At 49.2% G+C, this 55,878-nt stretch carries 60 protein-coding genes, 1 tRNA gene and 6 pseudogenes (2 of these 67 running past the window's edge); 23 read left to right on the top strand and 44 right to left on the bottom strand.

The window, feature by feature from the left end; all coding sequences use genetic code 11:
• The 3 genes from ecpD to ACJHWK_RS10605 all read left to right on the top strand — a co-directional run.
• Positions 1 to 910, top strand: the 3' portion of a protein-coding gene (ecpD, locus tag ACJHWK_RS10595) for a fimbrial adhesin EcpD (RefSeq protein WP_001521920.1). Its footprint begins 734 nt before the window's first position; only the last 910 of its 1,644 coding nucleotides appear in the window; its start codon lies beyond the left edge, outside the window; the stop codon is at positions 908 to 910.
• Entirely contained in the window at positions 879 to 1,589 is a 711-nt protein-coding gene (gene ecpE / locus ACJHWK_RS10600; protein WP_001521919.1) for a fimbrial chaperone EcpE, read from the top strand. Before ecpD ends, ecpE begins: the two co-directional genes overlap by 32 nt.
• Positions 1,590 to 1,902: 313 nt before the next feature.
• A complete protein-coding gene (locus tag ACJHWK_RS10605) occupies positions 1,903 to 2,232 on the top strand; it encodes a YkgJ family cysteine cluster protein (RefSeq protein ID WP_001303809.1) in 330 nt (109 codons plus the stop codon).
• A gap of 248 nt (positions 2,233 to 2,480) precedes the next feature.
• On the opposite strand, the gene ACJHWK_RS10610 is transcribed toward ACJHWK_RS10605, so the two are convergent.
• The gene (locus ACJHWK_RS10610) at positions 2,481 to 3,095 is read right to left on the bottom strand and encodes a YagU family protein (RefSeq protein WP_001019920.1); all 615 of its coding nucleotides are present in this window, start codon (positions 3,093 to 3,095) and stop codon (positions 2,481 to 2,483) included.
• 406 nt (positions 3,096 to 3,501) lie between these two features.
• Between ACJHWK_RS10610 and paoA the strand changes: the two genes are divergently transcribed.
• The 4 genes from paoA to paoD are packed head-to-tail and all read left to right on the top strand — an operon-like array spanning position 3,502 to position 8,302.
• A complete protein-coding gene (gene paoA / locus ACJHWK_RS10615) occupies positions 3,502 to 4,191 on the top strand; it encodes an aldehyde dehydrogenase iron-sulfur subunit PaoA (RefSeq protein WP_000070677.1) in 690 nt (229 codons plus the stop codon).
• Positions 4,188 to 5,144 (top strand): aldehyde oxidoreductase FAD-binding subunit PaoB, encoded by a 957-nt coding sequence (paoB, locus tag ACJHWK_RS10620; protein WP_410234834.1) that lies wholly within the window; start codon positions 4,188 to 4,190, stop codon positions 5,142 to 5,144. The genes paoA and paoB overlap by 4 nt, the downstream gene beginning before the upstream one ends.
• Positions 5,141 to 7,339: an aldehyde oxidoreductase molybdenum-binding subunit PaoC gene (gene paoC / locus ACJHWK_RS10625; RefSeq protein ID WP_021516944.1), complete on the top strand. Its 2,199-nt coding sequence runs from the start codon at positions 5,141 to 5,143 to the stop codon at positions 7,337 to 7,339. The genes paoB and paoC overlap by 4 nt, the downstream gene beginning before the upstream one ends.
• A 9-nt stretch (positions 7,340 to 7,348) precedes the next feature.
• Positions 7,349 to 8,302 (top strand): molybdenum cofactor insertion chaperone PaoD, encoded by a 954-nt coding sequence (paoD, locus tag ACJHWK_RS10630; RefSeq protein ID WP_001521915.1) that lies wholly within the window; start codon positions 7,349 to 7,351, stop codon positions 8,300 to 8,302.
• 178 nt (positions 8,303 to 8,480) lie between these two features.
• Here the strand turns inward: paoD and ACJHWK_RS10635 are convergent, their stop codons facing one another.
• Both ACJHWK_RS10635 and ACJHWK_RS10640 read right to left on the bottom strand, forming a co-directional pair.
• A complete protein-coding gene (locus tag ACJHWK_RS10635; RefSeq protein ID WP_001521913.1) occupies positions 8,481 to 9,608 on the bottom strand; it encodes an MFS transporter in 1,128 nt (375 codons plus the stop codon).
• Positions 9,609 to 9,749: 141 nt separating this feature from the next.
• Positions 9,750 to 10,808, bottom strand: a complete 1,059-nt coding sequence (locus ACJHWK_RS10640; protein ID WP_170886315.1) for an alpha/beta hydrolase — start codon at positions 10,806 to 10,808, stop codon at positions 9,750 to 9,752.
• Positions 10,809 to 11,072: 264 nt separating this feature from the next.
• On the opposite strand from ACJHWK_RS10640, the gene ACJHWK_RS10645 reads away from it, so the two are divergent.
• Complete coding sequence (locus ACJHWK_RS10645) at positions 11,073 to 11,957, top strand: LysR family transcriptional regulator (protein WP_001119037.1); 885 nt, start codon at positions 11,073 to 11,075, stop codon at positions 11,955 to 11,957.
• 211 nt (positions 11,958 to 12,168) lie between these two features.
• Positions 12,169 to 12,237, top strand: a pseudogene (locus ACJHWK_RS10650) (hypothetical protein); the annotation flags it as partial.
• Positions 12,238 to 12,390: 153 nt separating this feature from the next.
• Here the strand turns inward: ACJHWK_RS10650 and ACJHWK_RS10655 are convergent.
• Complete coding sequence (locus tag ACJHWK_RS10655) at positions 12,391 to 13,311, bottom strand: nucleotidyl transferase AbiEii/AbiGii toxin family protein (RefSeq protein ID WP_001521912.1); 921 nt, start codon at positions 13,309 to 13,311, stop codon at positions 12,391 to 12,393.
• Positions 13,298 to 14,080, bottom strand: a complete 783-nt coding sequence (locus ACJHWK_RS10660; protein WP_001521911.1) for a type IV toxin-antitoxin system AbiEi family antitoxin domain-containing protein — start codon at positions 14,078 to 14,080, stop codon at positions 13,298 to 13,300. Before ACJHWK_RS10660 ends, ACJHWK_RS10655 begins: the two co-directional genes overlap by 14 nt.
• Before the next feature lie 315 nt (positions 14,081 to 14,395).
• Between ACJHWK_RS10660 and ACJHWK_RS10665 the strand changes: the two genes are divergently transcribed.
• From ACJHWK_RS10665 to ACJHWK_RS10685, 5 genes and pseudogenes are all read left to right on the top strand, one after another.
• On the top strand, positions 14,396 to 17,605 hold the full coding sequence (locus tag ACJHWK_RS10665; RefSeq protein WP_001521910.1) for an RNA-directed DNA polymerase: 3,210 nt from the start codon (positions 14,396 to 14,398) through the stop codon (positions 17,603 to 17,605).
• Positions 17,606 to 17,741: 136 nt separating this feature from the next.
• A complete protein-coding gene (locus ACJHWK_RS10670) occupies positions 17,742 to 17,906 on the top strand; it encodes an ash family protein (protein ID WP_215423031.1) in 165 nt (54 codons plus the stop codon).
• 45 nt (positions 17,907 to 17,951) lie between these two features.
• Positions 17,952 to 18,422 carry a hypothetical protein gene (locus tag ACJHWK_RS10675; protein WP_000201185.1) on the top strand — a complete coding sequence of 157 codons (471 nt, stop codon included), beginning with the start codon at positions 17,952 to 17,954 and terminating at the stop codon, positions 18,420 to 18,422.
• A pseudogene (locus ACJHWK_RS10680) lies at positions 18,419 to 18,518 on the top strand (transcriptional regulator); the annotation flags it as partial. The gene ACJHWK_RS10675 and the pseudogene ACJHWK_RS10680, both read left to right, overlap by 4 nt.
• Positions 18,519 to 18,567: 49 nt before the next feature.
• Positions 18,568 to 18,771: pseudogene (locus ACJHWK_RS10685) on the top strand (integrase); the annotation flags it as partial.
• 394 nt (positions 18,772 to 19,165) lie between these two features.
• On the opposite strand, the gene ACJHWK_RS10690 reads toward ACJHWK_RS10685, so the two are convergent.
• The 7 genes from ACJHWK_RS10690 to ACJHWK_RS10720 form a co-directional block, all read right to left on the bottom strand.
• Entirely contained in the window at positions 19,166 to 19,927 is a 762-nt protein-coding gene (locus ACJHWK_RS10690; RefSeq protein WP_021518391.1) for an MAE_28990/MAE_18760 family HEPN-like nuclease, read from the bottom strand.
• 1 nt (position 19,928) lies between these two features.
• Positions 19,929 to 21,041, bottom strand: coding sequence for a DUF262 domain-containing protein (locus ACJHWK_RS10695; RefSeq protein WP_021518390.1), 1,113 nt, complete (start codon positions 21,039 to 21,041; stop codon positions 19,929 to 19,931).
• Positions 21,038 to 22,264 (bottom strand): DNA methyltransferase, encoded by a 1,227-nt coding sequence (locus ACJHWK_RS10700; protein ID WP_410234835.1) that lies wholly within the window; start codon positions 22,262 to 22,264, stop codon positions 21,038 to 21,040. Before ACJHWK_RS10700 ends, ACJHWK_RS10695 begins: the two co-directional genes overlap by 4 nt.
• A gap of 349 nt (positions 22,265 to 22,613) precedes the next feature.
• Complete coding sequence (locus ACJHWK_RS10705) at positions 22,614 to 22,793, bottom strand: hypothetical protein (RefSeq protein WP_021518388.1); 180 nt, start codon at positions 22,791 to 22,793, stop codon at positions 22,614 to 22,616.
• Positions 22,794 to 23,086: 293 nt separating this feature from the next.
• Positions 23,087 to 23,614 (bottom strand): hypothetical protein, encoded by a 528-nt coding sequence (locus tag ACJHWK_RS10710; RefSeq protein WP_021518387.1) that lies wholly within the window; start codon positions 23,612 to 23,614, stop codon positions 23,087 to 23,089.
• 99 nt (positions 23,615 to 23,713) lie between these two features.
• On the bottom strand, positions 23,714 to 23,986 hold the full coding sequence (locus ACJHWK_RS10715; protein WP_001723130.1) for a hypothetical protein: 273 nt from the start codon (positions 23,984 to 23,986) through the stop codon (positions 23,714 to 23,716).
• Complete coding sequence (locus ACJHWK_RS10720) at positions 23,983 to 24,150, bottom strand: hypothetical protein (protein WP_021518386.1); 168 nt, start codon at positions 24,148 to 24,150, stop codon at positions 23,983 to 23,985. Before ACJHWK_RS10720 ends, ACJHWK_RS10715 begins: the two co-directional genes overlap by 4 nt.
• A 15-nt stretch (positions 24,151 to 24,165) precedes the next feature.
• Between ACJHWK_RS10720 and ACJHWK_RS10725 the strand changes: the two genes are divergently transcribed.
• On the top strand, positions 24,166 to 24,366 hold the full coding sequence (locus tag ACJHWK_RS10725) for a hypothetical protein (RefSeq protein WP_024189479.1): 201 nt from the start codon (positions 24,166 to 24,168) through the stop codon (positions 24,364 to 24,366).
• 62 nt (positions 24,367 to 24,428) lie between these two features.
• Here ACJHWK_RS10725 and ACJHWK_RS10730 read toward each other — a convergent pair whose 3' ends face one another.
• From ACJHWK_RS10730 to ACJHWK_RS10780, 11 genes are all read right to left on the bottom strand, one after another.
• Positions 24,429 to 24,752, bottom strand: coding sequence for a hypothetical protein (locus ACJHWK_RS10730; protein ID WP_016262937.1), 324 nt, complete (start codon positions 24,750 to 24,752; stop codon positions 24,429 to 24,431).
• A 63-nt stretch (positions 24,753 to 24,815) separates the two neighbouring features.
• Entirely contained in the window at positions 24,816 to 25,958 is a 1,143-nt protein-coding gene (locus ACJHWK_RS10735) for a hypothetical protein (protein ID WP_021518385.1), read from the bottom strand.
• Between the two features lie 134 nt (positions 25,959 to 26,092).
• On the bottom strand, positions 26,093 to 26,380 hold the full coding sequence (locus ACJHWK_RS10740; RefSeq protein ID WP_021518384.1) for a PerC family transcriptional regulator: 288 nt from the start codon (positions 26,378 to 26,380) through the stop codon (positions 26,093 to 26,095).
• Positions 26,377 to 26,907 carry a ProQ/FINO family protein gene (locus ACJHWK_RS10745; RefSeq protein ID WP_024189478.1) on the bottom strand — a complete coding sequence of 177 codons (531 nt, stop codon included), beginning with the start codon at positions 26,905 to 26,907 and terminating at the stop codon, positions 26,377 to 26,379. The genes ACJHWK_RS10740 and ACJHWK_RS10745 overlap by 4 nt, the downstream gene beginning before the upstream one ends.
• Before the next feature lie 383 nt (positions 26,908 to 27,290).
• A complete protein-coding gene (locus tag ACJHWK_RS10750) occupies positions 27,291 to 29,096 on the bottom strand; it encodes a DUF5906 domain-containing protein (protein ID WP_021518382.1) in 1,806 nt (601 codons plus the stop codon).
• Positions 29,093 to 29,383, bottom strand: a complete 291-nt coding sequence (locus tag ACJHWK_RS10755) for a DUF4222 domain-containing protein (protein ID WP_021518381.1) — start codon at positions 29,381 to 29,383, stop codon at positions 29,093 to 29,095. Before ACJHWK_RS10755 ends, ACJHWK_RS10750 begins: the two co-directional genes overlap by 4 nt.
• Positions 29,384 to 29,387: 4 nt before the next feature.
• On the bottom strand, positions 29,388 to 29,588 hold the full coding sequence (locus ACJHWK_RS10760; RefSeq protein WP_000551487.1) for a hypothetical protein: 201 nt from the start codon (positions 29,586 to 29,588) through the stop codon (positions 29,388 to 29,390).
• Positions 29,581 to 29,814 carry a hypothetical protein gene (locus ACJHWK_RS10765; protein ID WP_016239186.1) on the bottom strand — a complete coding sequence of 78 codons (234 nt, stop codon included), beginning with the start codon at positions 29,812 to 29,814 and terminating at the stop codon, positions 29,581 to 29,583. Before ACJHWK_RS10765 ends, ACJHWK_RS10760 begins: the two co-directional genes overlap by 8 nt.
• Positions 29,807 to 30,172, bottom strand: coding sequence for a hypothetical protein (locus tag ACJHWK_RS10770; protein ID WP_001526651.1), 366 nt, complete (start codon positions 30,170 to 30,172; stop codon positions 29,807 to 29,809). The genes ACJHWK_RS10765 and ACJHWK_RS10770 overlap by 8 nt, the downstream gene beginning before the upstream one ends.
• Positions 30,165 to 30,389, bottom strand: a complete 225-nt coding sequence (locus tag ACJHWK_RS10775) for a hypothetical protein (protein ID WP_000335966.1) — start codon at positions 30,387 to 30,389, stop codon at positions 30,165 to 30,167. The genes ACJHWK_RS10770 and ACJHWK_RS10775 overlap by 8 nt, the downstream gene beginning before the upstream one ends.
• Positions 30,382 to 30,747, bottom strand: a complete 366-nt coding sequence (locus tag ACJHWK_RS10780; protein WP_000929266.1) for a host cell division inhibitor Icd-like protein — start codon at positions 30,745 to 30,747, stop codon at positions 30,382 to 30,384. Before ACJHWK_RS10780 ends, ACJHWK_RS10775 begins: the two co-directional genes overlap by 8 nt.
• A 190-nt stretch (positions 30,748 to 30,937) precedes the next feature.
• Here ACJHWK_RS10780 and ACJHWK_RS10785 point away from each other — a divergent pair, with 190 nt between their 5' ends.
• Together ACJHWK_RS10785 and ACJHWK_RS10790 are read left to right on the top strand one after the other, a co-directional pair.
• Positions 30,938 to 31,243 (top strand): YlcI/YnfO family protein, encoded by a 306-nt coding sequence (locus ACJHWK_RS10785; protein ID WP_001390385.1) that lies wholly within the window; start codon positions 30,938 to 30,940, stop codon positions 31,241 to 31,243.
• 57 nt (positions 31,244 to 31,300) lie between these two features.
• Positions 31,301 to 31,501 (top strand): hypothetical protein, encoded by a 201-nt coding sequence (locus tag ACJHWK_RS10790; protein ID WP_071849567.1) that lies wholly within the window; start codon positions 31,301 to 31,303, stop codon positions 31,499 to 31,501.
• A gap of 459 nt (positions 31,502 to 31,960) precedes the next feature.
• On the opposite strand, the gene ACJHWK_RS10795 is transcribed toward ACJHWK_RS10790, so the two are convergent.
• From ACJHWK_RS10795 to proB, 7 genes are all read right to left on the bottom strand, one after another.
• Entirely contained in the window at positions 31,961 to 32,761 is an 801-nt protein-coding gene (locus tag ACJHWK_RS10795) for an antA/AntB antirepressor family protein (protein WP_001515791.1), read from the bottom strand.
• 77 nt (positions 32,762 to 32,838) lie between these two features.
• The gene (locus tag ACJHWK_RS10800) at positions 32,839 to 33,036 is read right to left on the bottom strand and encodes a helix-turn-helix transcriptional regulator (protein WP_000072422.1); all 198 of its coding nucleotides are present in this window, start codon (positions 33,034 to 33,036) and stop codon (positions 32,839 to 32,841) included.
• 227 nt (positions 33,037 to 33,263) lie between these two features.
• Positions 33,264 to 34,061, bottom strand: a complete 798-nt coding sequence (locus ACJHWK_RS10805) for a hypothetical protein (protein WP_000565285.1) — start codon at positions 34,059 to 34,061, stop codon at positions 33,264 to 33,266.
• Between the two features lie 128 nt (positions 34,062 to 34,189).
• The gene (locus ACJHWK_RS10810; protein WP_000772649.1) at positions 34,190 to 35,404 is read right to left on the bottom strand and encodes a tyrosine-type recombinase/integrase; all 1,215 of its coding nucleotides are present in this window, start codon (positions 35,402 to 35,404) and stop codon (positions 34,190 to 34,192) included.
• Positions 35,405 to 35,570: 166 nt separating this feature from the next.
• Positions 35,571 to 35,646 (bottom strand) — tRNA-Thr (locus ACJHWK_RS10815).
• Positions 35,647 to 35,760: 114 nt separating this feature from the next.
• Positions 35,761 to 37,014: a glutamate-5-semialdehyde dehydrogenase gene (gene proA / locus ACJHWK_RS10820; RefSeq protein WP_001521908.1), complete on the bottom strand. Its 1,254-nt coding sequence runs from the start codon at positions 37,012 to 37,014 to the stop codon at positions 35,761 to 35,763.
• An 11-nt stretch (positions 37,015 to 37,025) separates the two neighbouring features.
• Positions 37,026 to 38,129, bottom strand: a complete 1,104-nt coding sequence (gene proB / locus ACJHWK_RS10825) for a glutamate 5-kinase (protein ID WP_001285288.1) — start codon at positions 38,127 to 38,129, stop codon at positions 37,026 to 37,028.
• A 287-nt stretch (positions 38,130 to 38,416) separates the two neighbouring features.
• Here proB and phoE point away from each other — a divergent pair, with 287 nt between their 5' ends.
• Complete coding sequence (gene phoE / locus ACJHWK_RS10830; protein ID WP_000749881.1) at positions 38,417 to 39,472, top strand: phosphoporin PhoE; 1,056 nt, start codon at positions 38,417 to 38,419, stop codon at positions 39,470 to 39,472.
• A gap of 38 nt (positions 39,473 to 39,510) precedes the next feature.
• On the opposite strand, the gene crl is transcribed toward phoE, so the two are convergent.
• From crl to gpt, 3 genes are all read right to left on the bottom strand, one after another.
• Positions 39,511 to 39,912: a sigma factor-binding protein Crl gene (gene crl, locus ACJHWK_RS10835; RefSeq protein WP_000174684.1), complete on the bottom strand. Its 402-nt coding sequence runs from the start codon at positions 39,910 to 39,912 to the stop codon at positions 39,511 to 39,513.
• Between the two features lie 57 nt (positions 39,913 to 39,969).
• Positions 39,970 to 41,214, bottom strand: a complete 1,245-nt coding sequence (gene frsA / locus ACJHWK_RS10840; protein WP_000189541.1) for an esterase FrsA — start codon at positions 41,212 to 41,214, stop codon at positions 39,970 to 39,972.
• 91 nt (positions 41,215 to 41,305) lie between these two features.
• The gene (gene gpt / locus ACJHWK_RS10845) at positions 41,306 to 41,764 is read right to left on the bottom strand and encodes a xanthine phosphoribosyltransferase (protein WP_001291990.1); all 459 of its coding nucleotides are present in this window, start codon (positions 41,762 to 41,764) and stop codon (positions 41,306 to 41,308) included.
• A gap of 260 nt (positions 41,765 to 42,024) precedes the next feature.
• Between gpt and pepD the strand changes: the two genes are divergently transcribed.
• Positions 42,025 to 43,482 carry a cytosol nonspecific dipeptidase gene (gene pepD, locus ACJHWK_RS10850; protein WP_001293009.1) on the top strand — a complete coding sequence of 486 codons (1,458 nt, stop codon included), beginning with the start codon at positions 42,025 to 42,027 and terminating at the stop codon, positions 43,480 to 43,482.
• Positions 43,483 to 43,538: 56 nt separating this feature from the next.
• Here the strand turns inward: pepD and prfH are convergent.
• The 7 genes and pseudogenes from prfH to lafU form a co-directional block, all read right to left on the bottom strand.
• Positions 43,539 to 43,891, bottom strand: a pseudogene (gene prfH, locus ACJHWK_RS10855) (peptide chain release factor H); the annotation flags it as partial.
• Positions 43,887 to 44,093 (bottom strand): annotated as a pseudogene (locus tag ACJHWK_RS10860) (RNA ligase RtcB family protein); the annotation flags it as partial. The pseudogenes prfH and ACJHWK_RS10860, both read right to left, overlap by 5 nt.
• Positions 44,094 to 44,337: 244 nt before the next feature.
• Positions 44,338 to 44,790, bottom strand: coding sequence for a GNAT family N-acetyltransferase (locus ACJHWK_RS10865; protein WP_023144376.1), 453 nt, complete (start codon positions 44,788 to 44,790; stop codon positions 44,338 to 44,340).
• A 9-nt stretch (positions 44,791 to 44,799) separates the two neighbouring features.
• Entirely contained in the window at positions 44,800 to 45,198 is a 399-nt protein-coding gene (yafO, locus tag ACJHWK_RS10870; protein WP_410234836.1) for a type II toxin-antitoxin system mRNA interferase toxin YafO, read from the bottom strand.
• Between the two features lie 2 nt (positions 45,199 to 45,200).
• Complete coding sequence (gene yafN / locus ACJHWK_RS10875; RefSeq protein WP_000554758.1) at positions 45,201 to 45,494, bottom strand: type I toxin-antitoxin system antitoxin YafN; 294 nt, start codon at positions 45,492 to 45,494, stop codon at positions 45,201 to 45,203.
• A 51-nt stretch (positions 45,495 to 45,545) separates the two neighbouring features.
• A complete protein-coding gene (dinB, locus tag ACJHWK_RS10880; RefSeq protein WP_001226177.1) occupies positions 45,546 to 46,601 on the bottom strand; it encodes a DNA polymerase IV in 1,056 nt (351 codons plus the stop codon).
• A gap of 70 nt (positions 46,602 to 46,671) precedes the next feature.
• Entirely contained in the window at positions 46,672 to 47,457 is a 786-nt protein-coding gene (gene lafU / locus ACJHWK_RS10885; RefSeq protein ID WP_000207556.1) for a putative lateral flagellar export/assembly protein LafU, read from the bottom strand.
• Between lafU and ACJHWK_RS10890 the strand changes: the two are divergent.
• A pseudogene (locus ACJHWK_RS10890) lies at positions 47,423 to 49,141 on the top strand (flagellar biosynthesis protein FlhA); the annotation flags it as partial. The gene lafU and the pseudogene ACJHWK_RS10890 overlap by 35 nt on opposite strands.
• Before the next feature lie 78 nt (positions 49,142 to 49,219).
• Positions 49,220 to 49,573: a type II toxin-antitoxin system HicB family antitoxin gene (locus tag ACJHWK_RS10895; protein WP_024166466.1), complete on the top strand. Its 354-nt coding sequence runs from the start codon at positions 49,220 to 49,222 to the stop codon at positions 49,571 to 49,573.
• Positions 49,574 to 49,629: 56 nt separating this feature from the next.
• On the opposite strand, the gene ACJHWK_RS10900 is transcribed toward ACJHWK_RS10895, so the two are convergent.
• Positions 49,630 to 50,379, bottom strand: a complete 750-nt coding sequence (locus ACJHWK_RS10900) for a C40 family peptidase (RefSeq protein WP_016233951.1) — start codon at positions 50,377 to 50,379, stop codon at positions 49,630 to 49,632.
• Positions 50,380 to 50,679: 300 nt separating this feature from the next.
• Here ACJHWK_RS10900 and dpaA point away from each other — a divergent pair, with 300 nt between their 5' ends.
• A complete protein-coding gene (gene dpaA, locus ACJHWK_RS10905; protein WP_001225679.1) occupies positions 50,680 to 51,420 on the top strand; it encodes a peptidoglycan meso-diaminopimelic acid protein amidase in 741 nt (246 codons plus the stop codon).
• On the opposite strand, the gene ACJHWK_RS10910 is transcribed toward dpaA, so the two are convergent.
• Both ACJHWK_RS10910 and lpcA read right to left on the bottom strand, forming a co-directional pair.
• Entirely contained in the window at positions 51,391 to 52,158 is a 768-nt protein-coding gene (locus ACJHWK_RS10910) for a class II glutamine amidotransferase (RefSeq protein ID WP_000333380.1), read from the bottom strand. The genes dpaA and ACJHWK_RS10910 overlap by 30 nt on opposite strands.
• Positions 52,159 to 52,273: 115 nt before the next feature.
• Positions 52,274 to 52,852, bottom strand: coding sequence for a D-sedoheptulose 7-phosphate isomerase (lpcA, locus tag ACJHWK_RS10915; RefSeq protein WP_000284050.1), 579 nt, complete (start codon positions 52,850 to 52,852; stop codon positions 52,274 to 52,276).
• Positions 52,853 to 53,091: 239 nt separating this feature from the next.
• On the opposite strand from lpcA, the gene fadE reads away from it, so the two are divergent.
• Entirely contained in the window at positions 53,092 to 55,536 is a 2,445-nt protein-coding gene (gene fadE, locus ACJHWK_RS10920) for an acyl-CoA dehydrogenase FadE (RefSeq protein WP_000973081.1), read from the top strand.
• Positions 55,537 to 55,578: 42 nt separating this feature from the next.
• Here the strand turns inward: fadE and ivy are convergent, their stop codons facing one another.
• Positions 55,579 to 55,878: the 3' portion of an Ivy family C-type lysozyme inhibitor gene (gene ivy, locus ACJHWK_RS10925; RefSeq protein WP_001308392.1), read on the bottom strand. It continues 147 nt past the right edge of the window; only the last 300 of its 447 coding nucleotides appear in the window; the start codon falls outside the window, past its right edge; its stop codon occupies positions 55,579 to 55,581.

Below are 55,878 nucleotides of genomic sequence, written 5' to 3' on the forward strand. Positions count from 1 at the left end.
CTGCCGGACGCAAACCATCGGCAGCCGTTCAGGATTAAGTTGTAAGATGGTTAACTATACCCTGCAAACAAACGGACTCAGCAACACCTCAATCCATATATTCCCGGCGATCGCCAACTCGTCGTTAGCCTCGGCCGTCGGGGCGTACGATATGCAGTTCAGTCTGAATGGCAGTTCATGGAAACCGGTGAGCAATACTGCCTATTACTACACCTTCAACGAGATGAAGAGCGCAGACTCGATCTATGTTTTCTTCTCGAGCAACTTCTTTAAGCAGATGGTGAACCTCGGGATCAGCGATATCAACACCAAAGATCTATTCAACTTTCGCTTTCAGAACACCACATCACCGGAGTCTGGCTGGTATGAATTTTCTACCTCCAACACGCTGATTATCAAACCCCGTGATTTCAGCATCAGTATTATCTCCGATGAATATACTCAGACACCGTCGCGGGAGGGATATGTTGGCAGCGGCGAGTCGGCACTCGATTTCGGCTATATCGTAACCACCAGCGGTAAAACAGCTGCCGACGAAGTGCTGATCAAGGTGACCGGACCCGCGCAGGTGATTGGCGGGCGCTCCTATTGTGTCTTCAGCTCCGATGATGGTAAGGCGAAAGTACCGTTCCCGGCGACGCTTTCCTTTATTACCCGCAGCGGAGCTACAAAAACCTACGATGCCGGGTGCGATGATAGCTGGCGGGATATGACCGATGCGCTGTGGCTGACCACACCGTGGACTGATATCTCTGGCGAAGTGGGGCAGATGGATAAGACCACAGTCAAATTTTCGATTCCAATGGATAACGCCATTTCGCTGCGTACGGTAGATGATAACGGCTGGTTTGGCGAAGTCAGCGCTTCAGGAGAGATTCATGTTCAGGCGACGTGGCGTAACATTAACTAAGGCCCTGCTGACAGTGGTCTGTATGCTGGCGGCACCTTTGACACAGGCGATTTCGGTCGGCAATCTGACTTTTTCACTGCCGTCCGAGACTGACTTTGTCAGCAAACGTGTAGTGAATAACAACAAAAGCGCACGGATATACCGTATTGCCATCAGTGCTATTGATAGCCCGGGCAGCAGTGAATTGCGCACCCGACCGGTGGATGGTGAACTGCTTTTCGCCCCCCGCCAGCTGGCGTTGCAGGCTGGTGAGAGCGAGTATTTTAAATTTTACTATCATGGTCCACGGGATAACCGCGAGCGCTACTACCGGGTCTCATTTCGCGAGGTCCCCACTCGTAACCAGACAAGACGTAGCCCAACCGGCGGCGAGGTCAGCACGGAGCCGGTGGTGGTGATAGATACCATTCTGGTAGTACGACCACGTCAGGTTCAGTTTAAATGGTCCTTCGACCAGGTGACAGGAACGGTAAGTAACACTGGCAACACATGGTTTAAGCTACTGATTAAGCCAGGATGTGATTCGACCGAAGAGGAAGGCGATGCCTGGTATCTACGTCCGGGAGACGTGGTTCATCAGCCTGAGTTACGTCAGCCGGGGAATCATTATCTGGTCTATAACGACAAATTCATTAAGATTAGCGATTCCTGTCCTGCTAAGCCCCCTTCGGCGGACTAAGACTTATCCATCGGACGAGGGAAGAATTCCACCTCAGAGACTCAAATAATCGATTAAATGATGTGGAAGCGATCGTCAATGTCACCTGTAACGATGGGCTTTCTCATATGTACACCATAGTGTTCAGGAGACACGGAAAGGTACCAGGCAGCCTGCTAACGAGTGGTTTATTCACGAATTAGTACGTAAAATCGGTAACGGCTGGAAATCATTCAATACTCACACTATCGAAAGTTCCCCAGCCAACCGCGGTACGTTCTTACATACGATGTACCGCTGTTCTCTTTACGATTTATAGCTGTACTGGTGAATTATGAGCAATCTGAATCCATGCATGACGTGTGGTGCCTGTTGTGCATTTTTCCGCGTCTCTTTTTACTGGGCCGAAGCCGACGATGCTGGCGGTACCATTCCCGCCAGGCTCACTGAACAAATATCCCCTTTTCACCGATGCATGAGCGGTACCAATCAGAAAAACCCCCGATGTATTGCCCTTGCAGGAACACCGGGCAAAAATGCCTGCTGCACGATATATAAAAATCGATCGTCCACGTGCAGAGAATTCGCCATGTCTGGTGAGAACGGAGTCGTCAATGAGGCTTGCAATCGTGCAAGAGCTAAATACGGGCTGACACCGTTATAAATATGCAATAATTAATTGCACTGCCCCGCCAGCTATAACCGCGGGGCTTCGTTTTTCAGGGATAACAAAACCCGAAACTTCTTCCATCTGCCAGCAACAATGCATCTTCCTCTATAGTGTTCTCCGGATCTACAGCATCCTGAAGTAGCGCGATGTACTCACTGGCTATCTGCTTCAGAAAGTAAAAAGCAATGTTTTTAACCTATAAAAATGGCGCTGCATTTGCGCCATTTTTATTATTCAATGCATTATCTGTTTGAGCCTAAAGGGATCTCAGGGTCTGGCTCATGAGTAATTCTGTTTCGTAAATCTCTGCGAATAATTTCAATGGACCAGAACCAGACTAAATGTCCAAAAATTTCAGAAACATTCTCATACCACGGGAGATCAAACAGAGGTGGCGTCAGTCCCATGAGAGGGAATGAAATCATATGAACAAAAAGTTGGGCTAAAGCACCTGCCAGTAAGCCCTGCCAGAGTTTAATTTTTGGAAATACTTCAGCGACCACACAGTAACCAACGGCAAACACTATCGAAAAGATAATGTGCGTAACGCCAACCCAGTTAAAGACATGCCCGGCAAAGGTATAAACAGCCGCATTGGGATCTGTCAGCCCTAGCCAGTCTCGAAGAAAAATATACGGAGGATTGAGAAAATTACGGGAGCAATCAATTTGCCCAGCAGCCCTGATTAATGATTCCGGGCCACACGCTGCATTAAACATATCCACCGGGCTACGTGGCGGCAATGGAACTTCAGCCCCCCACTTCACAAATGCGGAAACAACGCCAGCAATCAGCCCAATGAATGCAGCAAGACCATAACGTCTGCGGTTCGGTGGAGTTTGTTCAAATATATTCATATCTACCCTGCTTGTACCATTATGTTATACACCTCTTCAGGAGTATTCATAAAACAAGACAAATGTAAAGAACTGTATTGTTTTGTATAACAAGATAGTTTCCTAATCGCCAATGAATATAAGCACCATCATTTCTCCCTATTTTTATGTTAGAAGTGACAAAGATTTGTAGGGTGATGCAGAGCTGACAATCACAGGTTTCCTTATCGGTTTTTGCATCGTACAACTAAAGCAATAAACGAGCTCCCGTCATCGGCGAATATGAATTAATTAGCCGGGCTCATAGCTGCATTCGCGTTTTAAGAATAATCCTCCTGCTCTCACCGACTATGCTTAACGTTTAAAAAAGCATCAGCACTCTCGCAACGCTCTCTTATTTTCCCCTTTAGAATACCGGAGGCCTGGTATGAGCAACCAAGGCGAATACCCCGAAGATAATCGGGTTGGGAAGCACGAGCCGCACGATTTTAGTTTGACCCGTCGCGATCTGATTAAAGTCAGCGCCGCAACGGCGGCGACCGCCGTGGTTTATCCTCATTCTACGCTTGCAGCAAGCGTTCCGGCAGCTACACCCGCGCCAGAGATAATGCCCCTGACACTTAAGGTGAACGGCAAAACCGAGCAGTTGGACGTTGATACCCGAACCACGCTACTGGACGCTTTGCGTGAAAATCTGCATCTGATCGGTACCAAGAAAGGTTGCGATCACGGGCAGTGCGGAGCCTGTACCGTGCTGGTCAATGGTCGCAGGCTTAATGCCTGCCTGACGCTTGCAGTCATGCATCAGGGGGCCGAGATCACCACCATTGAAGGCCTGGGTTCACCAGAGAATCTTCACCCCATGCAGGCGGCCTTTATCAAGCATGATGGCTTCCAGTGCGGCTACTGCACCTCCGGGCAAATTTGCTCATCAGTAGCGGTGCTAAAAGAGATTCAGGACGGCATTCCCAGTCACGTCACGGTCGATTTGGTTTCCCCTCCAGAAAGAACTGCCGATGAGATCCGTGAACGTATGAGCGGCAACATCTGTCGCTGTGGTGCATACGCTAACATCCTTGCCGCCATTGAAGATGCTGCGGGGGAGATAAAATCATGAAGGCGTTTACCTATGAACGAGTGAACACCCCGGCCGAGGCGGCACTTAGCGCTCAGCGCGTACCCGGCGCAAAATTTATCGCTGACGGGACCAATCTGCTGGACCTGATGAAGCTGGAAATTGAAACGCCAACCCACCTTATCGATGTGAACGGGCTCGGGCTCGATAAGATTGAAGTGACCGACGCGGGTGGGCTGCGCATCGGCGCACTGGTATGGAACACCGACCTGGCAGCTCACGAGCGCGTGCGTCGTGATTACGCGGTACTCTCCCGCGCCCTGCTCGCTGGCGCGTCTGGTCAGTTACGTAATCAGGCAACCACCGCAGGTAATCTGCTCCAGCGCACGCGCTGCCCCTATTTTTACGACACCAATCAGCCCTGCAATAAGCGCCTGCCCGGGAGCGGCTGCGCGGCACTTGAAGGCTTTAGCCGTCAGCACGCGGTGGTAGGCGTAAGCGAAGCCTGCATTGCCACCCATCCGAGCGATATGGCGGTCGCAATGCGGTTGCTGGATGCGGTGGTGGAAACCATCACGCCGGAGGGAAAGACTCGCAGTATCACACTGGCTGATTTTTATCACCCTCCGGGAAAAACGCCGCACATTGAAACCGCCCTGCTTCCCGGTGAGCTTATCGTTGCGGTGACGTTACCTCCGCCGCTCGGCGGAAAACATATTTACCGTAAGGTGCGCGATCGCGCCTCCTACGCCTTTGCCCTGGTATCGGTCGCAGCGATTATTCAGCCTAACGGCAGCGGGCGCGTCGCGCTGGGCGGAGTAGCACATAAGCCCTGGCGCATTGAGGCTGCGGATGCTCAGCTATCCCAGGGGGCGCAGGCCGTGTATGACGCGCTGTTCGCCAGCGCCCATCCCACCACTGAAAACACCTTTAAACTCCTGTTGGCGAAGCGAACGCTTGCCTCCGTACTGGCTGAAGCGAGGGCACAGGCATGAAATTTGATAAACCCGCAGGGGAAAACCCGATTGATCAGCTGAAGGTTGTCGGTCGTCCCCATGACCGCATCGACGGACCGCTGAAAACTACCGGCACGGCACGCTACGCCTACGAATGGCATGAAGAAGCCCCCAACGCCGCCTATGGTTATATCGTCGGTTCCGCCATTGCCAAAGGATGCCTCACCGCCCTCGATACGGACGCCGCGCAAAAAGCGCCGGGCGTACTGGCTGTCATTACCGCCAGTAACGCCGGGGCACTCGGCAAAGGCGACAAAAACACCGCCAGGCTGTTAGGCGGCCCCACTATTGAGCACTATCATCAGGCCATTGCGCTGGTAGTGGCCGAGACCTTCGAACAGGCACGAGCGGCGGCCTCGCTGGTGCAGGCGCACTATCGCCGTAATAAAGGAGCTTACTCCCTGGCGGACGAGAAACAGGCCGTCAGTCAGCCGCCGGAAGACACGCCCGATAAAAATGTTGGTGACTTTGACGGGGCTTTCACCTCCGCTGCGGTGAAGATTGATGCTACCTACACGACCCCGGACCAGAGCCATATGGCGATGGAACCGCATGCCTCGATGGCCGTCTGGGATGGAAATAAGCTTACCCTCTGGACCTCAAATCAGATGATTGACTGGTGCCGCACCGATCTGGCAAAAACGCTGAAAGTGCCCGTGGAGAATGTGCGTATTATCTCCCCGTATATCGGTGGAGGGTTTGGCGGCAAGCTGTTCCTGAGAAGCGATGCGCTGCTGGCGGCCCTCGCCGCCCGTGCGGTGAAACGTCCGGTTAAAGTGATGCTCCCCCGCCCCACTATTCCCAATAACACAACGCACCGCCCCGCCACCCTTCAGCACCTGCGTATCGGTGCCGACCAGAGCGGGAAAATCACTGCTATCTCACATGAAAGCTGGTCCGGAAACCTGCCCGGCGGCACGCCGGAAACGGCGGTACAGCAAAGCGAATTTCTTTACGCAGGGGCGAATCGTCATACAGGCCTGCGGCTCGCCACGCTTGATTTGCCGGAAGGGAACGCCATGCGTGCGCCCGGCGAAGCCCCCGGTCTGATGGCGCTCGAAATCGCGATCGACGAACTGGCGGAAAAAGCGGGCATCGATCCCGTCGAGTTTCGCATCCTGAATGACACTCAGGTTGACCCCGCCGACCCGACGCGCCGCTTCTCTCGCCGTCAGCTTATCGAGTGCTTGCGCACCGGAGCGGATAAATTTGGCTGGAAGCAGCGCAACGCCACACCCGGACAGGTACGCGACGGGGAGTGGCTAGTCGGCCACGGTGTTGCGGCGGGCTTTCGCAATAATCTGCTGGAAAAATCGGGTGCGCGGGTTCACCTGGAGCAAAACGGCACCGTTACCGTGGAAACGGACATGACCGATATTGGCACTGGCAGCTACACCATTCTGGCCCAGACGGCAGCGGAAATGCTTGGCGTACCGCTGGAGCAGGTTGCGGTTCACCTCGGCGATTCCAGTTTCCCGGTTTCTGCGGGTTCTGGTGGACAATGGGGCGCGAATACCTCCACCTCCGGCGTTTACGCCGCCTGTGTGAAGCTTCGCGAAATGATTGCCTCGGCAGTCGGGTTTGATCCTGAGCAGTCGCAGTTTGCCGACGGCAAGATTACCAACGGTACCCGAAGCGCCATGCTACATGAGGCCACCGCAGGCGGCAGACTGACAGCGGAAGAGAGCATTGAATTCGGAACACTGAGCAAGGAGTACCAGCAATCGACCTTTGCCGGGCATTTTGTGGAGGTCGGCGTGCATAGCGCGACGGGAGAAGTTCGGGTCCGGCGTATGCTCGCCGTGTGCGCAGCGGGGCGCATTCTGAATCCGAAAACTGCACGCAGCCAGGTCATTGGCGCGATGACTATGGGCATGGGCGCGGCACTGATGGAGGAGCTGGCGGTAGATGACCGTTTGGGCTACTTCGTTAATCACGATATGGCGGGGTATGAGGTGCCGGTTCATGCGGATATCCCAAAACAGGAGGTGATTTTCCTGGATGATACCGACCCCATCTCCTCCCCGATGAAGGCCAAAGGTGTCGGTGAGCTGGGCCTGTGCGGCGTGAGCGCGGCTATCGCCAACGCGGTGTATAACGCCACCGGTATTCGGGTACGGGATTATCCCATCACTCTGGATAAGCTGCTCGATAAGCTGCCGGATGTGGTTTAAGGAGGAACAATGTCATACTCGCTTTTTGACAAAGACGAGCACTGGCATAAGCCAGAGCAGGCGTTTCTCACCGATGACCACCGGACCATTCTGCGCTTCGCCGTAGAGGCGCTAATGTCCGGTAAAGGAGCGGTGCTGGTGACGCTGGTGGAAATACGCGGCGGCGCAGCGCGCCCGCTCGGGGCTCAGATGGTGGTGCGCGAAGATGGTCGTTATTGCGGTTTTGTCTCTGGCGGCTGCGTGGAGGCCGCAGCCGCTTTTGAAGCGCTGGAGATGATGGGCTCAGGCCGCGATCGCGAAATTCGCTATGGCGAAGGTTCGCCGTGGTTTGACATCGTTCTGCCCTGCGGCGGTGGGATCACGCTGACGCTCCATAAACTACGCTCGGCACAGCCTCTGCTCGCCGTGCTGAACCGCCTGGAACAGAGAAAACCGGCGGGTCTGCGCTACGATCCGCAAGCACAATCGTTGGTGTGCCTGCCCACGCAAACCCGGACGGGCTGGAATCTCAATGGCTTTGAGGTGGGGTTCAGGCCATGCGTCAGGCTGATGATTTACGGACGTTCTCTTGAGGCGCAGGCAACCGCGAGTCTTGCAGCAGCCACAGGCTATGACAGCCATATCTTCGATCTTTTTCCGGCCTCAGCCAGCGCTCAGATCGATACCGATACGGCGGTCATTTTGCTGTGCCATGATCTCAACCGGGAGCTGCCAGTGTTGCAGGCCGCGCGAGAAGCAAAACCCTTTTATCTCGGCGCATTGGGCAGCTATCGAACCCACACTTTACGTCTGCAAAAGCTCCACGAGCTGGGATGGTCCAGGGAGGAGACAGCGCAAATCCGGGCACCCGTCGGGATATTCCCCAAAGCCCGGGATGCGCATACTCTGGCACTCTCCGTGCTGGCAGAAGTCGCCGCTGTACGTCTCCGTCAGGAGGATTCATGCCTGCCTCCATCGTCCTGATCCTCGCGGCGGGGCGTGGGGAGCGCTTCCTCACCTCCGGGGGAAATACCCATAAATTAAGAGAAAAATCTGCAGTAGCCGTTTAAGAAAATCACCTAAATCGTTTAAAAGAGCGCCCAACCCATAGAGGGCGCTTATCGCCTTGTGTAACTTATTCAGCAACGCGCGCCTCGCCGGACTAAAGCGCACCGGCCTTCTGGCGTGCGGTAACAAAGGTCAGTACGCCAGCGCAAAGGAGCAGCACGCTACTCATAGCAAACGTGCTCTGCCAGCCAAGGCGGTCAAACACAATGCCTCCTGCCGTTGATCCAAGGGCGATGGCGAGCTGAATCACCGCGACCATGAGCCCGCCTCCAGCTTCGGCGTTGTCAGGCAACGTACGCGCAATCCATGTCCACCATCCGGTTGGCGCGGCGGTGGCCAGCATGCCCCAGAGTCCTAACAGCAGCGAGACCGTCCAGACGTGATGCCCGGTAAGCATCAGACCGATGGCAATGACGGCCATCAGTCCGGGTATGGCCATCAGCGTGGGGTAGAATTTTCTGTTGAGAAATGCCGAAACAACCAGCGTGCCAATAAAACCGGCCACGCCGATAATCAGCAAAATCGACGACAAGCCTAAGGAATTAACCCGTGTCACCGACTCCAGAAACGGGCGCACATAGGTGAATAGTGCAAACTGCCCCATGAAAAACAGGCCGCAGGCTATCATGCCGACCACAACCATGCGGCGGCTAAATAAGCGGAATACCGCGCCACATGACGTGTGGCTTTTATTCGCATCCATGCTTGGCAGACTAATGCATTGCCAGATAAAGGCGACAACCGCGATAGGCACCAGGCACAAGAAAGCGCCTCGCCATCCGACCGTAGCCCCCAGATAGCTTCCCAGCGGTGCGGCCACGGCCGTCGCCAGCGCATTACCGGCGTTGAAAATCGCCAGCGCACGCGTAACCTGATGCTGCGGTACCAGACGAATAGCCGTTGCCGCTGACATCGACCAGAATCCGCCAATGGCCACACCAATCATCGCACGACCGACCATATACATCAGATAACTGGAAGCCAGCGCAATAATAAGCCCCGATACGGCCATCAGAACCGTCATCCCCAGCAGCAGGAACTTACGATTCATCTTTCCAGCTAGCGTTGAAAGCGTCAGGCTGGTCAGAACCGCCAGCGCGCCGGAGATAGCAATCCCCTGCCCTGCCAGCCCCTCCGTCACGCCTAAATCGCGGGTAATCGGCGTGAGCAGGCTGACGGGCATAAATTCAGAAGCAATCAGCACAAACACGCACAGGGTCATGGCAAAAATACCGCCCCAGTATGCGCGCTGATGATGAGGTGATAGTGTTTGGCTTAGTGTCGACATAGTGAAATTTCACAAAGATCAGGATAAAAGCCACCAGCCTATGGCCGATGGCTTTGCATCAATTCAGGAGAGGTTTTATTTCAGTTTGGTCTGGAAAAATTGTTCGAACTTCGCGAAAGGTATTTTTCCGGCCACGTTATCGTACAGGTCCACGTGATTTGCCCCTGGTACCACCACCAACTCTTTGTCTTTACTGCCAACCGCCTTGTAAGCATCTTCAGCAAAATAGCGTGAATGTGCTTTCTCACCGGTCACAATCAGCGTCGGAATGGTGATTTCACTGGCGTAGCTCAACAGCGGCATATTCATAAATGACAGCGGCATCGTTGCCGTCCACGCCCCGGTAGAGTTAACGGAACGTTCGTGGAAGCCGCGCGGCATGCGATAGTAGTCAAAGAACTCTTTCAGTACCGGATGAGGATTTGCCGGCAGCGTTTCTGGCAGAATGCGCTCGCCCGCACTGACCTTGCCGTTGCTATCGACATTAATATCATGACCACCGTGAGCGAACGTTCCGCTCTGCGCATCCTTCCAGCGCTGTTCATTCAGATATTGCAGAACGGCACGACGGTCGGCGGTAGAATAACGGTCTTTGCCATCCCCCACACCATGACCCATCGCCCGGCTCATGTCATACATCACGCTGGTAGCTACCGCTTTAACGCGGGTATCCATCGCCACGTCGTTCAGCGCCATGCCGCCCCAGCCACAAATACCGAGCAGCCCGATACGGTTGCGATCTACCTCTTTTTGCAGCCCTAAGAAATCCACCGCCGCGCTGAAATCTTCAGTGTTGATATCCGGTGAGGCGACGTTTCGCGGATAGCCGCCGCTTTCCCCGGTGTAAGAAGGATCGAACGCCAGGGTAACAAACCCTCGTTCCGCCAGCGTCTGCGCATACAAGCCGCTGGATTGCTCTTTCACCGCGCCAAATGGCCCACTGACCGCAATCGCCGCCAGCTTGCGATCGCCACGGTCTTTAGGCAGGTAAAGATCGCCCACTAAGGTGATGCCATATCGGTTCGGGAACGAGACTTTACGGTTATCGACTTTCTGGCTCTCGGCGAACGTTTTATCCCATTTATCTGTCATGGACACAGGGGCATTAGGATTGGTTGAATCAGCATAACTCATTGTCGTGACTCCACTTAATGATGCGAAAAGCAGCATGGTCGGCATCGCGGTTTTTAGCGTGCGGGTGAAGGCTTTCATAAAAGTCCCCATAAAAAACAACAGAGAGATACAGGTTTCCGACGGACAACGCTGCGGTGCTTTACTTTGATGGGGTCATTATAGTGAGCAGAATTAGTGCTGATTAGGGGGCGATTAATGCTAAGATTAATACCATATTGTTATAAATTAATGCGGAGATTGCCGGCATGAAGGGGGGATGTTTCAATGGCGAAAAGGGAGAACTACAACGAGCTGTACCTGTTTATGCAGGTGGTGCGGGAAGGCAGCTTTACCGCAGCGGCTCAGCGGCTGGGTCTTGCTCAGTCAGGAGTCAGCCGTTCTGTTCGCGAGCTTGAAGAAAGGCTGGGCGTCCAGCTGCTAGTGCGCACCACGCGTAAACTGTCGCTGACACAAGCAGGCGAGCAGCTCTACCAGAAGACGGCATCTGGATTTGAAATGTTAGATCTTGGGCTTGCCACGCTGGCGCACTATCGAGAGACGCCCTCCGGCACGGTGCGTATCAATGCCAGCCAGCACGCGATTGATAAATGCCTGCTGCCAAAGCTGGCGGTATTTAAACAGAGATATCCTGATATCCGGCTTGAACTGATAAATGAGAGCCGGTTCGTCGATATCATCGAGGAAAGATTCGATGCAGGTGTCCGCCTGGGGCCTGAAGTCGGCCAGGGTATGGTCGCGGTACGCATCACGCCCGATATGGAGATGGCAATTGTGGGGACTCCGGAACATTTTCGTCGCTATGGTTTTCCGCAAACCCCGGCGGATTTAAAGGCGCATCCCTGTATCGCCTATCAGTTTGCCGACGGCAGCGTATACCAGTGGGAACTCAATCAGGATGATAAAAAAATCACTCATCGCCCTGAAGGGCAATGGGCCTTATCCGACAGCTATATGGAAGCAGAAGCAGCCCGGCTGGGCCTCGGATTGGCCTATGTTCCTGTTGAACTGGTCGCGGATGATTTAGAACACGGTAAGCTTATCAGGGTGTTGCAGCGTTACAGCCTGCGAATGGAGGGATTGTTTCTCTATTACCCTCATCGCAACGTCTCCCCCGCCCTGCGGATGGTCATTGATACATTGAAAATCTGAACGTTAATAACGACCGACTCTTCACTGTGCAAAATTGTGTCAGGTAGTCCCTCTGCGTTCAATTCCAGGGTCTGCTTTGAGCGAGAAAGAGGGGACTATCCAGCAATGGAGATCACCCAAAAGAAAAAACCACCTGGCTCCCTCGACAACCTTCATCCGGGCATTTAGCCTCAATCAACATTTTTATATCTATCAGGTTACTTCATTATGAAAACTGATCATTATCGTTGTTTTTGTTGCAATAGTAGAATACGCGTATTTATTCCTCCATCTCTATTAATAACGGCAATAAACTGTTCACTTCACTGCTATTTAAAATATACATCCTTTTCAAGCTGTTCAGCGGCGTAAGAAAAAGTATTAATTATGAATTCGACGATTTAACCATTTCTGGCTGATTGGTAATCATCTGTGATTAATGCTGGTCTATTGATTACGCCAGCACCCTCTCTAGCTTATTCACCGCCGCCACATACTTCGCCGGATTTTTATCTTTCAGCACCGCCAGATTACGTTGCTTCCAGCGAATAGCCGGAAGATGCTGAATTTCAGGATAGCGATACCGCGACCAGTCAGGGCTGTTTTGCTTAAAACTGAGCAAGAACTCGCGATCCAGATCCGTAAGATGTGACTTCAACGCCTGCGGCAGCAAAGTCGTTACTGACAGCAGCGATTCCAGCGACGTTTCCTGCTGAGTCATCCCCGAAAATTCCTGAGCATACAGCGTCGTGATCCGCTCTGTATCCCAGTTTGGGGCCAGCAACTCGGCAATGGGGCGGGGATGGCCTGCCAGATAACAAAGAAAACCGTCAAAGATCTCCCGCATCAGTCCCGGTTTCTCCAGCATATTCAGCACATCAAACAGATCGCGCGGGTGCTGACGATCAAGCGCTGCGCAGATTTTACCGCCATAAAGATCCGCCAGCGAGACGACACTCATGGTGGTGAAGCCATACTCCATTTCCACACGTTCGCACACAGGCATTTCTGCCGGAGGCAACAACAGCCCGCGCCAGACCGGGCTAACCTCGATCTTAATCTTTGCATCAGCGGTATTCACAATGATGCGCTTTTCATCCGCTTTATTTTCCTGCCGAATCGCGGTGATCCCCGGTCTGCCGTTCAGCGATGCAGTAATCCTCTTCAAAGCGTCGTTGATAGCCGCCAGATCAGTATCGCGATCCGCAAAGCTCTTATACGCCAGATCAATATCCACCGACAGACGGGGAAAATCCTGCACAAACAAATTGATTGCGGTGCCGCCTTTCAACGCGAAACAGGACTCCTTCGCCACATACGGCAGAGCGGCCATCAACAGTTTGACCTGCCGGGCATAGCTATCACGCAGATCCATCTTCGACTCCTTCCGGTTTAAATGCGCGTGGAACAGTAATTTGATAATCCGGCTCCAGCCAGCCGCCGGGTATGATTTGCCGCTTTCCCGTACCTGTTTCTATACCGCTTTGATCAATAAACTGAAAATAAGGGTGTCCATTACGCCGGGCAAGGTAAAGCATCACCCGGTTGGTTTTAACCGAATGACTGGCGCAGAGTAACGCCTGCAATTTACGCGGGCTGAGAAGATTCATCCCCTGAAACAGAGCATCGGCATGTTCGAACGAGATCAACGAAGGAACGCCACAAGCGATCTCATACGCGACCAGTTCCGGGACACTGCCCGCTAACTGCCGGTCACCAATTTTCAGTTCCGTAGTAAATGGCGTTACATCAGCGGTAAGGCCTGACGTATACAGCGTGACAAATGTTGCGGATTGTTCAAAGGCAGAAAACCATCCCGGCAGTTTGACGTAAGCCGGAAGCGCGAGCCAGACCTGCGGCTTACCCTGTTCGGTATAGTGCGCATGACCCTGAAGCGCAAGGCTGGTTAGCCCCGCCACCCGAACAGGCTTTTCCCACTGCGATTGCAGGCAGTAAACCGCATCCACCCAATCCGGTTCACGACCCGTCCGGCAGTATACGCCGTGAGCGATCCGCCTGAGCCAGCCATTCTTCACATAGAGATAAGAGAGCTTACGATCTATGCCGTTGCGGGTAAGCCATGACTGGAGCAGCACCTGGCCGGGTAGCGTGTGCTGCATCAGCCAGTTTAGATAGTTTGGCAACTGTCGCCTCTGAATAGACATTAGTACAAATATTTAAACCAGTGTAGATTCAGGGATACGCCACAGCAAGAAATAGTTTACTTATTCCTCATTTTGTCGACTAAAAATCGACATTAAACAAAAAATTCAAACTTAATCACTTTCGGGAAAAATGTGACAAATATATGCTCGGACTGGTTGCGGGGAGCGTGTAACATGGATACAAATCAAAATTATTGCCAGCCTCACTGATGGATTACTGGTGTCAAGAGCCCCCCTTCGGGCATGAAACGGCTGGCTAATTCTGTACAGACTGTAATCTAAGGACGATAACGCATGACATATCAGGCAATTTTCACTGGCTGGGATGATCTGACGATTGAAGACCTTCTGGTCGCTTACCGGAAAGCAAAAGCCGATAGCTTCTTTGAGAATACATTTCCTGTTGCTATCAAATTTGCCGAGTATGAGCAGGAATTACTTGAAAACCTGCAAAAACTCTTAGATCTTTTGCAGAGCGAAGATGGATTCAGTAGCAATAAGAAGTTGATTGGCAAATTTCGTTTGTTACCGAAAAAATTAACCACAAAGAAAAAACATGAATCCCAAAATGGACACGTCCACTTTTCTAATCCTAAACGAGCAGCCGACCATTTATTTAATAATTTTGATCTGATACCAGAGTTTCGTATTATTGGTGACTTCCCGGTTGATAGTCACATTATCTCTGCACTATGGATTAACATGGTCGGGCATAAATTTGATGCCAGCTTAGATAACTGTTGCTATGGCGCGCGGCTAAAGCGTATTCGTAATGATGAATTATTTAGCAATGAGCAGGATAATCCATTCCATATCAGTGCCGTGGGTTCTTTTAGCCCCTACTTCCAGCCCTACCAAAAATGGCGTGGTGATGGCTTAAAAGCTATACGTGACGAGTTGGAAAAAGATCGTGACATTATCGCCGCCTCACTGGATTTAAAAAGTTACTATCATTTTATTGATCCACTGGCTATAACCTCTGATGATCTCTATAACACACTAAACATAAAACTGACTGAGGATGAAAAAGCGTTTACTGCACAGTTAGCAGTATTCTTAAAGCACTGGTCTGACGGCGCAGCGGCATTTGGAAAGAAAATAGCGTACAAAACACCTGTTATTAATGGTGGTCTGGTCATTGGATTAACAGCCAGTCGGATCATTTCAAATATATTGCTACACCATTGGGATAAATTAGTCATTGAAAAACTATCACCAATTCACTACGGTCGTTATGTCGATGATATGTTCCTTGTAATACGCGATACAGGGACAATTACTAATAATCACGAATTTATGTTATTGCTGCAAGATAGGCTTGGCAATGATTGCGTTTATTTGAAAAACGAGCAAAAACAAATATGGCAAATACAGCAGGGCGAGCATTTCCAGGGTAAGACCACCATCCAGTTACAATCCGATAAGCAAAAACTTTTCGTGCTTCAAGGGAGGGCTGGAATAGACCTGCTCGACAGTATCGAAAAGGAGATCTACGAGCTTTCTAGTGAACACCGCTTGATGCCTTCACCGGATCAACTGGAACACTCCACCGCAGCTAAAGTCCTTTCCGCTGCCGGTAGTGTAGGTGAAAATGCCGATACTCTGCGCCGTGCGGATGGATTAACCATTCGTCGTTTGGGCTGGTCACTGCAATTACGCTACGTTGAAACACTGGCACGAGATCTGCCTCCAAGTGAATGGAAAGAACAGCGGGAAGAGTTTTATCAGTTTGCCTACAACCATATTCTTAGGGCTGATAATCTATTTGCACATTTTAGTTATCTGCCAAGGCTGCTTGGCTTTGCTATCAGTATGAATGAATGGCAGCACGCGGAAAAAATTGTACTTAAAGCTTACGAATCCATCAACCTGTTGGCATCGGTGATTACTTCAGGTAAGGAAGTGAATATAAATGGTTGCAAAACTCGAGCAGTAAATGATCTTTGGCGCTGTATAAAAGGCACATTAAGCTGGCTATTTGTTGATGCAGCGACACGATATTACAGTCCTGACAGATTATTTCTTGATAAACGTTCAAAGAAAGAAGAGTGCCTTGCGGATACATTTTTTAATCATATTTCACAAAGTCTGACGAATCTAAAGGATTTACTGGATCTTCGCTTTGATTCAGCAGATTTTTATTTAAAAGCGCCATTGGTAGCTCGAGCTGATTTAGCAAAGGAACCTTATAAACAGATCGTAAAGAGTCAGTCGGCAGAAAAACTTGTTAATCAGCGTGATAGTAAAAAAGAAGTTAAAATACTGAAATTAATGAGCGACTCATCGCTTATTGATATTGACGTTATTAAGCTATTTTTGAAATCAACCAAGAATACCCGACTGGAAAAAGTGGCTAAAGGAAATCGTAAGAACGAAAGTTACCTACCTTACATTTTCCCTACACGTCCTTTAACACCCGCTGAAATATCAGAACTGGCCCCCGAATGTGTTGGATTACCCTCCACATCCGACAAAAAACCAGATGAGAGACCGTCCACCATTTGGGCAAAATATACTCAAGCATTACGCGGAGTATGGATCAAACCGACGTTGCTAGCATCGGAGCAGGACTCAGATGAAGCGACAAAAAAAGCTCGGCCTAAGAAATTCATTCATATTGGCACAGACAGGAAACATAAAGTTGTCGTTGCGCTAACCAGCATTAAAACAGAGGAGGACGACTGGGCTAAAATGGCCTGCAATAAATCTAACTTGTCCCGTTCAAGGTACCAGCGGATTTCTGAACTGGTTAATGCAACATTGAAACTATCTCCTAAACCTGATTATGTTTTATTCCCTGAGCTTTCAATCCCGTTACGCTGGGTTAACAGTATTGCTGATCGTTTGAGTTCGGCGGGTATCAGTCTAATTGCGGGAACAGAATACCGCCACTTAGACGATAATCAACTGAAGAGTGAGGCCGTACTTGTCCTTTCAGATAACAGACTCGGCTATCCAGCGAGTGTCAAAATATGGCAACCCAAGCTGGAACCCGCCGTAGGTGAAGATGAGGCATTATTTTCAATTTATGGTAAGTCTTGGGATTCGACACTTAATGTTAAACAACGTAAGCCGGTATATATTCATCACGGCGTCAATTTTGGCGTTATGATTTGCTCTGAACTCCAGAATAGTAAAGCGAGGATCCGTTTTCAGGGCGCACTCGATGCATTAATGGTATTGAGCTGGAATAAAGATCTAGATACGTTTGCATCGTTGATTGAATCAGCAGCGCTGGATATTCATGCCTATACTATTTTAGTGAATAACCGAAAATACGGCGATAGTCGCGTACGTTCCCCGGCAAAAGAACCCTTTATGCGTGATATTGCTCGTGTGAAGGGCGGTGATAATGACTTTGTGGTCGCTGCAACGCTGGATATCGACTCGTTAAGGGCATTTCAGAGCAGGGCAAAACGCTGGCCTAAAGGCGGCGATAAATTCAAACCGTTACCTGAAGGATTCCAGTTGGCAAAGAACCGCAAAAAGCTACCGCCAAAATAAGAAACTGATTTTCGCTATTAATAATCAGGGTATTTTTGCGTGAGATGTTGGTAAACATGATGTAGCCCTTGCCACTCATGACCAATCGCAGTATCTTTCTCCCGCGCCTGCAAAATCAGGCGTCGGGATTAGCCTCCTGAAGAAATCTTATCGGCGACACATGACGCGCCAGCGTCTTTTTTTGTGTTGTTCGCACGGTTACATCTCAATGGTGGGCCGGGCGGGGGCGTCGCAAGACGCGCCAGTGTCCGATAAGGCTGGTAAGGCTAACCCTGCCCGGTTCCACCACCCGCGAGATTAGCCTCTCCGGTGGTGGCTTGAACACCCACTTATCGGAGGTTGCCCTATGGCTACAATCCTCACCACTGACAGCGATTTACTCGATCTATTGACCGTCCCCTTCAATGCCACCACGGATTTCACTGTCCTTGCTGACTACTGCGCCCGCTTTGCCGAAACCCTGATTGAAACCGACGATCCAGCGCTACGACTGGCGCTCTGCGGGCGGCTTCACGCGGCTCTTGCGCTACTGCAACCCACACTACACGACCCCATCCCACCGCATCTTACCGAAAGCCTGACCGTGGATACCCTTCCCGCCACACCAGAGCACTTTATTTCCGAACCTGATTCCTTGTGCGAATACTGCCTCGCACTACTCCAGCTTCTGCTGGAACGTCCGGCGGAACCAAAAATGGAGCAAACCCTGACCGGGCTGCTGTGTGAGCTGGTCTGGTATTTCACGGAAGGACTCAAAGCCCCACGCTGGCTGCGTACCGCCGACGGCGTAAAATTTATCAGCGAGGTGGCCGCATGATGCAACAGGACTGGCATTCCGCCGACATTATTGCGGTGCTGAAAAAGCGGGGAACGCCTCTGGCGGCACAGAGAAAAACTCATTGCGGAAGCGCTGTAAATATCGCCAGAAATCATCTGGCCTTCAAGGTACTTTGATAGCAAAGGCAAGCAGGCTGGTTCAGTCCAGTGTTTCTCTTCTTGCATTTTCAGAAATGGGAGGCTGGGAGTCTATCGAAATGGTTCGTCGATATGCTCACCTCGCGCCTAATCACCTTACCGAACACGCACGGCAAATAGACTCAGTCCTGAACCCATCGGTCCCAAATTTGTCCCAGTCAAAAAATAAGGAAGGTACTAATGATGTGTAACTTATTGATTTTAATGGTGCGATAATAGGAGAAAAACACACATCATAAATGCATGATATTTAACCGAATTTACCTATTCCATTTTTACAGATACCCCCAAAAGTACCCCCAACAAATTTTCTATACCATGATTTGTGCAAAAAATTGACTCTCCTGTACTCCCCTATTTTGTGCCCTATTGCCGATGCTACAACTAATGATATAAGTTATTGAAGCAACCTGAGTCCATTACGATAAAAATGATATAAGAAAAGAGTATAATAGTTCAACGTATTTACTATGATAAATGAAGTCGATGTGGCAGTGAAGCTCTGGAATATATTAATAATTTTAAGGGTTGTCATTAGATAACCCCAATTAAAATTGCTTACAACTGGAGTTATCTAACTTTCACTCACTGAATAGTCTCATTATCTTCAGGCTTAGTTATTTCATCTTCTAATTTATCCAACCACGTTATAGCACATTGATTCAAATCGATGATCAGATTTTCCACATACACAATTATTGAATTAAATTTCCTAGGGTTAACACTACTTTTAAACTCCCCATGTCCCAAAGAATTTCTAAGGCCAACAACCTCACCTAGTTGCGATAAATCAAGTAATGAATAATCCAAACCTATAGCATCGAAATTCACCTTGACAACCATTTCATTCACATTGGAAAATGTCATAACTAATTCAGAAACATCGCAATCTGATAATGTGGATTTATTAAACCTGTCAATGTGTTGAATTACCTCACTTGTTAGTTTAAACGCCCCCTTCGTAACTTTCTTTTTTATTTGGGCGCCATTATGGACAATGCTTCGGTGTGAGTCAGCATCATAAATATTTTTTATCATATCTACATACTTGCTATAAAATGGTTCTCGTTGCAACCAAAGTGCTCGAATTTCTGCAGAGTATCTAAATGCCTCTCTATCTGAGAGTTTCAATGTATTTAAGCAAACTGACATTGTTTCAGTAAAAAAACCCTCCCAAGAAGAATAAATCATTGGGACCGATATTATTCTAAACATATCCTCCTTGTCTTTATCACCTGATCTCGACATAAACTCATTAATAGACTTTATGCTCTCAAGGAATCCAAGACTTTCATTTTTCGTCTTTTCCAACATCACCTTGAAATCATCGAAATCTGATATTCTCATTTTATCCAAACACCTTCTTCCCAAGAGCGATTCTTTTCTCTAATTTGGCTTTAGTATTAGATCCAGAACCAGTACAAGCTCTTAATTCTTTGATCTCACCATCCATTAAATAATCAAATCTTTTCGCCACCTCAGCAGGTGTTAAATTATCTACATTACTAAAAATACCAACAGCAACAACATCTAATAAATTAGTACTAAACGGGCCACTTGGAGCACCATCCTTTCTAAATTTAAATGCTTTACCAGATAAACCAGCAATATTTATCAAATCAAAAGTTCTTTTTATTTTTAATTCAAAATTAATATCAATAACATTATGTTCTGCCGCGTAGAACATAAATTCATCCAAAAAGTCAGTTACACTATGGCTAAATTTATCCGCATAAGTCAAAGATGCCATAACTCGTAGCAAAGCTTCCTCAACACCTTGAGATTTTTGGCCATCTTCATTTATTCCAAGAGCTTGAACAATACCATCAATTTCGGCCATCTTACGTAAGCGATCTGCAAATTCATTCCCTGCTAATCTAGCCATGCAATTACGTATTTCCTGGTCACTCAAACGAACACCAGACCTATTCAGTCGTTTAAAAACATTATATTTAGTTTCAGGTTTTGTTTCTTGCTCCAAAATAACAACATTTACTCGCGCATTTTTTATAGTTCGGCTAACTTTGTCCGGCAATCCTTTTGCAGTCCATCCATTTAATTCTGTAATTATAGGCACATCATCAAGAACAGTTGGATTACGGACATCATTTACAGAGTTTTGTTTCTTTGCATTATCTATTTCTTCCTTATTAAAAATATCCTCTGAAAAAAATCTAATTATAGTACTTACACGTTGCAATCCATCGATAACCTCCTGCTTACCATTATTATCAATGTAGAAAAAAAGTGTTGGCGTAGGTATATTTAAAAGTAATGACTCGATAAATTGGCTTTGTCTTGCGTTATCCCAACGAAAAAGCCTTTGGTAGTCTGGAGAAATGGTTATCTCATTTTCTTTATATAGATTAATTACTTCACGCCATGATATGGTATAAGAATCAGTTACTACCTCATCTCTTTTTTCATCTATCTGAGATAGCAATTTAGTTACGTCATTCATTTTGTTATCCTTATGATTTTTTCAAAATAAACTTTATCTTTAATATAATTTTTTGACTTGGTATTTATTTGTCCAAATATTGCTTTAACTTGATCTTCTCTCACACATTTCGCTTCTGAAAACCCAATAGAAAGCGCCATTTCACAATAAATATCATAAAGCGGAATCTCTATTTCCTTATAATATGAATTTTGTATTACAAAATAACCAGAGCAACCTACCTTTAAAACTCTAAAGATTTCCATTAATGACTCATACGCATCAGAAAAATATCTAATTTTATTTTTAAGGTAATAACTTCCAGATGCTCTTGATGTATGCGATGTTACCGATGACAAAACATCCATACACAATGGCCCCCATTTTTTATTAATTTCATCCGCAACTTTAGGCACAGTCGTCGTGCCCATCATTTCCTTTCTAAGAGACTTATATCCCTCACTCCCTAAAATTATTTCCAACTCAAGACGAGTAGAAACGGCATAGTCTATTCGTGTTAAATACGGTGGCGATGTAATAACAAGATCAATTGTGTTAGTTTTAATATTTAATTTTTTACTATCCACGTTTAAAATCGAGTAACATGCCCCCCCATTAGCGCTGCCATAATATTCACTTAACTGCTCACGCATAATTTTAAAATTTTTATTATATTCAAAACAAATATCAAATTTATTATTAAAGTCTACTTTTTTAGAAATCCATGTAGGATTTGAAGTTGACCTAACATCAAGGACATTGCGAACAGTATAAAATAAAACACTGCAATAAAATGCTTTTAAAGGATTTACGATATCATTTTGTCCTTTATCCATAAACTGATCACAGATACATTTATAAAACTTTTGTAACTGTTCAATAAGTGGATAGCCCTTCGATGACTCAGTTATATCTTTTGTTTTTTTTCTAAAGCAAAGCAGTATCCTTTCCAGGAGTTGCTCTCCGGTATAATCCAGCGCTGAAATATTATCCCTACTTTTGGCTGCAGCAAAATAGCTCATTACAGGATTAATATCTGCTCCAATACACTTTATGGTTTGCTTTTGACAAACTATACCAGTGGTACCGCTTCCCATCCAAGGATCAAGAACGGTAGCGGACGACTTAACTCCTTCAGCCTGCAAAACAGAAGCCACAAATGACTCTGAATAGCCCGCATAGTATGGATGCCAAGAGTGAAGCCCCTTGCGTTCGTTTCTCCCTCTTTTCGCGCCTGCAATCATCTTTAAATCACTTACCCAAAATTTTCAATTGAGGCTCATAATACGGGGATCCGTATAAGCTCAAAATTTGCTCCTGAAGTTAACTGATTAGGATACTTGAAACACAGAGTCTTTCAATAATGATTAAGCAATCCTGCGTAAGTGCTCTCCTCAACATGCCTGCCTGCTTCACATGGTCAATTCTCCTGCATACGTATGGCAAAAAGCCTATCAGAATCGGTAGTTTTCAACATAAACTCCCACCAGCCACAGAACACAATATTACGACATAAAAAATATCAACCAATTAACGCATCGATAAGCTAGACGGCTAGCGAACTCAATTTTGAACTACCTTTTAAACAACCCTTTATCGCCGCAGCCTGTCCGGTTTCTTCCACTGATACGGCCTCACATCATCATGCTGGTGGCGTTCCTGTTGCAGCACAACGGAAACAGGCGCTGAACACCTGTTAATTTTGCTTGCTGGTTGTTTGATTTCGGCAATGCTGCGGAGCATCTCCAGCATATCGGCTTCGGTGATGGTCATGATTTACACCTTAGGAAATCTTAGGGGCTGGTTGACACTTTCCGGCTTAAGACCTTAATAAATCTTAATACCGCAGGTTGACACACTTGACACTTTTTCGCGAAAAACCTTATCAAACCTTAGCATTTCTAAGCATGGCAACTTGACACTTTTCGCTATTTTTTCGGTTTTTTGACGTGGTGAATATGGTACAAGGCCAGTAATGGCGAGGCATCCAGCGAGGTTGACACTTTTTCGCGTTCAGAGTGTAAAGTGTCAACCTGGCAAACTGCTCAACTTGACACTTTTTGAGGTCATTGATGGCCTGATTTTTCCCATTCAGCCAAGGCGTTTAGTCCTGCCTCACTCCATGTGTCCTGTTCATCGGGACAATCGCTGGCAACATAGCAGAGTTCGCAACGCAGCATACGAATTGCCAGCCTGGCATTACCTCGCAAATTGTATTTTTCAAAGTAATGCTGCCCTTCATCATCCTCAAGACAGATAGCACCATCATCAAGAAAGTGCACTTCCCAGCCTAATTCCCCGGCTGCATACAGCACATGCTGCTGTATGCCCTCGTCCGTTACTGGCGCAGGAATTTTACCGTCTCTGGCCTTAACTGCTTTCCAGAACTCGCCCCATGTCATTTCCAGCGTTCTTTCTGGCCACATTTCAGAAATGGTGTCTTTCCCCTGTGCTGGTGGGCTGTTCCGCTGCTCTGTCGCTTCCACATCAATTTTTTTACCGGACATGACCACTTCGCCTTTCTCGAGCCAGTCGTAAACTGTCTGGCGGCTTACGCCTTTGTATTTGGCGTATTCGGCTTTACTCATCAACATGTAGCTCACCTCATGCATATACGATAAAAAATAATTTCATGCGGAAAGGGAATGCGTTGTGGGTATGGAGGAAAGGGGCAATAACCGCCCCTTACTGATTCAGTTGCGCCAGGATGGCTGGCTAAGCGTGGTTTTCATTACATCATTGACGACCTGTTTTACGATTTCTGTGTTGGCAGTCGTGCTTTCAACATCAACAAAGCCATAATCGCCAATTTCCACTGTCAGGGATTCCAGTTTCTTCCCCAGTGCATCTGGCAACTCTCCACTGAACCGGTGCCGAAGATTTTCCACCAGCAAAGCCCTGAATGCCTCGCTGTTCTCTTTTTTCTGCCATAGCTGGCGTTTATCCACTCTGATATTTAATTTCACAGCCTCACCTCTTTAAGTGCCTTATCCATCAGTTGCCGGGCAGTAACATGAATCGACGGTGCCACACCAAGCACAGATTTCTGACGCTCTTCGTCCTGGATGCGTTGCAGGGCTTCGATCTGCCTCCGGGAAAGTAAAACTGGCTTTACTCCGTGATTTTTCATGATGATCCCTTCTGAATGACAATAATTGCAATTATTGCACAAATTGAAATGATACCAGAGACAATTGCAATAAATGAAACGAAAAGCATCAATAAACCAACCTTCGGCACTGAATGCTCTGATTTTTCTGCAAAGGTATGGCAGATGTTGGTGCATGCAAACATAAAGGCAATAGCAGAAGAAACAGCGGGGAGTGAAAAGGGGAAGTTTTTATAAATACACGATTGTCGCCTCACTGCAGGTTAACAGCCGCAAACCCCATGATAATAACTTGTTAATTATTTCATCAGATTTTTCATTATTTGCGCGATTGAGTACACAAGCAAAAACTCGGCAGCCGCAAGAGTATAAAAAACATAAATTCGCTTAGCCCACCGACGATGAAAGAACTCCTCAGCATGGCCGAATGTTCGAGATACAAGCCATGCACCTACTGCACACAGAGCAGGTGCAATGAGCACAGTTATAAACCAGATTGTGATGCCCATCCCATGCCTACTGATAATAGCCATTGGTATTGCAAAAATGAATGTTAGAGCAGCATTAGCTAATAGAATATCTTTTAAAGTATTTTCAATTAGTTTTTCTAGATTATCTTTCATCTAATCCCCCCGTTGGACATTAATATATAAAAGCCCCTTACTAAGGGGCTTTGCACGGATTGTTTAAAGGGAACTTTTTTTCGCCCCTTCAATTTCTGCCTGACAAATTTCGTCATTTGTAAATGAGTACTGCAGATAGACATATCCCTGAGTGGAATTGTTCGCTCTGGCCTCAATAGAGATAGTATCAATATTGTTTTTTAATGGTATTTCTTTTGTTCCCTTCCATGTGGCAGATAAGAAGCGTTCTTTTTTGTTTAGCCCCCTCATCCAGTCCTGAGGATCTTTCCAAATTGAACCAGCCAGCAAAAAGTCTGTAGTATCAGCCTTTCCATACAGAGAACTTAAAGAATTACTCAATTCTTCAAACTTGGATTTAAGAGCCAATCCATAGCTATCAGTATCAATATTTTTTCCTAAAGCCCGTATTTGACATAAACCAGCTTTCGGGGAGATCAACAAACCATACATTTCAAAATCTGCGTTTTGCTTCGGTAATTTATCAGAAGTATACAGATTCACACTGTCTGGTAGTGGCTTGAGCTTAGCACCGATCATATCTTCGATGTTTTTCTGTGTAAGACCGGCTTCTAAGCCAAACGGACCATCCGCTGGCGGGAGTAAAGGAAGTTGATCTTGGGAATTTTTGGCTGTTACTTCCGTTTCAGTACTGTTTTTTGCGTCATTATCTTGTACTGATGCCAGCTTAACTTCAGCGAGGCCATACTTGGCTGTGAGGTACTTTTGCTGCAACATTGCCATAGTCTGCTCTTCAGTGGCAACAGTAGATAATTTTAGTACCTTTATCAGACCACCACTATACTGACGAGCATCAGCTTTGGCTTCGTTGATTTTTGCATCTAAGCTGTCAATTTCAGTTTTAATTGAAGCAGCAAGCTCAGGATCAGGTTTTACTCCAGATACAACAACATCAATTTTGGCGCCTGATTCAATAGCATTAATACGCTGTTCCAAAAGCGCTTTATTAGTTCCTAATATTTCCAGTCTTGCTGTTGTCAGATTTTTTATCAACCCACCAGAAAACTGCTGGTCAACTTCCTTAGCTGCTGATATTTCACCTTCCGTTTGCGACAGTTCAGCTTTAAGAGCCGCTACTTCCTGTTTCTGTTCTGGAGTTAACTCTTCTGGCCCACATCCGGTTAACATTACTATACCGACTAATGTTGCAATTAAAGTTTTATTCATATCCCTATTCCAAATGAAAATATTCAGATTAATCTTATCAGGAACCCAGATGCAATTGAATATTCATCTGCTCAGCAACGTAGTAGATTTCCTCAGAAAGCATCAACAAAAAACCAAGAGAATCCCATCCTCTGTTACTGACTACAATTGTTCTTTTTTTGGTATTTCCTGAATGCCTCACCATTGGGCTGATGTAATCCCATCCCGGCATGTGCCCGGCTGATGGTTTTGCGCATCTCCCCGAAATTATCCTGCCTTGCTGGTGGGCGTGCTGCCTTGTGGATACATTCCGCGCGACGTTTTGCCGCCTGCTCCCGTGCCTTGTCATCATTCGCCAGCATGATGACCTCAGCCCACCGCGCCGCCGCTCTCCGGTACAGACCACGCGCTTCCAGAGCTTCCGCTTTGCTGTCGTGAATCATGCGCCTGTTTTCTCCTTTGCTGCCCGACGCTGACGTTTGCGTTTCTCATTCAGCGCAACCAGCCGCGTTTCTGCGTCCTGTTGTTCCTGTGGTGTCACCTCGCCGCACGGCTGGCATTTCAGGTCGTAGCGTACCCCACCAGCCATTAAGGCGCGGTAATAGCGCGGACACTGCGCATAAGATGCCAGCGTCGCACGCAATGCCCCTGGCCCGAATGCCAGCCCCCTGACGGCGAGATCCTGCATCAGGTCGTCGAATATCCCCACCTTAAGCGGCTTCGGTGCTTCCCGGCTGAATAATTCAGGCCACAACTCAGTGAGGCGGTTAACGCGTCTGCGGTTTTTTCGCTGCCGTTTGGTCATATGCCGCCACGGTGTTGCCCCTGTGGGCTTCTGCTGCGCTTTCTGGTTACCGGGCATCACTTTATGCGCCGATGTGGTTTTATCCTGCTGCTGCGCCGCCTGCGTCGTTTTCTGCGGCGTGCCGTAAATACCTTTTGGTTTTCTGTTAATGGTCAGCTTAGTCATGCTTTGCCCCATCGTTACAACTGTCTACCAACTGTCTACCGATATAATTGATTGATTTATTTAATGTTATTAACACATAACAAAAAAACAATCTGCAAACTGTCTACCAACGGTCTACCGCATTAATACATTGATAATTAATGATTTTTACTAAATGGTAGACAGTGTAGACAGTTAAAAGAGAAATTTAAAAAATGCCCCCTTAACTATCTGTTTTTTATATACCCCCCGTGGTGTAGGAATATAGAAATAACTGTCTACCTCTCTACCACATTGAAAATATCTTTATAATTCAAAATATTAATTGGTAGATGGTTGGTAGAGGGTTAAGTGAATCTGTCTACCAACCGTCTACCTTTACGTTTCAGCTTATAAATTTCGTATTATGTTCTGTCGTTAATCCCTGTAGCTGCTGGCAACCAGCCATCAGCATCATCATCTAACAGAACATTTGTTATCACTCGCCCTTTATCCGGGCCTTTAGTGCATTTAGCCCGCTTATACTCCTTTCCGTATTCCGCCATAGCTCCTGGCATATCAGTACCAAAGCGTGTCAGTGATACTGGTTTTCCCAGGCCATGCGCTGACATATAGGCTAAATAAGCATGATACAGGTATCGCCTCGGGCTAAATGGCACTATTTCCGCATTGCCCACCATCATTCCTTCACATTTAACCAACGACATCAGATAGCCGCAAAAGTCCACCAGTGAATCACCTTCGCGCTTTATCAACAGCGCTTCTTCTGATTTTTGCTGCTCATAAAGTAGTCTTTTAGCTTCGTCCTGGTCGGTAAATCGTGTTAGCAAATGGCGAATCACTACCGCCAGTTCGCCTTCTATCTTTTCCGCCAGCATGGGATCGCGTTCGTTCTCCGGTACGACCTCAGAGAAATTAAATATCACCCTACGACGCGAGATCCCCCCGCTTCGGTCACTGAATGACATGGCGTTATTGTTTACCGCAAGCACTACTGCCGGAATACGTGTGGAGTAGGGGGCTTTATGTTTCGGATCAATTGCCACCTTGTCGCCGCCAGTAATTGCCTTAATTCCTGCACCATCGCCAGCGTAGCGAGTCATATCCGGCATGATAATCAGCGAAAAGCCAACTACTAACGCGCGTTCCCTTGCGTCTTCCAGAGCCTTCATGCTTGCCGATACTGTGTTGGCCTTACCCGCCAGCATGGTACAAATCTCAGCCATCACACTTTTACCGCTTCCGCCTGGGCCTGTTACCTCAAGGAATAACTGCCAGTCGTACCGGTTCGCCAGTACCATGAATAATGCCGCCAGTACGCGATCAGCTTTACGCTCATTATCTGCCACCGAACGACGCAGCCACTTCCAGAAATTCGGCGCATGTGTTGCCAGCGTTTCCCCCTCTGCTGGTGGGCTGAACGGTAATTCACTGGCATTTAACAACCAGTCATTTTTGTTATGCTCCCGAAAATTTCCCGTCCGGGTATCAAATACCCCGTTACTGAATCCAATAAGATTCCTGTCTGCCCCGCCCATAACAGGCAGGCTCAATTTCATTGTGTCTACGGCAAATTTAATGGCGTTTTGCGAATAACTGATTCCAGCATCAATAAAAATCTTCGCCATAGACCGCTGGAGTTCCTTATCAGATACAGGCACCCAGACAATTCCGTTGTAATGGTGAACTACATCAGAATCATCATTTATAGCCAGTGCTCTTCCATAATATTCAAGTAACACTTCCCCTCTCTGGCTGGCTCCCATCTGATTTAGTGCTGGCCTGGATAGGTCAATATTTTTTGTGGCTAATTTCATCGCTGAAACTTCCCCACTCTCTGCCTGTTCGCGGATCCGTTGCAGGTAGTCGCGCCAGTTTTCCGGCTCCCGGTCGGTGATACCTTTGTATAATTTCGCGTCCTGTACACCAGCCAGCGCCAGCTTTTCAGCAATAGCATTGATCTGGATTGGCTCTATCTCCCCCGCGAGATAGACACGCGCAAAGCGACGTTCATCGTCGACAATGCGGATATTCGCCAGGTCTGCCAGTTGCTTTGGCCCCAGGTAAACAGGAGGCACGTTATCGCCGTGTTTTCGTCCTTCGCTTTCAATCCAGTGTTGAGCATGGGCGTAAGCATCCGTCCCGGCAAAAATGATTACCTCGGTGAATTTATCCTTCGGCTGATATTTTAAATTCGGTGCGTTTTTCACTTCTTACCTCCCGCAACCAACATTGCCCGGATTTTTTTAATATTCGTGGCTGCACGTCTCGCCACTGCCTGTTGTTTGTTTTCCACCAGAATAAAATCACGCTCAAACTGACGGCGCGGCATTACGCAGTCATATTCGTAAGCCTCACGGCGGTAGGTGATATTGCCTGGCGTAACGTGACGAATAACCACCCGTCCCCCGCGTCTGGTGTCCCGGAAAATATCACCGGGGCGGATTTCAGGCCGAGAGAGGCCGCTGGCAGTAAAGCCAGAATTTTTCTTTTTCATGGTTTTATTTTCCTGTCAGCAGTTCCGGTTTTATTTCCGCACGAATACAAAGTTCAGAAAAAAATTCAGGAGAACCAACAATCTCATTACTTTTCAGTCGGCATTGTGATTTCACTTTCCCTTTATCCAGGTAAACCAGCACGCGTCCGGTGAAATCATCTGGCACATTAAGCACTACGGGTACATGCGCTTCATGATTATGCATGGCTTACATCCTCCAGAGATTTTCTTCTGTAACGCGTCTCTGCCACATATTCAGCATAGTCCGACGCAATACTAAGAATCATTTCACCCTCTGACTTGTAGCCACTGGTATTGATAAGAAAATATGCAGCTTTCATCATGTCAGCAATGCTCAACAATGCGCCCGATGTATCTTCCGGTGCGCCATCAAACTCCTGTTTCAGGGAATTAAAACGATCATCACGCATGTTTACCCCCCTGAATGACCTGATAACCGCAACTGGTCAGCAATTCGATAAATTCCGGCAGTGTGCCGAAACAGCAATCATCACGCAGACGTTCGCAGGATACTTCAACGCCGTTTTCGTAGTGACTCACCATACACCCGGTAAAATGCAGATCATCATCGTGATGGCACGTTGACGGCTTAATCAGTCGCGCACGTTCCGCCAGCTCCAGCAATGCTTCAACGCTTCCGGCAATTGCACCATCCGGCAGGTGATAATTACTTACCACGCGTCCATTCTCCACGTTGACCAGTAGCTGCCCGGAAAATATCTCGTCAAACTGAATGCTGTTAAGGTCAGAAATTGACAGGTTATGCATGGTGCACCTCCTGTACATCAGCCATGATAATTTTTCCGGCCTTATCCAGTGCCTGATCGGCTTTCAGCTGCACAAATGCTAAATAATGGGAGATGCATTCTGATTCTCTGGCTGCGTGTTTATGCGCCACACCAGCGATAGCAGAAATCTCAATAAGTGAATCCATCAGCGTTTTGATAGCGTCTACCGCTGCATCAGGCCATGTTGCATTACACATGCTCCACCTCCTGGCGAATACGGGCAGCGAATACCATCACGCAGCCATCAGGAGATTGCTGGCGTGCTTCCTGTTCGCTGGTGGCCTCGATGTGAATCACGCGCGGTTGTGCCGTACTCAGGGCGATAAAACGCCAGATAAAATTGTTTTCGCATTTCTGAATAAACAGCGTGTTTTCTTCGCGCCCTTTCCATGTTGCCGAGATATAGCCCATGTCATTGAGCATCTCGCAGGCATCAACCAGCGTATCGGCGGCTACGTGTACAGTGTTTTTACCGTCAGCAATGCAATCACGGTGCACCGCCAGGAAGGTGTATATAAATTTAGGGTGAGTTTGGGTATGCTGTGTTCCAGCCATAATCGTTACCTCGTTTAACGGTTTGGTTAGACGCCCTGCATGTGTGCCACCACTGCGGGGCGTTGCTGTATATACACCACAACAATTGGTGTATATACAAATTAAATTTAAGTGTGCTACAGTGTCAAGTGTTTTATCAACACACCTTTTGGTGTAATGTGTACACACCTCAAAATAACCGGACATTCTGATGGCAACAGGAAACATCAACAGCAGATCGCAAATGAAAAATATCCGCTTCCCCCATGATGTAATCGAGGAAATGGAAAATTCGAAAACGGAAGGGGAAACAATAGCCGCTTTCGTGATTACAGCCGTTCGCGGTGAAATCGCCCGCCGCCAGGCAGAAGGAAGCGGAGAAAATCCCCTGGTTTCTTCGCTCGATGCCCTAGCGCAGGTGGAAAAAATCGGAGTCAAAGCTGCCGAGGAAATCGGGCAACTCGTCACCGTCGCGCGTGAAGAACTCCAGCGGCGCAAAGCTAAAGAGCAGGAATAACCACTATAGGTGCCGTGGTGTGAGGAACTACGGTGCATTATTTTACAGGGCAGCGCCATGACCAACAAAGAATCAACCAATACACCATCACCGGCACGGAAAAGACAGCGCAGAAAGATAGCGTACGAGCATGAGTCAGACAGATTCGCGCCCTGTGCGTTTGTCCTTGAGAAATTCCTTAAAGAGTACAGGTGCACAAAAATGGGGTCGCATACCTGGAAAACATCGCGGCATGGCAATGTTAAAGAGCAGGAATAGCCCACCAGCAAGCCAGCATATTCACCATAATGACCCTCAGTTAAACATAGAGTCATTGGTGCAAAGCTGACACATTGCCCACCAGCCGCAAATCTGGCATTGTTGGCGATGCGTTCAAGTATGTAGCTTTCCCACTGGCGGCCCTCTGCGGTCGCCTTTGTTTTATCCAGAACGAAATCAGACATCAGATTGATCAGCACCTGGCGACCTGACAAAATCGCATCAGTCGCGCCACCAGCAAAATTTTTTGCTTTCCGGACAGTGTGACCAACGACATTTTGCAGCAAAATATTCTGCATTTCTGGCGTGCTGTAGTAACGGTGATCAGCGCCTTCACTCTGTGCGACCACAACGCTATAATCTGCCTCGTAGACAGTAAGCAATATGGCGCAGTAGGCTATTCGTTCACAAAGGCGCTCCGGCAACGGGGCGCTTTCTCTTTTTGTAACGGTCAGAGCGTTACACATGGCTGTTTTCCTCCATGCGACGGGCTAACCAACGCTGCGAAAGACGAATTAATTCAGCCTTCCGCTGGTGGTAGTCCTGGCCTAACTCAATCAGCGTGATATTGCTCTGCTCAAGGTAAGAAAGGTGCTCAAGCTGCAACGTGCTCATGTGGTCGCGTGGTTCGCCTGTAATGCCGTTCGCCAGTGCCCACTGTTTTGCAGTCATGCCACCCAGCACGATACGCGCCAGCATGTTCGCTTCCGTGGTGTAGTGGTGCTGGAGTGTGTTTTTACCCAGTTCAGCCCGGTACGCCTCCAGCGCGGCACACATTGGCTTAAAGTAGCTGGCAACTGTGATACGGGCTTTCAGTTCCCGGCGTAACGCTGCGGAACGAACAGGCGCAACCTTGTGTAGCTCCTCCTCGCATTTGATAAAGTACTGGCGAACGGCGCGGCCCTGTTCGGTACGTTCGACCATCGCCAGTTCTTTCGCCATGTTCACTGTGATGATGTACTCAAGAGCGGTTTGCTGGCGAGATTTTGCGCTCACCGGATCGGGTCGGCTCAAATATTCAACAACCTCATAATCCACGCCTTCCGTGAACCCATATTCTTCAATGCGCCCCTTGATCCACGAACGGAAAACGCGCCCTACACCTAACGCCTTATGTAACGCTCTGGCGCTAACAATAGTGGTTTCACTCCCGCCAATAACGCCGGAAATAATCGGGATAATTTCGCCGAAATTTTGCAGATTCTGGTTTTCAGGCCGAACGAAGCCCCGCCCCTGTACGGGCGTTTTTGGAAATTTCATAAAAACTCCTGCTATCGAATTAAGTTACTTTTATTTGCTGGTGGATAGCTGGGGGCAATAGCCCCGTAGCCATTTAATCAGGTAGCTGTTCCGCGTGATTCCGCAATACGCTGATTAATCCACTCGTCAATTTCACTCTCAACGAAAGCAATAGCTCGCGAGCCAATTTTAACTGATGCAGGAAATTTACCTTGCCCCATAAGGCGATAAATCCATGCCTTGCTATATCCAGTTCTACGCTGAACTTCTGTTAAACGAATAAGCGTATTTGACATATATTTACCTCATAACGTCTACTCAATTTGACGAGGTAATCATGGCACAGAAATAACGAATATTTTCATACCCTCAGGCCTAATGGTTACCGGAAGGAAATCTACCCTAAGGGTGATGGTAATCGGGAGGAAATCTACCCTAAGGGTGATGGTAAAATTGACGGGGAAGATAAAAAAATACCCTCAGGGTAACAGTAAATCACCCTCAGGGTATGCGGTATGGTGCGTTAATCCGGCTTTGCGTTCTTTTGACTGTTGTCTCGGTTAATAGGGCAGGCAGTCCTCTCTATGAGCGTTGCAAGTGCATTACTTGCCCCCCACTGCTTAAGCTCCCTGGTTATCGCTTCTTGATTTCCCCTGGTGGCAAAATCATTTTCTGGATCGTAATTGGCCCACTCTCTGTTTCTAATCTCAATAGCCTTAGCTAATGGGTCTTTATCCCAGTATTTATATAAGTGTATCGGGCGCTCTTGCTCTAACTGCTCTATCCTTGCCCTTAACTCTGCGTTTTCTTTTTCCAGCATTGCGATTTGGGATAATAAATCATCCTCTGTACGCAACTCTTTCTTTTCAATATCGCGTCCTTGTGCCTCGTCATTTTCAGAAGAGTTAGCGCCTTCCAGCTTCGTTAACGCGTCAAGGACATCGGGAAAAATTGCGAAAATTTCACCCCTTATAAATCCAATGTTCTCAAATTCGGGATCTTCCCAATAACCGGACACCAGAAAACCATTTTCATCCCTCTCACCAGGTAAACAACCACGTTTCCGAACCGCATTCAGATTTCTATAAAGAACATCATTATCAAATTCATCCCGATACGGGTTACAAAAAGATTCCAACAGCTTAAATTCATTTACTGTGTACAGGCGGATATGTTCTCCGCTTATTCTCCTGAGTATCCAAGTTATGACATCTGAAACATCATAATCATCACCAGCGACCTTAAGCACGACCTCAAGAAATTCACGTAAAGAAATAAAATCTTTTTTGTATTCGTTTAATTCGGCATGAATATCAATCATACGCACACCTCAGCGTCCTCTACTGTAGTGGCTGTACCAGTCCGTCGAGGTGTACGGATTTTCGGGAGCGACCCTAGACACAGCCTTTTCTTTCGTCGCTCAAAGTCTACTACTGTATACTCAACCAGTCACCCGCATTTTCCGAACTCACCATGCACCACATTTCCGCCATGCTCGAGCGAATCCATATAATCAGCGTACCACTGAAGCATTTCCCGCCGCCCATCCAGATATTGCGCATGGTTGTATGTGCCACGAATTGAGTTTTTATCAACGTGCGCAAGCTGTGTCTCTATCCACGCGGTGTTATAGCCCTGCTCATGCAAAATGGTGCTCATAGTGTGCCGGAAGCCATGACCAGTAACCTTTCCGTTATAGCCGATGCGTTTAAATACTTGGTTTATGCTAGCCTCGCTCATTGTTTTCCTTGGATCATTACGGCCGGGAAACATAAGCGGATAATTGCCAGTTAGTTCTTTAATCTGCCCAATAAGCGAAAGAGCCTGCTCAGACAAAGGCACTACATGAGGGCGACGCATTTTCATCCGTGAAGCAGGTATCTCCCAGATAGCCTTGTTGAGATCGATTTCATCCCATAATGCACCGCGCAGTTCGCCAGTCCGCAAACCGGTGATAATCAGTAAACGAGCCGCCATAACAACCAATGCACTTCCTGAGTAACTGGACAATGCCTTGAAAAAATCAGGTAATTCTTTGGCTGTGAGGAAAGGATAATGATTAGATTCATGACCTTGCATCGCGCTGGTGAGATCCGGTGCAGGGTTATACTCAGCACGTCCAGTGACAATTGCATAGCGGAAAACTTCCCCACATCGCTGCCTCACTTTTTTGGCTTTTTCGGTAGCACCGCGCCCCTCGATGCGCCGCAGCACATTCAGCAGTTCAAGTGGTTTGATTTCGGCGATTGGTTTTTTGCCAATGTAAGGGAACACATCTTTGTTGAAGGCTTCGAGGATGTCTGAAGCATAACCAGCAGACCATTTTTTTAATTTGCTGCTGTGCCACTCAAGGGCAATATCTTTGAAGGTGTTGTTTAACTGCGTTTCCCGGGCAATCTTTTCCTCTCGTTTCGCTTCCATCGGATCGATACCCCCAGCGATACCCCTTTTAGCTTCTTCACGTTTTGCACGAGCATCAGCCAAGGTAACTTCAGGATACACACCTAGTGCTAACAGCTTCTCTTTACCAGCTACACGATACTTGAAGCGCCAATATTTTCCTCCACTAGGTTTTACCAAGAGATACAGACCACCACCATCAGCCAGCTTGTAAGCCTTCTCTTTTGGCTTGGCAGTGTCTATTTGACGGGCATTGAGTTTCACTTGGGGGTACCTCCACTAAACCGAACAGCAAATACCCCCAAAAGTACCCCCAATTGACTGTAGATTTTGGAGTACTTAAGTAGACGTCAAAAGACTAAAAGGGGCGCTAACATGCGGATTATAAGAGGTTTTTAAATACTTGAGTAGACTTGGGGAGACATTAGAATGGTGCCGATAATAGGAGTCGAACCTACGACCTTCGCATTACGAATGCGCTGCTCTACCAACTGAGCTATATCGGCCCTGAAAGGACATGTTCACGAACGTGAATCACGGTGGACAAGGTTAAAACTAACCGGGCGATGCGTCAATGGCCTTGTGAATCAAATGGCTACTTTTGCATCACCCGGTTTTATTTACGCACGAATGGTGTAATCACCAATGCCGATCCACTTGTAAGTGGTCAGTGCTTCCAGCCCCATTGGGCCACGCGCGTGGAGTTTTTGTGTGCTTACCGCCACTTCCGCACCCAGTCCAAACTGGCCGCCGTCGGTAAAACGCGTAGAGGCGTTAACGTAAACAGCGGACGAATCCACTTCGTTAACAAAACGCTGGGCGTTGCGCATATCGCGGGTCAGGATCGCATCGGAGTGTTGTGTGCCGTGTTCACGAATATGGGCGATGGCATCGTCAAGATCGCTGACGATTTTGACGTTCAAATCTAATGACAGAAACTCATCGTCATACTCTTCGGCTTTAACAGCCACCACCTTCGCGGGGCCTGCCTGCAACTGCGCCAGCGCAGCTACATCTGCGTGTAATGTCACGCCGCTTTCCGCCATTTGCTTGCTTAATGCGGGCAGGAAGCTATCGGCGATGTTTTTATTTACCAGCAACGTTTCTACCGTATTACATGTGCTCGGACGCTGAGTTTTCGCGTTGACAATTACTTTCAGGGCTTCAGCGATCTCTGCACTTTCATCAACGTAAATATGGCATACGCCTATACCGCCTGTGATCACCGGGATTGTCGACTGTTCGCGGCACAGCTTATGCAGGCCAGCGCCACCACGCGGGATCAGCATGTCGATGTATTTATCCATACGCAGCATTTCACTGACCAGCGCGCGGTCAGGATTATCAATCGCCTGTACTGCGCCTGCCGGTAAATCGCAGGATTTCAGGGCGTCCTGAATCACCGCCACCGTTGCAGCGTTAGTGCGACAGGTTTCTTTGCCACCACGCAGGATCACTGCGTTACCGGTTTTCAGGCACAGCGAAGCGACATCAACCGTCACGTTCGGGCGAGCTTCATAAATCACGCCAATCACCCCCAGCGGTACGCGACGACGCTCCAGACGCAGACCGCTGTCCAGCACACCACCATCAATCACCTGCCCCACCGGATCGGCGAGGTTGCACACCTGGCGCACATCATCGGCAATGCCTTTCAGCCGTGCGGGCGTCAGTGCCAGACGGTCAAGCATCGCTTCGCTAAGGCCATTGGCACGCGCGTCAGCAACATCCTGGGCGTTAGCGTTGAGGATGATTTCGCTTTGTGCTTCCAGTTCATCGGCGATTTTTTCCAGCACGCGATTTTTTTCGCGACTGGAGAGTTGCGCTAATTTATACGAGGCTTGCTTCGCGGCAATGCCCATTTGTTCCAGCATCGGCCAGCTCCTTAACGGGTAATCATGTCATCACGGTGAACGGCAACCGGGCCGTATTCATATCCCAGTATTGCATCTATTTCTTGCGAGTGGTGTCCGGCAATACGGCGTAATGCATCGCTGTTGTAACGACTGACGCCGTGGGCGATATCGCGACCTTCGAGGTTACAAATGCGGATCACTTCACCACGCGAGAAGTTGCCAGTCACGCTTTTAATACCTTTCGGCAACAGGGAGCTGCCGCGTTCAAGAATGGCGGCGGTTGCCCCTTCATCTACCGTGATTTCACCCGCAGGTGGTGCACCGAAAATCCAGCGTTTACGGTTTTCAAGCGGGGTCGCCTGGGCATGGAACAGCGTACCGACGGAAATGCCTTCCATCACGTCACCAATAACGCCCGGCTTGCTGCCCGCGGCAATAATGGTGTCGATACCCGCACGGCAAGCCACGTCCGCGGCCTGCAATTTGGTACTCATGCCGCCAGTTCCGAGGCCTGAAACGCTGTCGCCAGCAATCGCGCGCAGTGCGTCATCAATGCCGTAAACATCTTTAATCAGTTCTGCCTGCGGATTGCTGCGCGGGTCAGCGGTATACAAACCTTTTTGATCGGTCAGCAGCAACAGTTTATCGGCACCCGCCAGAATCGCCGCCAGCGCAGAAAGGTTATCGTTATCGCCGACCTTAATCTCTGCAGTCGCGACAGCATCGTTCTCATTGATTACCGGAACGATATTGTTATCGAGCAACGCACGCAGGGTGTCGCGGGCGTTCAGGAAGCGTTCACGGTCTTCCATATCAGCACGGGTCAGCAGCATTTGCCCGACGTGAATGCCATAAATAGAAAACAGCTGTTCCCACAGTTGAATCAGTCGACTCTGCCCTACCGCCGCCAGCAGTTGTTTCGAGGCGATAGTCGCTGGTAGTTCTGGGTAACCCAGGTGCTCACGTCCGGCGGCAATCGCGCCCGACGTCACAATAACAATCCGATGCCCGGCGGCATGTAACTGCGCGCACTGGCGAACGAGTTCAACAATATGGGCACGGTTCAGGCGGCGCGATCCGCCTGTTAGCACACTGGTGCCGAGTTTTACCACCAGCGTCTGGCTGTCACTCATGATTCTCTGCCATTCAATTTTAGGAAAAATGATATCAAACGAACGTTTTAGCAGGACTGTCGTCGGTTGCCAACCATCTGCGAGCAAAGCATGGTGTTTTGTTGCGCGGGATCAGCAAGCGTAGCGGCAGTTGTTTACGCTTTTATTACAGATTTAATAAATTACCACATTTTAAGAATATTATTAATCTGTAATATATCTTTAACAATCTCAGGTTAAAAACTTTCCTGTTTTCAACGGGACTCTCCCGCTGAATATTCGCGCGTTAATTAAAATCAGGAATGAAAATGAAAAAGAGCACTCTGGCATTAGTGGTGATGGGCATTGTGGCATCTGCATCCGTACAGGCCGCAGAAATATATAACAAAGACGGTAATAAACTGGATGTCTATGGCAAAGTTAAAGCCATGCATTATATGAGTGATAACGACAGTAAAGATGGCGACCAGAGTTATATCCGTTTTGGTTTTAAAGGCGAAACACAAATTAACGATCAACTGACGGGTTATGGTCGGTGGGAAGCGGAGTTTGCCGGTAATAAAGCGGAGAGTGATACTGCACAGCAAAAAACGCGTCTCGCTTTTGCCGGGTTGAAATATAAAGATTTGGGTTCTTTCGATTATGGTCGTAACCTGGGCGCGCTGTATGACGTGGAAGCCTGGACCGATATGTTCCCGGAATTTGGTGGCGACTCCTCGGCGCAGACCGACAACTTTATGACCAAACGCGCCAGCGGTCTGGCTACTTACCGTAACACCGACTTCTTCGGCGTTATCGATGGCCTGAACTTAACCCTGCAATATCAAGGGAAAAACGAAAACCGCGACGTTAAAAAGCAAAACGGCGATGGCTTCGGTACGTCATTGACATATGACTTTGGTGGCAGCGATTTCGCCATCAGTGGGGCCTATACCAACTCCGATCGCACTAACGAGCAGAACCTGCAAAGCCGTGGCACAGGCAAGCGTGCAGAAGCATGGGCAACAGGTCTGAAATACGATGCCAATAATATTTATCTGGCAACTTTCTATTCTGAAACACGCAAAATGACGCCAATAACTGGCGGCTTTGCCAATAAGACACAGAACTTTGAAGCGGTCGCTCAATACCAGTTTGACTTTGGTCTGCGTCCATCCCTGGGTTATGTCTTATCGAAAGGGAAAGATATTGAAGGTATCGGTGATGAAGATCTGGTCAATTATATCGACGTCGGTGCTACATATTATTTCAACAAAAATATGTCAGCGTTTGTTGATTATAAAATCAACCAACTGGATAGCGATAATAAGCTGAACATCAATAATGATGATATTGTCGCGGTTGGCATGACCTATCAGTTTTAATGGATATTGCCGGATGTGATGCATCCGGCACATTTCACTCACGCCGTTAACTTCACCGGTTCATCACGAAAATCATCCGCCGGTTCCAGCTTCAGATTCAGCGTCGCCAGCAGCTCACGCAGCTTCTCGTGAAATTCACGCAGGGTGTGCTCCAGTCGTTCAACCACTTCGGCATCTTTTATCTGAACACTCGTCCAGTCGCCTGCTTTATCGAACAGACCAAACTGGTAACTGTAGGTAAAACGGGATTCCTGCGCTTCCAGTTCCATCCACCAGCCCCAGAACTCACGCACTTCCGGTGCCGGTTTCACGTTGACGCATACAGCCAGACAATCGAAAAAGAATCGATTATCTTCGCACTTACCTTCACGAATATACGGGCCTAGTGCGGTAAATTTTTTGATCAATCTGCTCTTCGGGTGTCCACTCGGTAACGTCATTGCAATCTCCTGTTGTGATGCAACTGTTTTACCAAATTGGTAAAATTTAGCAAATTTTTAACACAATCGTTTTTCAATCCAGTCGGTGATTTCCTGAAGACCTTTGTCAAAATTCCGATACACCGGGTTAAATGGGATCTCTAACAATTTACCGTCAGCAGATGATGAGGTGATTAAGCGTGAGTCCTCTTCCGGGCTGAACGGATCGTTCTTCCAGTAGCCTGATAACATTGGCGTTGGGCAGCGACGTCCCAGCAATCCTTGCACTTTTAATGAATAGCGATTCAGCTCCACGCGCAACGCTTCGTCGGAAGCATCATGCATCCCCAAACGGCTCGCCAGAACGTCAAGATACATTTCCGGCACCTGTTGCTGGCACTTAAAATCACTCAACAGGGTATGAACTACCGGACCAAGACAGGCAACCGCTTTCAGACGCGGCGATTCAAGGTATGCCAGACGCACGGCAACGTTAGCGCCGAAACGGAAACCAAAGGCCGCGACGCGAGTGTGATCTACCCACGGTACGTTAGGCAGCGCCTTTAAGACGTGCTGATGCAACAGGCTGGAGTCCTGGGTGAGCTTCCATTTTGAAGAAAAGCCCACCGACGGCATATCAATAGTCAGCATCGCAATGCCGCGCGGCGCAAAATAACGTTCATACAGGCTGTAATAGTCCGTCTGCATCGCATCCAGACCACCACACATTAATACTGTCGGGAACGGGCCATCGCCTTTCGGCATATGCAAAAAGCCGGTGATGGGCGCACCGCCGGGTACGGTAAACTCCATCTGCCGCATGGTGCCCGGCAGACGCTGAGCGGCCTCTTCATAGGCGCGGTTTGACAAAGCCTGCGCTTGCTCGGCCAGGTCATCTCCTTTCAGATGAGGATAGGCGGCAATGTTGTACAACGTAGCCGCATGCAGCCAGTGACGACCACTGAGTTGCGGATCTTCTTCCGCACAGGCTTTTTGTTGCCACACCATCGCCTGGGTGGCCCACTCATAAATCCAGTTGCCACCACGGTAGCCAATCACCGTATCGTATAAATCATCGTCGGTACGTTCGGCATCGCTCATCACAATACGTGCCTGGACGTCGAGGATTTCACGTGGGTCAATGCCGCGCCAGATCCACATCAGACGGTTAATCATGCGATACCAGTGAGGGATGGTTTTACCATCAAGGGCCGACTGCACAGGCGGTTGTGCGCCGTGATTAAAGCGGCGGACTAGCGTCGAGGTTTCAGGATGTTTAAAGCGGGGTTTGAACAGGGTTTCGCTCAGGTTTGCCTGTGTCATGGATGCAGCCTCCAGAATACTTACTGGAAACTATTGTAACCCGCCTGAAGTTAAAAAGAACAACGCCCGGCAGTGCCAGGCGTTGAAAAGATTAGCGACCGGAGATTGGCGGGACGAATACGACGCCCATATCCCACGGCTGTTCGATCCAGGTATCTTGCGGGATATCAACAACATAATCATCAACCAGCGGGCGACCAGCCGGTTTTGCGAAGATGGTGACAAAGTGCGCTTTTGGATACATTTCACGAATCGCAACCGCAGTACCACCGGTATCCACCAGGTCATCAATAACGATGAAGCCTTCGCCATCGCCTTCTGCGCGTTTCAGCACTTTAAGCTCGCGCTGGTTGTCGTGATCGTAGCTGGAAATACAAACGGTATCGACATGACGAATACCCAGTTCACGCGCCAGTAACGCACCCGGTACCAGACCGCCACGGCTTACGGCAATAATGCCTTTCCATTGTTCAGAAGGCATCAGTCGGCTTGCGAGTTTACGTGCATGGATCTGCAACATGTCCCAGGTGACGATGTATTTTTCGCTCATGTGAAGTGTCCCAGCCTGTTTATCTACGGCTTAAAAAGTGTTCGAGGGGAAAATAGGTTGCGCGAGATTATAGAGATCTGGCGCACTAAAAACCAGTATTTCACATGAGTCCGCGTCTTTTTACGCACTGCCTCTCCCTGACGCGGGATAAAGTGGTATTCTCAAACATATCTCGCAAGCCTGTCTTGTGTTGACAACATTTTCTGCTAACCCTGTGACCTGCAATACTGTTTTGCGGGTGATCGACAAGGAGACTTAACGTGTCTGAACTGTCTCAATTATCTCCACAGCCGCTGTGGGATATTTTTGCCAAAATCTGTTCTATTCCTCACCCGTCCTATCATGAAGAGCAACTCGCTGAATACATTGTTGGTTGGGCAAAAGAGAAAGGTTTCCATGTCGAACGCGATCAGGTAGGTAATATCCTGATTCGTAAACCTGCTACCGCAGGTATGGAAAATCGTAAACCAGTCGTCTTGCAGGCCCACCTCGATATGGTGCCGCAGAAAAATAACGACACCGTGCATGACTTCACTAAAGATCCTATCCAGCCTTATATTGATGGCGAATGGGTTAAAGCGCGCGGCACCACGCTGGGTGCGGATAACGGCATTGGTATGGCGTCTGCGCTGGCGGTTCTGGCTGACGAAAACGTGGTTCACGGCCCGCTGGAAGTGCTGCTGACCATGACCGAAGAAGCCGGTATGGATGGTGCTTTTGGCTTACAGAGCAACTGGTTGCAGGCTGATATTCTGATTAACACCGACTCCGAAGAGGAAGGTGAAATCTACATGGGTTGCGCGGGGGGTATCGACTTCACCTCCAACCTGCATTTAGATCGTGAAGCGGTTCCAGCTGGTTTTGAAACCTTCAAGTTAACCTTAAAAGGCCTGAAAGGCGGTCACTCCGGCGGTGAAATCCACGTTGGCCTGGGTAATGCCAACAAACTGCTGGTGCGCTTCCTGGCGGGTCATGCAGAAGAGCTGGACCTGCGCCTTATCGATTTCAACGGTGGCACACTGCGTAACGCCATCCCGCGTGAAGCCTTTGCGACCATTGCTGTCGCAGCTGATAAAGTCGACGCCCTGAAATCTCTGGTGAATACCTATCAGGAGATCCTGAAAAACGAGCTGGCAGAGAAAGAGAAAAATCTGGCATTGCTGCTGGACTCTGTTGCGAACGATAAAGCTGCCCTGATTGCGAAATCTCGCGATACCTTTATTCGTCTGCTGAACGCCACCCCGAACGGTGTGATCCGCAATTCCGATGTGGCAAAAGGTGTGGTGGAAACCTCCCTGAACGTCGGTGTGGTGACCATGACTGACAATAACGTAGAAATTCACTGCCTGATCCGTTCTCTGATCGACAGCGGTAAAGACTACGTGGTGAGCATGCTGGATTCGCTGGGTAAACTGGCTGGCGCGAAAACCGAAGCGAAAGGCGCATATCCTGGCTGGCAGCCGGACGCTAATTCTCCGGTGATGCATCTGGTACGTGAAACTTATCAGCGTCTGTTCAACAAGACGCCGAACATCCAGATTATCCACGCGGGCCTGGAATGTGGTCTGTTCAAAAAACCGTATCCGGAAATGGACATGGTTTCTATCGGGCCAACAATCACCGGTCCACACTCTCCGGATGAGCAAGTTCACATCGAAAGCGTAGGTCATTACTGGACACTGCTGACTGAGCTGCTGAAAGAAATTCCGGCGAAGTAATTATTTGATTTGCTGCCGGATGGCGTTTAATCGCCTTCCGGCAGTTTCATCCTTCATTATCCTTCGATAAAAGCCATCCCTGTAAATGTCCGTCTCGGGTTGCCACGTTCAATCTGGTGATGGAACATTCGCCGCCGCGATTTCAGCACCGCGCTATTTTCCTGTTGCTGTTGTTCCAGCGTCCAGGCAATCAGCAATCGCGCCAGCCGCTTGTTAGCATGCCCAGAAACAAGTTTTTGCGCCCATGATGAGGCCGATACGGACTCGGACAAATCCACTGAATAGTGCCGCACCAACTTTCGCTTAATGCCCATGCGTTATCGCCATCCAGAGAAATCAGCGCCGAACGCAGCGTGTCAGAGTAGCGGCCCGTTTCTGTTTCCAGCACCGTTACCGCGACGTCTTGCCGGGTAAAAACGACCAACAGAGAATAACGCTGCGCCAATCGGGTAGCCGCGTCCGGGGTGTAAATCTGGCATCCCTACTACGCGCTGCATGTTGGGTAAATTTGCCGTGGTGTGTAATTGTTGAATCGCTAAACTCTCGATCCACAGGTCATCAGATGCGATGGTAAATACCGCATCGGATAAGGGACGAATATATTTGCCCATGTATCATTCCATTTATACTCGTCATACTTCAAGTTGCATGTACTGCGACTCGAATTATTTAGAGTATATAAATATAAAAATCAGGAAATGGCAGACGAATCCAGGGCAAGAAAAAAGAATTAATCCTGGAAAGGTCTGCAAAGAGTCATTGATAAAGGATTTGTCATGATTTACCTCCTTGCAGTTTGTGGAATAAGAAAACGCGCACATACCAGGCGGGCGTTATTTTCATTGCAAGCTGGATTTAATGTTGCGGTTTATATCGCATAGAAAAATTAGTAAACCACGCTCCCCTGCATTCAACGCGCTGCTGCTTAACTGTCTGAAAACCATAACGTTCAAAAAAGGGTTTTGCGGTTATGCTGGCGTCCACTGTAAGTTCGGATTCAGACTTAATCAAAGGTTTTAACAAAGCGCTGGCAACCCCACGGCGGGTGTATTCAGGGTCAACAAATAACATATCGATATAGTGTTCAACGCAGGTAATAAAGCCGACCAGTTTTGCATTAATGACTGCAACCCGCACTTGTGATTTCGCGAGTTTCTCCTTCCAGCGAGATTCGTCAATCTGCGCCCAGGCGGCAATTTGTTGTGGTGAATAATGCTGACTGGCGGTCATCGTAACCGCTCTAATGAAAATAGCGCATAGTTGCTGAAAATCGCCAGGCTGATAATCTCTTATTTGTATGTTATTCATAATATAAATTCAAAAACGCATGCGAAACGCTTCTGCCATTTTTCCAATTTTATGCATTTGGTTGTTATCTCGAGCCAGTTTATGAGGTTCAGGCTTCAGAATGGCAATGAGCAACCATGCTTGCTCATCAAACGCCCCCTGACAATATACCAAATGCGCTTCGTCATTCGTTCCGCTGAATTGGCGCAACTGTGGCGGAAATGGATTATTCACATTTGCCAGATGAATATGAGCAACTCGCTCAAATTTGATTAATGGCCAGGTAAACGAGTCGTCGTAGAGTGCATCGCGACCAAATATATCTGGCAAAATACCGTCACGCTTATAGGAAATAAAATCCGCCGTTAACGCATCAAGTTCCTCTGCTGTAAGTTGCAGGCGAATAAGTTTTGTTTTGAATACCCGCATCCTTATTCCTTAAAGTCATTGAAATCATCATCCGTCATATCATTAAGATATTGTTCAGCGCGGCGTGTAATTTCCTCTAATCTTGCAGCACTCGGACGGAAGCGCGCCTTTATGGGCTTTTTCTCCTCTTGTTCAGCAAGCATGTCCATTAACGCTTCGAATGCGCTGGCACTTAAGAGATATCCTGCGGGGCGATTATTAGAAAGAACCGCAACCGGTTGATCAATAAAGTATTTAGCTGGGTTTTTACGTAACTCAGTGATATTGACCGATTTTTCAGCGAGAATTCGATGCATACAGTGATCCCCTCATAATAATGCACACCAGAATAGACATAATAGTATACATCATAATCCCAGCACCAGTTGTCTTTCCATTTGAGGGTCAAGCAACGTCACATGCAGCCCCACCAGTCGCACACCGCGCCCGCCGCGGCGTTCATCCCAGGTTTTACGCGCGGTGGCGATTAGATCAGCTTTATTCAGCCGCGGCCAGACGTGCTCCTGAGTAGTTTGCTGAAAATCGTCGAACTTTAATTTCACCCCCTGGCGAGCAATCAGTAAATCAGGTTTTACTTTTGCCAGACGACGTTCAAGTTCCGGATACAGCCGCTCGATAATCGCTTCACATTCAGACCAGTGATGAATATCTTCCGCCATCGTGCGTTCCACGCCGACAGATTTTCGCAACCGTTCGCTGTTAACGTCGCGCTCGTCAATCCCCTGACTACGCTCCCACAAAATGCGGCCAAATTTGCCAAAACGTTTGAGCAGAGTCACCAGATCACACTTTTGCACATCACCGCAGGTCCGCAGCCCCATCGCTTCCAGTTTTGCCGCCGAGACTTTGCCGACGCCGGGGATTTTTGCCAGCGGTAAGGTTTGTAAAAATGTCGGAACTTCTGCCGGCGTAATCACAAACTGGCCGTTGGGTTTATTCATGTCGGAGGCGATTTTGGCGAGAAACTTTACTGGTGCCACGCCCGCAGACGCCGTCAGTTGCAGCTCGTTGAAGATTGTCTGGCGGATTTCCTGGGCGATGAGGGTCGCAGAACCGTGGCAATGGACGCTATCAGTGACATCGAGATAGGCTTCATCCAGTGACAACGGTTCAATACGCGAGGTGTAGCGCGAGAAGATTTCACGGATATGATTTGAGGCTTCTTTGTAGGCGTCAAAGCGCCCCGGAAGCAAGGTGAGATGTGGGCATAATTTGAGCGCCATCCCTGTCGGCATAGCGCTACGTACGCCAAATTTACGCGCGGGATAATTGGCGGTGCTGATCACCCCCCGACGTTCGCGGCTGCCGCCAATAGCAATAGGGATATCGCGCAGGGCGGGATTGTCGCGCATCTCCACTGCGGCGAAAAAGCAGTCCATATCCACATGAATGATTTTACGCATTGCTCACCTCTCAACACTGGTAAAGTATACAGTGATTTCAGGGTTTGAGAAATGCGTAAAGATTCAGCATCTAGCGCGTTCGCTGCGAAAGCACCTGCTGCTTATCCAGCTTTTGCACCAGCGGCTGCACCACTTTATCCCCATGCTGACCAAAGTATTGATACAGCGTATCGGACGCACTTTTGGTCAGCACCATAATCTCAATGCGTCGGTTGCCCGCGCTTTGCGGATTTTTGGCATCCAGCAGCATCTGGTCCGCCATTGCGCTTACCTGCATCACTTTATCTTCCGGCATTCCAGCCTCTTCCAGCACCCGACGGGCCGAAAGCGCGCGATCGCCCGAAAGGTTCCAGTTGTTGTAGATATTGTTTTTGTAGGCCATCGCATCGGTATGCCCTGTAATAATAATTTTGTTATCGAGCGAGTCGAACACTGGCGCGAGCTCCACCAGCAAAGTTTTAAAGAACGGCATAATCTGTGCGCTGCCGCGTTCAAACATATTGCGGTTCTGGTCATCTTTAATCAGCACGCGCAATCCCTGGGGAACAATCTCCATCTCCAGATTCGCTTCCATATGTGCATCACGGGCAATGGTGTTGATACTGGTCGCCAGCTCGCCAAGCTCAGTAGCGGATTTCTTCTTCAGCAGCGCCGTTTTCTCATTGACGTCACGCGCTTTTTTCTCCGTCTCTTCCGGCACCGCCACGGTGGCAGGTTTTGGCGGATGAGACGGGCTGATTTTATTTAACGGCGACAACCCGCCGCCATTGAAAATCGACTGCCCGTGCAGCGCGGCGATAATGCTTTCACGCTCGGATTTACTGACGCTGTTGACAATCAACTTTATCGTCGTCACCAAAGGGGCCGAGCGTATTTCCGAGGTTTCTGCCCGCTTTACCCTGGACGCGATGCCCGGCAAACAGATGGCGATTGACGCCGATCTTAACGCCGGGTTGATCAACCAGGCGCAGGCGCAAACCCGGCGTAAAGATGTTGCCAGCGAGGCCGATTTCTACGGCGCAATGGACGGGGCATCGAAGTTTGTGCGCGGGGATGCCATCGCCGGGATGATGATTCTGGCGATCAACCTGATCGGCGGCGTCTGTATCGGGATCTTCAAATACAACCTGAGCGCCGATGCCGCCTTCCAGCAATATGTGCTGATGACCATCGGCGACGGCCTGGTGGCGCAGATCCCGTCCCTGCTGCTTTCCACCGCGGCGGCGATTATCGTCACCCGCGTCAGCGACAACGGCGATATTGCCCATGACGTGCGTAACCAGTTGCTGGCAAGCCCGTCGGTGCTCTACACCGCTACCGGGATCATGTTTGTGCTGGCGGTGGTGCCGGGGATGCCGCATCTGCCATTTTTGCTGTTCAGCGCCCTGCTTGGCTTTACCGGCTGGCGGATGAGCAAACGCCCGCAGGCGGCGGAGGCGGAAGAGAAAAGCCTCGAAACGCTGACCCGCACCATCACCGAAACCAGCGAGCAACAGGTCAGTTGGGAAACTATTCCGCTGATCGAACCTATCAGCTTAAGCCTCGGCTACAAGCTGGTTGCGCTGGTCGATAAAGCGCAGGGTAACCCACTCACCCAGCGTATTCGCGGCGTGCGGCAAGTGATATCCGACGGCAACGGCGTGCTGCTGCCGGAGATCCGTATTCGGGAAAACTTCCGCCTCAAGCCCAGTCAGTACGCCATTTTCATCAACGGCATTAAGGCCGATGAAGCGGATATTCCGGCGGATAAACTGATGGCGCTGCCCTCCAGCGAAACCTACGGCGAGATAGACGGCGTGCTGGGGAACGACCCGGCGTACGGGATGCCGGTGACCTGGATCCAGCCCGCGCAGAAAGCGAAAGCGCTGAATATGGGGTATCAGGTGATCGACAGCGCCAGCGTGATTGCCACGCATGTGAACAAGATTGTGCGCAGCTATATTCCTGATCTATTTAACTATGATGACATCACGCAGTTGCATAACCGTTTGTCGTCGATGGCACCGCGACTGGCGGAGGATTTAAGCGCGGCGCTCAATTACAGCCAGTTGCTGAAAGTGTACCGGGCGCTGCTGACCGAAGGCGTTTCCCTGCGCGATATCGTCACCATCGCCACCGTGCTGGTTGCCAGTAGCGCGGTGACCAAAGATCATATTCTGCTGGCGGCAGATGTGCGCCTGGCGCTGCGGCGCAGCATTACCCATCCGTTCGTTCGCAAGCAGGAGCTGACGGTGTATACGCTGAATAATGAGCTGGAAAATCTGCTGACCAACGTAGTGAATCAAGCGCAACAGGCCGGCAAAGTGATGCTCGACAGTGTGCCGGTGGACCCGAATATGCTTAACCAGTTCCAGAGCACGATGCCGCAGGTAAAAGAGCAGATGAAAGCGGCGGGGAAAGACCCGGTGCTGCTGGTGCCGCCGCAACTGCGTCCATTGCTGGCGCGCTATGCAAGGTTGTTTGCGCCGGGGCTGCATGTGCTGTCGTATAACGAAGTGCCGGATGAGCTGGAGTTGAAGATTATGGGGGCGCTGAGTTGATGCCTTTTAAGAAACACAATACGATGACATCAATTTATGACGTCAGGGATTGATAAGATGATGAAAACGCGTTTATTAATATCTCAAGCATCGAACATTATCACCATTAAAGGTCAACCAGCCGCAGTGACATTTGAAGCCGATATCAACGCATTTCGCGGCAAATTTCTCAATGTAAATGGTTATTGCGACTTTGTAGCGACAAGCATTGAGGCGTTATACCGGGAAGGTGAAAGTGCGCTGGATGAGTGGATGGCGGATTGTGAAGAGGACGGCATTGCCCCTTTTCGTGAAGAAGAGCAAAAACGCCTGACGCTTCGTGTTCCTCATCACATTGATTCGCGGCTGACCATCGTCGCCAGACAACATTCCATTTCAAAAAACCAGCTCATTGTTGATGTCTTAGAACGTGAGTTTTCAGCCCAGATGTAAACAGGTCGGATGCCGCGTGGCATCCGACCTTTTGCCAGTTCGTCAATATTACCCATTTACAAAATCGTCTCTTCCGTCAAAATCCGGCGCGCGCCTAAAAAATGGTCCTGCCAGAAAGGTTCAGCTAACCGACTTACCCGTATGGTTTCCCCGGTGCGCGGCGACTCAATAAACTGTCCATCGCCCAGATACACGCCCATATGGTCGGCAATCTCGCGGCTGTGGATATGAAAAAACAGCAAATCTCCCCGGCGCAGGTCGTTATTCGCCACAATGGTTGCCCGGCGATAGTGATACATCTCATTAGCCGTGCGTGGGAGCTTCGCCTCGAGGATCTTGTTGTAGGCATAAAAAACCAACCCGCTACAGTCGAAGCCTTGATCGGGCCGCGTGCCGCCCCAGACGTAAGGCTTGCCAAGCTGCTGCTCCAGGCGGTGAATCGCCACTTCGGTGATGTTGTGTAGATGGTCGCTGCTTAAGAAATGGTTGTTCTCCGCCAGCGCCTGCCAGCGTCTGTCACTCGCCTTGAGCGGCGCAGGAAACCATTCTGGATGCTGTTTTATCTGTTCGCGGTTGTGCTGGCGCAGCGCCTTTCTGCTTTCGGCATTGCCTTCCACAATGTAGCTGGCCTGCTTTTTCAGATGGGTTTGGTACTGTTTTAATAAACGCGCCCGGTTTTGCATCCGCTGGCGGGCGGCGTAGCTGAAAGAGATATGTGATGTGGTGGCGCTGGCGAGTAAAGGGAGCAAAACGCATAACGAAAACACGCCTGGATGCAGAAATCTGCCGTGAAAGAACGAAGACATGAAGGACATAAACTAGCTGAATGAAGGAGAGAATTTTAAAAGGTTGGGGGAGTAAACGGGATTATTAATTGCTTATTTGCATATTAGTTACGAGGTTTCATAATCTTAGGAAATAAGTGATACATGCGCTTTTCGGACTAATGAAAACTGCCCCTGTGCTAAATTTGTAAACCCTGCGCCGACAGGCTTGCGTAAAACTCTTTTGGTGATAATGTGAGCCTTCCAAATCCAGACTATTCCGATTTGGGATCCATTTTGCCGTCCTGGCGTGTGTAACCGTTTTATCAAGGAATAAGCAGTATGCGTAAAATCGCATTAATTCTTGCGATGTTGTTGATCCCGTGCGTTTCGTTTGCCGGTTTGCTGGGCAGCAGTAGCTCAACCACGCCAGTGAGCAAAGAGTATAAGCAGCAGTTGATGGGATCCCCTGTCTACATCCAGATCTTCAAGGAAGAACGTACGCTCGATCTCTACGTCAAAATGGGCGAGCAATATCAGCTGCTCGACAGTTATAAAATCTGTAAATATTCCGGCGGCTTAGGGCCAAAACAGCGTCAGGGCGATTTCAAAAGCCCGGAAGGGTTTTATAGCGTCCAGCGTAATCAGTTAAAACCAGACAGCCGTTACTACAAAGCAATTAATATTGGATTCCCCAATGCCTATGACCGTGCGCATGGTTATGAAGGGAAATACCTGATGATCCACGGCGATTGTGTTTCCATCGGCTGCTACGCGATGACCAATCAGGGTATTGATGAGATCTTCCAGTTCGTTACTGGTGCGCTGGTTTTTGGTCAGCCGAGCGTGCAAGTGAGTATTTACCCGTTCCGCATGACCGACGCCAATATGAAGCGCCATAAATATTCCAACTTTAAGGACTTCTGGGAGCAGCTGAAGCCAGGTTACGACTATTTTGAGCAAACCCGTAAGCCACCGACCGTTTCTGTGGTCAATGGTCGTTACGTGGTCAGCAAGCCGTTAAGCCACGAAGTTGTGCAGCCACAGCTGGCATCAAACTACACGCTCCCCGAGGCAAAATAAGCGCCATTCGCCTGGCATAATCTTTTGCCAGGTTTCATTGCCCGTCAGCGGCTGTGTTGCAATCACCGTGACCACATCATTCGGTGTGGTCTGCGAGCTGAAGTCGATTTCCACATCCTGATCCAGCAACGTTGCCACGCCAAACGGCGCACGACGGGTGATCCAGTGTAAATTAGTCGAGCAATACGCCATTACATAGCGCCCGTCAGAAAGCAGCATGTTGAAAACGCCCTTCTGCCGCAGTTCATCCGCCAGTGAGGCGATATATTTAAACACTGCCGCCATGTTACCCGGTGTGCGCGGGTAACGCTGCGTTAATTTATGCAGGAGCCAGCAGAAGGCTTTTTCGCTGTCGGTTTCACCGACCGGGCGGAAGTTGCCGGTTTCCAGTGATTTATAGCCCGTCAGTTGCCCATTATGGGCATAAGTCCAGTTACGCCCCCATAACTCGCGGGTAAACGGGTGAGTATTTTCCAGCGCCACCTCGCCCCGATTCGCCTGGCGAATATGAGCCACCACCGAACAGGATTTTATCGGGTAGTCCTGGACAAGTTTGGCGATGGGGGAATTAAAGCTGGGTTGCGGATCTTTAAATGTGCGACAGCCTTTACCTTCGTAAAAGGTAATGCCCCAGCCATCTTTATGTGGCCCGGTTCCACCACCACGCTGTACAAGTCCGGTGAAACTAAAGCAGATATCGGTAGGGACGTTGGCGCTCATCCCGAGCAATTCGCACATGGGTAACCTCCACAACAGCGGGAGCGCATGGCTCCCGGCGAAGATTGATTAAAAAGTACAAAGGTGCAGGCTGTTACCCTCACCCCGGCCCTCTCCCTGAAAGGGAGAAAAGACCTTACTTAACCATCTCTTTTTCAATTAACTGGATCAGGATATGGATCACTTTAATGTGAATCTCCTGAATGCGGTCGGCATAACCAAAGTGCGGTACGCGAATTTCGATATCCGCCGTGCCAGCCATTTTGCCGCCGTCTTTACCGGTCAGGGTGATCACTTTCATCCCCTTCTCACGCGCCGCCGCGATCGCTTTGATCACGTTCGCAGAGTTACCGGAAGTGGAGATCCCCAGCAGTACATCGCCTTCGCGACCTACCGCTTCAACGTAACGGGAGAAAATATCATTGAAACCAAAATCGTTACCGACGCAGGAAATATGACTAACGTCAGAAATGGCAATCGCCGGGTAGCCCGGACGGTTTTCACGGTAGCGACCGGTCAACTCTTCGGCAAAGTGCATAGCGTCGCAATGGGAGCCGCCGTTGCCACAGGAAAGCACCTTGCCACCGGCTTTAAAGCTGTCTGCTAACAGGACCGCCGCGCGCTGAATGGCGTGAATATTGGCGTCATCTTTTAAAAAGTTAGCCAGCGTTTCCGCCGCTTCGTTCAGTTCGTTACGAATAAGATCCTGGTACATGAGGATATCCTTCAGCATAAATGTAATAGACAAAATGCAGTGTACCGGATACCGCCAAAAGCGAGAAGTACGGGCAGGTGCTATGACCAGGACTTTTTGACCTGAAGTGCGGATAAAAACAGCAACAATGTGAGCTTTGTTGTAATTATATTGTAAACACATTGCTAAATGTTTTTACATCCACTACAACCATATCATCACAAGTGGTCAGACCTCCTACAAGTAAGGGGCTTTTCGTTATGATGATTTTGAGTATTCTCGCTACGGTTGTCCTGCTCGGCGCGTTGTTCTATCACCGCGTGAGCTTATTTATCAGCAGTCTGATTTTGCTCGCCTGGACAGCCGCACTCGGCGTTGCTGGTCTGTGGTCGGCGTGGGTACTGGTGCCTCTGGCCATTATCCTCGTGCCATTTAACTTTGCGCCTATGCGTAAGTCGATGATTTCCGCGCCGGTATTTCGCGGTTTCCGTAAGGTGATGCCGCCGATGTCGCGCACTGAGAAAGAAGCGATTGATGCGGGCACCACCTGGTGGGAAGGCGATTTGTTCCAGGGCAAGCCGGACTGGAAAAAGCTGCATAACTATCCGCAGCCGCGCCTGACCGCAGAAGAGCAAGCGTTTCTCGACGGCCCGGTAGAAGAAGCCTGCCGGATGGCGAATGATTTCCAGATTACTCATGAGCTGGCGGATCTGCCGCCGGAGTTGTGGGCGTACCTTAAAGAGCATCGTTTCTTCGCGATGATCATCAAAAAAGAGTACGGCGGGCTGGAGTTCTCGGCTTATGCCCAGTCTCGCGTGCTGCAAAAACTCTCCGGCGTGAGCGGGATCCTGGCGATTACCGTCGGCGTGCCAAACTCATTAGGTCCGGGCGAGCTGCTGCAACATTACGGCACTGACGAGCAGAAAGATCACTATCTGCCGCGTCTGGCGCGTGGTCAGGAAATCCCTTGCTTTGCACTGACCAGCCCGGAAGCGGGTTCCGATGCAGGCGCTATCCCGGATACCGGGATTGTCTGCATGGGCGAATGGCAGGGCCAGCAGGTGCTGGGAATGCGTCTGACCTGGAACAAACGCTACATTACGCTCGCACCGATTGCGACCGTGCTTGGTCTGGCGTTTAAACTCTCCGACCCGGAAAAACTGCTGGGTGGCGCAGAAGATTTAGGTATTACCTGTGCGCTGATCCCGACCACCACGCCGGGCGTGGAAATTGGTCGTCGCCACTTCCCGCTAAACGTACCGTTCCAGAACGGACCGACGCGCGGTAAAGATGTCTTCGTACCGATCGATTACATTATCGGCGGACCAAAAATGGCCGGGCAAGGCTGGCGGATGCTGGTGGAGTGCCTCTCGGTAGGCCGCGGCATCACCCTGCCTTCCAACTCAACCGGCGGCGTGAAATCGGTAGCGCTGGCAACGGGTGCGTATGCGCACATTCGCCGTCAGTTCAAAATCTCTATCGGTAAGATGGAAGGGATTGAAGAGCCGCTGGCGCGTATTGCCGGGAATGCCTACGTGATGGATGCTGCGGCATCGCTGATTACCTACGGCATTATGCTCGGTGAAAAACCCGCCGTGTTGTCGGCTATCGTTAAGTATCACTGTACCCACCGGGGGCAGCAATCGATTATTGATGCGATGGATATCACTGGTGGCAAAGGCATTATGCTCGGGCAGAGCAACTTCCTGGCGCGTGCTTACCAGGGCGCACCGATTGCCATAACCGTTGAAGGGGCTAACATTCTGACCCGCAGCATGATGATCTTCGGACAAGGAGCGATTCGTTGCCATCCGTACGTGCTGGAAGAGATGGAAGCGGCGAAGAACAATGACGTAAATGCGTTCGATAAACTGCTGTTCAAACATATCGGTCACGTCGGTAGCAACAAAGTTCGCAGCTTCTGGCTGGGCCTGACGCGCGGTTTAACCAGCAGCACGCCAACCGGCGATGCCACTAAACGCTACTATCAACACCTGAACCGCCTGAGCGCCAACCTCGCCCTGCTTTCTGATGTCTCGATGGCTGTGCTGGGCGGCAGCCTGAAACGTCGCGAGCGTATCTCGGCACGTCTGGGGGATATTTTAAGCCAGCTTTACCTCGCCTCTGCCGTTCTGAAGCGTTATGACGACGAAGGCCGTAATGAAGCCGATCTGCCGCTGGTGCACTGGGGCGTACAGGATGCGCTGTATCAGGCTGAACAGGCGATGGACGATTTACTGCAAAACTTCCCGAACCGCGTGGTTGCCGGGCTGCTGAATGTAGTGATCTTCCCGACCGGACGTCATTATCTGGCACCGTCTGACAAGCTGGATCATAAAGTGGCGAAGATTTTACAAGTGCCGAACGCCACTCGCTCACGTATTGGTCGCGGTCAGTACCTGACGCCGAGCGAGCATAATCCGGTTGGCTTGCTGGAAGAGGCGCTGGTGGATGTGATTGCCGCCGACCCGATTCATCAGCGGATCTGTAAAGAGCTGGGTAAAAACCTGCCATTTACCCGTCTGGATGAACTGGCGCACAACGCGCTGGCGAAGGGGCTGATTGATAAAGATGAAGCCGCTATTCTGGTGAAAGCTGAAGAAAGCCGTCTGCGCAGTATTAATGTTGATGACTTTGATCCGGAAGAGCTGGCGACGAAGCCGGTAAAGTTGCCGGAGAAAGTGCGGAAAGTTGAAGCCGCGTAATTGAATAACGGAGCCGAAAGGCTCCGTTTCTTTATCCGCTAATTATTTAAAATTAAAGCCATCCGGATGGTTTTCCAGGCTGCCGGTCAACGCCGCGAACAGCACCGTTTTACCATCAATCGAAAGCGCATCGTTCACATTCAACCAGGTGAGTTTCTCTTGCGACGTTTTCTCATCAATGGTCGAGAACAGCCCCGTCATCTGATTAGATTTCTCGGACCACATCACAGCGATACGTTGCGAGCCACAGTCATGCGGTTTGCACGCGCTCATCACCTGATACGTCTCATCTCCCAACGTTACGGTTTGTGCAGGGGTATAAGTACCGCCTTTCATCACCCA

It is taken from the genome of Escherichia sp. WS547, assembly GCF_046486065.1.
GTDB lineage: Bacteria > Pseudomonadota > Gammaproteobacteria > Enterobacterales > Enterobacteriaceae > Escherichia > Escherichia coli.

Excerpts from the sequence above, each read along its gene's own strand:
- ACJHWK_RS10910 (WP_000333380.1), bottom strand. The coding sequence starts at position 52,158 with ATGTGCGAATTGCTCGGGATGAGCGCCAACGTCCCTACCGATATCTGC.
- ACJHWK_RS10900 (WP_016233951.1), bottom strand. The coding sequence starts at position 50,379 with ATGTCTTCGTTCTTTCACGGCAGATTTCTGCATCCAGGCGTGTTTTCG.
- paoC (WP_021516944.1), top strand. The coding sequence starts at position 5,141 with ATGAAATTTGATAAACCCGCAGGGGAAAACCCGATTGATCAGCTGAAG.
- ACJHWK_RS10710 (WP_021518387.1), bottom strand. The coding sequence starts at position 23,614 with ATGTTGATGAGTAAAGCCGAATACGCCAAATACAAAGGCGTAAGCCGC.
- ecpE (WP_001521919.1), top strand. The coding sequence starts at position 879 with ATGTTCAGGCGACGTGGCGTAACATTAACTAAGGCCCTGCTGACAGTG.
- lpcA (WP_000284050.1), bottom strand. The coding sequence starts at position 52,852 with ATGTACCAGGATCTTATTCGTAACGAACTGAACGAAGCGGCGGAAACG.
- paoB (WP_410234834.1), top strand. The coding sequence starts at position 4,188 with ATGAAGGCGTTTACCTATGAACGAGTGAACACCCCGGCCGAGGCGGCA.
- ACJHWK_RS10735 (WP_021518385.1), bottom strand. The coding sequence starts at position 25,958 with ATGAATAAAACTTTAATTGCAACATTAGTCGGTATAGTAATGTTAACC.
- gpt (WP_001291990.1), bottom strand. The coding sequence starts at position 41,764 with ATGAGCGAAAAATACATCGTCACCTGGGACATGTTGCAGATCCATGCA.
- paoA (WP_000070677.1), top strand. The coding sequence starts at position 3,502 with ATGAGCAACCAAGGCGAATACCCCGAAGATAATCGGGTTGGGAAGCAC.
- ACJHWK_RS10770 (WP_001526651.1), bottom strand. The coding sequence starts at position 30,172 with ATGCATAACCTGTCAATTTCTGACCTTAACAGCATTCAGTTTGACGAG.
- yafO (WP_410234836.1), bottom strand. The coding sequence starts at position 45,198 with ATGCGGGTATTCAAAACAAAACTTATTCGCCTGCAACTTACAGCAGAG.
- ACJHWK_RS10760 (WP_000551487.1), bottom strand. The coding sequence starts at position 29,588 with ATGCATAATCATGAAGCGCATGTACCCGTAGTGCTTAATGTGCCAGAT.
- proA (WP_001521908.1), bottom strand. The coding sequence starts at position 37,014 with ATGCTGGAACAAATGGGCATTGCCGCGAAGCAAGCCTCGTATAAATTA.
- ACJHWK_RS10785 (WP_001390385.1), top strand. The coding sequence starts at position 30,938 with ATGGCAACAGGAAACATCAACAGCAGATCGCAAATGAAAAATATCCGC.
- ACJHWK_RS10775 (WP_000335966.1), bottom strand. The coding sequence starts at position 30,389 with ATGTGTAATGCAACATGGCCTGATGCAGCGGTAGACGCTATCAAAACG.
- ACJHWK_RS10690 (WP_021518391.1), bottom strand. The coding sequence starts at position 19,927 with ATGAGAATATCAGATTTCGATGATTTCAAGGTGATGTTGGAAAAGACG.
- ACJHWK_RS10780 (WP_000929266.1), bottom strand. The coding sequence starts at position 30,747 with ATGGCTGGAACACAGCATACCCAAACTCACCCTAAATTTATATACACC.
- ACJHWK_RS10635 (WP_001521913.1), bottom strand. The coding sequence starts at position 9,608 with ATGACCCTGTGCGTGTTTGTGCTGATTGCTTCTGAATTTATGCCCGTC.
- ACJHWK_RS10700 (WP_410234835.1), bottom strand. The coding sequence starts at position 22,264 with ATGATTGCAGGCGCGAAAAGAGGGAGAAACGAACGCAAGGGGCTTCAC.
- proB (WP_001285288.1), bottom strand. The coding sequence starts at position 38,129 with ATGAGTGACAGCCAGACGCTGGTGGTAAAACTCGGCACCAGTGTGCTA.
- ACJHWK_RS10655 (WP_001521912.1), bottom strand. The coding sequence starts at position 13,311 with ATGGATCTGCGTGATAGCTATGCCCGGCAGGTCAAACTGTTGATGGCC.
- yafN (WP_000554758.1), bottom strand. The coding sequence starts at position 45,494 with ATGCATCGAATTCTCGCTGAAAAATCGGTCAATATCACTGAGTTACGT.
- ACJHWK_RS10640 (WP_170886315.1), bottom strand. The coding sequence starts at position 10,808 with ATGAGTTATGCTGATTCAACCAATCCTAATGCCCCTGTGTCCATGACA.
- crl (WP_000174684.1), bottom strand. The coding sequence starts at position 39,912 with ATGACGTTACCGAGTGGACACCCGAAGAGCAGATTGATCAAAAAATTT.
- ACJHWK_RS10790 (WP_071849567.1), top strand. The coding sequence starts at position 31,301 with ATGACCAACAAAGAATCAACCAATACACCATCACCGGCACGGAAAAGA.
- ACJHWK_RS10605 (WP_001303809.1), top strand. The coding sequence starts at position 1,903 with ATGAGCAATCTGAATCCATGCATGACGTGTGGTGCCTGTTGTGCATTT.
- ACJHWK_RS10755 (WP_021518381.1), bottom strand. The coding sequence starts at position 29,383 with ATGAAAAAGAAAAATTCTGGCTTTACTGCCAGCGGCCTCTCTCGGCCT.
- dpaA (WP_001225679.1), top strand. The coding sequence starts at position 50,680 with ATGCGTAAAATCGCATTAATTCTTGCGATGTTGTTGATCCCGTGCGTT.
- frsA (WP_000189541.1), bottom strand. The coding sequence starts at position 41,214 with ATGACACAGGCAAACCTGAGCGAAACCCTGTTCAAACCCCGCTTTAAA.
- ACJHWK_RS10705 (WP_021518388.1), bottom strand. The coding sequence starts at position 22,793 with ATGACCATCACCGAAGCCGATATGCTGGAGATGCTCCGCAGCATTGCC.
- ACJHWK_RS10725 (WP_024189479.1), top strand. The coding sequence starts at position 24,166 with ATGACAATAATTGCAATTATTGCACAAATTGAAATGATACCAGAGACA.
- ACJHWK_RS10695 (WP_021518390.1), bottom strand. The coding sequence starts at position 21,041 with ATGAATGACGTAACTAAATTGCTATCTCAGATAGATGAAAAAAGAGAT.
- fadE (WP_000973081.1), top strand. The coding sequence starts at position 53,092 with ATGATGATTTTGAGTATTCTCGCTACGGTTGTCCTGCTCGGCGCGTTG.
- ACJHWK_RS10730 (WP_016262937.1), bottom strand. The coding sequence starts at position 24,752 with ATGAAAGATAATCTAGAAAAACTAATTGAAAATACTTTAAAAGATATT.
- ACJHWK_RS10800 (WP_000072422.1), bottom strand. The coding sequence starts at position 33,036 with ATGTCAAATACGCTTATTCGTTTAACAGAAGTTCAGCGTAGAACTGGA.
- ACJHWK_RS10745 (WP_024189478.1), bottom strand. The coding sequence starts at position 26,907 with ATGACTAAGCTGACCATTAACAGAAAACCAAAAGGTATTTACGGCACG.
- ACJHWK_RS10675 (WP_000201185.1), top strand. The coding sequence starts at position 17,952 with ATGGCTACAATCCTCACCACTGACAGCGATTTACTCGATCTATTGACC.
- ACJHWK_RS10610 (WP_001019920.1), bottom strand. The coding sequence starts at position 3,095 with ATGAATATATTTGAACAAACTCCACCGAACCGCAGACGTTATGGTCTT.
- ACJHWK_RS10805 (WP_000565285.1), bottom strand. The coding sequence starts at position 34,061 with ATGATTGATATTCATGCCGAATTAAACGAATACAAAAAAGATTTTATT.
- ACJHWK_RS10740 (WP_021518384.1), bottom strand. The coding sequence starts at position 26,380 with ATGATTCACGACAGCAAAGCGGAAGCTCTGGAAGCGCGTGGTCTGTAC.
- ACJHWK_RS10865 (WP_023144376.1), bottom strand. The coding sequence starts at position 44,790 with ATGAATAACATACAAATAAGAGATTATCAGCCTGGCGATTTTCAGCAA.
- ACJHWK_RS10645 (WP_001119037.1), top strand. The coding sequence starts at position 11,073 with ATGGCGAAAAGGGAGAACTACAACGAGCTGTACCTGTTTATGCAGGTG.
- paoD (WP_001521915.1), top strand. The coding sequence starts at position 7,349 with ATGTCATACTCGCTTTTTGACAAAGACGAGCACTGGCATAAGCCAGAG.
- ACJHWK_RS10765 (WP_016239186.1), bottom strand. The coding sequence starts at position 29,814 with ATGCGTGATGATCGTTTTAATTCCCTGAAACAGGAGTTTGATGGCGCA.
- phoE (WP_000749881.1), top strand. The coding sequence starts at position 38,417 with ATGAAAAAGAGCACTCTGGCATTAGTGGTGATGGGCATTGTGGCATCT.
- ACJHWK_RS10795 (WP_001515791.1), bottom strand. The coding sequence starts at position 32,761 with ATGAAATTTCCAAAAACGCCCGTACAGGGGCGGGGCTTCGTTCGGCCT.
- ACJHWK_RS10720 (WP_021518386.1), bottom strand. The coding sequence starts at position 24,150 with ATGAAAAATCACGGAGTAAAGCCAGTTTTACTTTCCCGGAGGCAGATC.
- ACJHWK_RS10665 (WP_001521910.1), top strand. The coding sequence starts at position 14,396 with ATGACATATCAGGCAATTTTCACTGGCTGGGATGATCTGACGATTGAA.
- dinB (WP_001226177.1), bottom strand. The coding sequence starts at position 46,601 with ATGCGTAAAATCATTCATGTGGATATGGACTGCTTTTTCGCCGCAGTG.